General features: G+C 68.4%; 55 protein-coding genes and 2 pseudogenes (1 of these 57 cut by a window edge). 23 read left to right on the plus strand and 34 right to left on the minus strand.

The window, feature by feature from the left end; all coding sequences use genetic code 11:
- Window positions 1–515: 515 nt before the first annotated feature.
- Window positions 516–1,145, plus strand: coding sequence for a low molecular weight phosphatase family protein (locus AB0F41_RS12535; protein ID WP_357423018.1), 630 nt, complete (start codon window positions 516–518; stop codon window positions 1,143–1,145).
- A gap of 156 nt (window positions 1,146–1,301) precedes the next feature.
- Window positions 1,302–1,709 carry a hypothetical protein gene (locus AB0F41_RS12540; protein ID WP_357423020.1) on the plus strand — a complete coding sequence of 136 codons (408 nt, stop codon included), beginning with the start codon at window positions 1,302–1,304 and terminating at the stop codon, window positions 1,707–1,709.
- 16 nt (window positions 1,710–1,725) lie between these two features.
- On the opposite strand, the gene AB0F41_RS12545 is transcribed toward AB0F41_RS12540, so the two are convergent.
- The 9 genes and pseudogenes from AB0F41_RS12545 to AB0F41_RS12585 all read right to left on the minus strand — a co-directional run bounded on the left by AB0F41_RS12545 (window position 1,726) and on the right by AB0F41_RS12585 (window position 11,887).
- Complete coding sequence (locus AB0F41_RS12545; protein WP_357423022.1) at window positions 1,726–2,616, minus strand: acyl-CoA thioesterase II; 891 nt, start codon at window positions 2,614–2,616, stop codon at window positions 1,726–1,728.
- A gap of 26 nt (window positions 2,617–2,642) precedes the next feature.
- Window positions 2,643–4,061 (minus strand): pyruvate kinase, encoded by a 1,419-nt coding sequence (gene pyk, locus AB0F41_RS12550; RefSeq protein ID WP_357423024.1) that lies wholly within the window; start codon window positions 4,059–4,061, stop codon window positions 2,643–2,645.
- Between the two features lie 276 nt (window positions 4,062–4,337).
- Window positions 4,338–4,775: pseudogene (locus AB0F41_RS12555) on the minus strand (NINE protein); the annotation flags it as partial.
- Between the two features lie 602 nt (window positions 4,776–5,377).
- Window positions 5,378–6,214: pseudogene (gene lgt, locus AB0F41_RS12560) on the minus strand (prolipoprotein diacylglyceryl transferase); the annotation flags it as partial.
- Window positions 6,215–6,347: 133 nt separating this feature from the next.
- Window positions 6,348–7,148, minus strand: a complete 801-nt coding sequence (gene trpA, locus AB0F41_RS12565) for a tryptophan synthase subunit alpha (RefSeq protein ID WP_357423026.1) — start codon at window positions 7,146–7,148, stop codon at window positions 6,348–6,350.
- Window positions 7,145–8,437 carry a tryptophan synthase subunit beta gene (gene trpB, locus AB0F41_RS12570; protein ID WP_357423028.1) on the minus strand — a complete coding sequence of 431 codons (1,293 nt, stop codon included), beginning with the start codon at window positions 8,435–8,437 and terminating at the stop codon, window positions 7,145–7,147. The genes trpA and trpB overlap by 4 nt, the downstream gene beginning before the upstream one ends.
- Complete coding sequence (trpC, locus tag AB0F41_RS12575) at window positions 8,437–9,255, minus strand: indole-3-glycerol phosphate synthase TrpC (RefSeq protein ID WP_357423031.1); 819 nt, start codon at window positions 9,253–9,255, stop codon at window positions 8,437–8,439. The genes trpB and trpC overlap by 1 nt, the downstream gene beginning before the upstream one ends.
- A 143-nt stretch (window positions 9,256–9,398) precedes the next feature.
- Window positions 9,399–10,292, minus strand: coding sequence for a TIGR02234 family membrane protein (locus AB0F41_RS12580; protein ID WP_357423033.1), 894 nt, complete (start codon window positions 10,290–10,292; stop codon window positions 9,399–9,401).
- Window positions 10,289–11,887, minus strand: coding sequence for an anthranilate synthase component I (locus tag AB0F41_RS12585; protein ID WP_357423035.1), 1,599 nt, complete (start codon window positions 11,885–11,887; stop codon window positions 10,289–10,291). The genes AB0F41_RS12580 and AB0F41_RS12585 overlap by 4 nt, the downstream gene beginning before the upstream one ends.
- A 78-nt stretch (window positions 11,888–11,965) precedes the next feature.
- Here AB0F41_RS12585 and AB0F41_RS12590 point away from each other — a divergent pair, with 78 nt between their 5' ends.
- Window positions 11,966–12,430, plus strand: a complete 465-nt coding sequence (locus AB0F41_RS12590; RefSeq protein ID WP_357423037.1) for a peroxiredoxin — start codon at window positions 11,966–11,968, stop codon at window positions 12,428–12,430.
- A gap of 139 nt (window positions 12,431–12,569) precedes the next feature.
- Window positions 12,570–13,061 carry a transcriptional regulator gene (locus AB0F41_RS12595; protein WP_357423039.1) on the plus strand — a complete coding sequence of 164 codons (492 nt, stop codon included), beginning with the start codon at window positions 12,570–12,572 and terminating at the stop codon, window positions 13,059–13,061.
- A 47-nt stretch (window positions 13,062–13,108) separates the two neighbouring features.
- On the opposite strand, the gene hisI is transcribed toward AB0F41_RS12595, so the two are convergent.
- From hisI to priA, 4 genes are read right to left on the minus strand one after another with little or no spacing between them, the layout of a single operon-like run.
- Entirely contained in the window at window positions 13,109–13,468 is a 360-nt protein-coding gene (hisI, locus tag AB0F41_RS12600) for a phosphoribosyl-AMP cyclohydrolase (protein ID WP_357423041.1), read from the minus strand.
- A complete protein-coding gene (hisF, locus tag AB0F41_RS12605; protein WP_357423043.1) occupies window positions 13,468–14,241 on the minus strand; it encodes an imidazole glycerol phosphate synthase subunit HisF in 774 nt (257 codons plus the stop codon). Before hisF ends, hisI begins: the two co-directional genes overlap by 1 nt.
- Window positions 14,238–15,116 carry an inositol monophosphatase family protein gene (locus tag AB0F41_RS12610; RefSeq protein ID WP_357423045.1) on the minus strand — a complete coding sequence of 293 codons (879 nt, stop codon included), beginning with the start codon at window positions 15,114–15,116 and terminating at the stop codon, window positions 14,238–14,240. Before AB0F41_RS12610 ends, hisF begins: the two co-directional genes overlap by 4 nt.
- A 40-nt stretch (window positions 15,117–15,156) precedes the next feature.
- The gene (priA, locus tag AB0F41_RS12615) at window positions 15,157–15,888 is read right to left on the minus strand and encodes a bifunctional 1-(5-phosphoribosyl)-5-((5-phosphoribosylamino)methylideneamino)imidazole-4-carboxamide isomerase/phosphoribosylanthranilate isomerase PriA (protein WP_357423047.1); all 732 of its coding nucleotides are present in this window, start codon (window positions 15,886–15,888) and stop codon (window positions 15,157–15,159) included.
- Between the two features lie 288 nt (window positions 15,889–16,176).
- Here priA and AB0F41_RS12620 point away from each other — a divergent pair, with 288 nt between their 5' ends.
- The 8 genes from AB0F41_RS12620 (at window position 16,177) to hisH (ending at window position 23,485) form a co-directional block, all read left to right on the plus strand.
- Window positions 16,177–17,736 carry a serine/threonine-protein kinase gene (locus tag AB0F41_RS12620; protein WP_357423049.1) on the plus strand — a complete coding sequence of 520 codons (1,560 nt, stop codon included), beginning with the start codon at window positions 16,177–16,179 and terminating at the stop codon, window positions 17,734–17,736.
- Window positions 17,737–17,907: 171 nt separating this feature from the next.
- The gene (locus AB0F41_RS12625) at window positions 17,908–18,345 is read left to right on the plus strand and encodes a hypothetical protein (RefSeq protein WP_357423051.1); all 438 of its coding nucleotides are present in this window, start codon (window positions 17,908–17,910) and stop codon (window positions 18,343–18,345) included.
- 85 nt (window positions 18,346–18,430) lie between these two features.
- The gene (locus AB0F41_RS12630) at window positions 18,431–19,033 is read left to right on the plus strand and encodes a maleylpyruvate isomerase family mycothiol-dependent enzyme (RefSeq protein ID WP_357423053.1); all 603 of its coding nucleotides are present in this window, start codon (window positions 18,431–18,433) and stop codon (window positions 19,031–19,033) included.
- Window positions 19,034–19,113: 80 nt separating this feature from the next.
- On the plus strand, window positions 19,114–19,545 hold the full coding sequence (locus tag AB0F41_RS12635; RefSeq protein WP_357423055.1) for a hypothetical protein: 432 nt from the start codon (window positions 19,114–19,116) through the stop codon (window positions 19,543–19,545).
- A gap of 166 nt (window positions 19,546–19,711) precedes the next feature.
- Entirely contained in the window at window positions 19,712–21,049 is a 1,338-nt protein-coding gene (gene hisD, locus AB0F41_RS12640; RefSeq protein WP_357423057.1) for a histidinol dehydrogenase, read from the plus strand.
- Window positions 21,046–22,206 carry a histidinol-phosphate transaminase gene (locus AB0F41_RS12645; protein ID WP_357423059.1) on the plus strand — a complete coding sequence of 387 codons (1,161 nt, stop codon included), beginning with the start codon at window positions 21,046–21,048 and terminating at the stop codon, window positions 22,204–22,206. The genes hisD and AB0F41_RS12645 overlap by 4 nt, the downstream gene beginning before the upstream one ends.
- A 20-nt stretch (window positions 22,207–22,226) precedes the next feature.
- Window positions 22,227–22,859: an imidazoleglycerol-phosphate dehydratase HisB gene (gene hisB / locus AB0F41_RS12650; protein WP_357423061.1), complete on the plus strand. Its 633-nt coding sequence runs from the start codon at window positions 22,227–22,229 to the stop codon at window positions 22,857–22,859.
- Entirely contained in the window at window positions 22,856–23,485 is a 630-nt protein-coding gene (hisH, locus tag AB0F41_RS12655) for an imidazole glycerol phosphate synthase subunit HisH (RefSeq protein WP_357423062.1), read from the plus strand. The genes hisB and hisH overlap by 4 nt, the downstream gene beginning before the upstream one ends.
- 118 nt (window positions 23,486–23,603) lie before the next feature.
- Here hisH and AB0F41_RS12660 read toward each other — a convergent pair whose 3' ends face one another.
- The gene (locus AB0F41_RS12660; protein WP_357423064.1) at window positions 23,604–24,578 is read right to left on the minus strand and encodes a prolyl oligopeptidase family serine peptidase; all 975 of its coding nucleotides are present in this window, start codon (window positions 24,576–24,578) and stop codon (window positions 23,604–23,606) included.
- 109 nt (window positions 24,579–24,687) lie between these two features.
- Here AB0F41_RS12660 and AB0F41_RS12665 point away from each other — a divergent pair, with 109 nt between their 5' ends.
- Window positions 24,688–25,866, plus strand: a complete 1,179-nt coding sequence (locus AB0F41_RS12665) for a winged helix DNA-binding domain-containing protein (RefSeq protein ID WP_357423066.1) — start codon at window positions 24,688–24,690, stop codon at window positions 25,864–25,866.
- A gap of 21 nt (window positions 25,867–25,887) precedes the next feature.
- Complete coding sequence (locus AB0F41_RS12670; protein ID WP_357423237.1) at window positions 25,888–26,142, plus strand: GNAT family N-acetyltransferase; 255 nt, start codon at window positions 25,888–25,890, stop codon at window positions 26,140–26,142.
- A 79-nt stretch (window positions 26,143–26,221) separates the two neighbouring features.
- Here AB0F41_RS12670 and AB0F41_RS12675 read toward each other — a convergent pair whose 3' ends face one another.
- The 8 genes from AB0F41_RS12675 to nadA all read right to left on the minus strand — a co-directional run bounded on the left by AB0F41_RS12675 (window position 26,222) and on the right by nadA (window position 35,712).
- On the minus strand, window positions 26,222–27,085 hold the full coding sequence (locus AB0F41_RS12675) for an arylamine N-acetyltransferase (protein WP_357423068.1): 864 nt from the start codon (window positions 27,083–27,085) through the stop codon (window positions 26,222–26,224).
- Between the two features lie 93 nt (window positions 27,086–27,178).
- Window positions 27,179–28,627, minus strand: coding sequence for an ATP-binding cassette domain-containing protein (locus tag AB0F41_RS12680; protein ID WP_357423070.1), 1,449 nt, complete (start codon window positions 28,625–28,627; stop codon window positions 27,179–27,181).
- The gene (locus tag AB0F41_RS12685) at window positions 28,624–29,430 is read right to left on the minus strand and encodes an ABC transporter permease subunit (RefSeq protein WP_357423072.1); all 807 of its coding nucleotides are present in this window, start codon (window positions 29,428–29,430) and stop codon (window positions 28,624–28,626) included. Before AB0F41_RS12685 ends, AB0F41_RS12680 begins: the two co-directional genes overlap by 4 nt.
- Window positions 29,427–30,356: an ABC transporter permease gene (locus tag AB0F41_RS12690; protein WP_357423074.1), complete on the minus strand. Its 930-nt coding sequence runs from the start codon at window positions 30,354–30,356 to the stop codon at window positions 29,427–29,429. The genes AB0F41_RS12685 and AB0F41_RS12690 overlap by 4 nt, the downstream gene beginning before the upstream one ends.
- Window positions 30,353–31,783, minus strand: a complete 1,431-nt coding sequence (locus tag AB0F41_RS12695) for an ABC transporter substrate-binding protein (protein WP_357423076.1) — start codon at window positions 31,781–31,783, stop codon at window positions 30,353–30,355. Before AB0F41_RS12695 ends, AB0F41_RS12690 begins: the two co-directional genes overlap by 4 nt.
- Window positions 31,784–32,118: 335 nt before the next feature.
- The gene (gene nadC / locus AB0F41_RS12700; RefSeq protein ID WP_357423078.1) at window positions 32,119–32,979 is read right to left on the minus strand and encodes a carboxylating nicotinate-nucleotide diphosphorylase; all 861 of its coding nucleotides are present in this window, start codon (window positions 32,977–32,979) and stop codon (window positions 32,119–32,121) included.
- A gap of 97 nt (window positions 32,980–33,076) precedes the next feature.
- Window positions 33,077–34,669 carry an L-aspartate oxidase gene (locus AB0F41_RS12705; RefSeq protein WP_357423080.1) on the minus strand — a complete coding sequence of 531 codons (1,593 nt, stop codon included), beginning with the start codon at window positions 34,667–34,669 and terminating at the stop codon, window positions 33,077–33,079.
- Complete coding sequence (gene nadA / locus AB0F41_RS12710) at window positions 34,666–35,712, minus strand: quinolinate synthase NadA (RefSeq protein WP_357423239.1); 1,047 nt, start codon at window positions 35,710–35,712, stop codon at window positions 34,666–34,668. The genes AB0F41_RS12705 and nadA overlap by 4 nt, the downstream gene beginning before the upstream one ends.
- An 84-nt stretch (window positions 35,713–35,796) precedes the next feature.
- On the opposite strand from nadA, the gene AB0F41_RS12715 reads away from it, so the two are divergent.
- Window positions 35,797–36,546: an NUDIX domain-containing protein gene (locus AB0F41_RS12715; RefSeq protein ID WP_357423082.1), complete on the plus strand. Its 750-nt coding sequence runs from the start codon at window positions 35,797–35,799 to the stop codon at window positions 36,544–36,546.
- Between the two features lie 142 nt (window positions 36,547–36,688).
- Here AB0F41_RS12715 and AB0F41_RS12720 read toward each other — a convergent pair whose 3' ends face one another.
- Both AB0F41_RS12720 and AB0F41_RS12725 read right to left on the minus strand, forming a co-directional pair.
- Complete coding sequence (locus AB0F41_RS12720; RefSeq protein ID WP_357423084.1) at window positions 36,689–38,311, minus strand: hypothetical protein; 1,623 nt, start codon at window positions 38,309–38,311, stop codon at window positions 36,689–36,691.
- Window positions 38,312–39,213: 902 nt separating this feature from the next.
- Window positions 39,214–39,669, minus strand: a complete 456-nt coding sequence (locus AB0F41_RS12725) for a MerR family transcriptional regulator (protein ID WP_357423085.1) — start codon at window positions 39,667–39,669, stop codon at window positions 39,214–39,216.
- Between the two features lie 63 nt (window positions 39,670–39,732).
- Here AB0F41_RS12725 and AB0F41_RS12730 point away from each other — a divergent pair, with 63 nt between their 5' ends.
- The 4 genes from AB0F41_RS12730 (at window position 39,733) to AB0F41_RS12745 (ending at window position 45,096) form a co-directional block, all read left to right on the plus strand.
- The gene (locus AB0F41_RS12730; protein WP_357423087.1) at window positions 39,733–40,644 is read left to right on the plus strand and encodes an NAD(P)-binding domain-containing protein; all 912 of its coding nucleotides are present in this window, start codon (window positions 39,733–39,735) and stop codon (window positions 40,642–40,644) included.
- Complete coding sequence (locus tag AB0F41_RS12735; RefSeq protein ID WP_357423089.1) at window positions 40,641–40,970, plus strand: hypothetical protein; 330 nt, start codon at window positions 40,641–40,643, stop codon at window positions 40,968–40,970. The genes AB0F41_RS12730 and AB0F41_RS12735 overlap by 4 nt, the downstream gene beginning before the upstream one ends.
- A gap of 899 nt (window positions 40,971–41,869) precedes the next feature.
- Window positions 41,870–44,152, plus strand: coding sequence for a hypothetical protein (locus tag AB0F41_RS12740; RefSeq protein ID WP_357423091.1), 2,283 nt, complete (start codon window positions 41,870–41,872; stop codon window positions 44,150–44,152).
- Between the two features lie 32 nt (window positions 44,153–44,184).
- Window positions 44,185–45,096, plus strand: a complete 912-nt coding sequence (locus AB0F41_RS12745) for an SMI1/KNR4 family protein (protein WP_357423093.1) — start codon at window positions 44,185–44,187, stop codon at window positions 45,094–45,096.
- A gap of 152 nt (window positions 45,097–45,248) precedes the next feature.
- Here AB0F41_RS12745 and AB0F41_RS12750 read toward each other — a convergent pair whose 3' ends face one another.
- The gene (locus AB0F41_RS12750) at window positions 45,249–45,461 is read right to left on the minus strand and encodes a hypothetical protein (RefSeq protein WP_357423094.1); all 213 of its coding nucleotides are present in this window, start codon (window positions 45,459–45,461) and stop codon (window positions 45,249–45,251) included.
- 224 nt (window positions 45,462–45,685) lie between these two features.
- Window positions 45,686–47,266 carry a hypothetical protein gene (locus AB0F41_RS12755; RefSeq protein ID WP_357423096.1) on the minus strand — a complete coding sequence of 527 codons (1,581 nt, stop codon included), beginning with the start codon at window positions 47,264–47,266 and terminating at the stop codon, window positions 45,686–45,688.
- A gap of 15 nt (window positions 47,267–47,281) precedes the next feature.
- Between AB0F41_RS12755 and AB0F41_RS12760 the strand changes: the two genes are divergently transcribed.
- Entirely contained in the window at window positions 47,282–47,749 is a 468-nt protein-coding gene (locus AB0F41_RS12760; RefSeq protein ID WP_357423098.1) for a hypothetical protein, read from the plus strand.
- Between the two features lie 117 nt (window positions 47,750–47,866).
- Here AB0F41_RS12760 and AB0F41_RS12765 read toward each other — a convergent pair whose 3' ends face one another.
- Window positions 47,867–48,781 (minus strand): alpha/beta hydrolase, encoded by a 915-nt coding sequence (locus tag AB0F41_RS12765; protein WP_357423100.1) that lies wholly within the window; start codon window positions 48,779–48,781, stop codon window positions 47,867–47,869.
- A 53-nt stretch (window positions 48,782–48,834) separates the two neighbouring features.
- Between AB0F41_RS12765 and AB0F41_RS12770 the strand changes: the two genes are divergently transcribed.
- Window positions 48,835–49,440: a TetR/AcrR family transcriptional regulator gene (locus AB0F41_RS12770; protein ID WP_357423102.1), complete on the plus strand. Its 606-nt coding sequence runs from the start codon at window positions 48,835–48,837 to the stop codon at window positions 49,438–49,440.
- 50 nt (window positions 49,441–49,490) lie between these two features.
- Here AB0F41_RS12770 and AB0F41_RS12775 read toward each other — a convergent pair whose 3' ends face one another.
- On the minus strand, window positions 49,491–50,357 hold the full coding sequence (locus AB0F41_RS12775) for an alpha/beta fold hydrolase (RefSeq protein ID WP_357423104.1): 867 nt from the start codon (window positions 50,355–50,357) through the stop codon (window positions 49,491–49,493).
- Between the two features lie 210 nt (window positions 50,358–50,567).
- Between AB0F41_RS12775 and AB0F41_RS12780 the strand changes: the two genes are divergently transcribed.
- Entirely contained in the window at window positions 50,568–51,185 is a 618-nt protein-coding gene (locus AB0F41_RS12780) for a TetR family transcriptional regulator C-terminal domain-containing protein (RefSeq protein ID WP_357423106.1), read from the plus strand.
- Between the two features lie 447 nt (window positions 51,186–51,632).
- Here the strand turns inward: AB0F41_RS12780 and AB0F41_RS12785 are convergent, their stop codons facing one another.
- Window positions 51,633–52,460 (minus strand): nuclear transport factor 2 family protein, encoded by an 828-nt coding sequence (locus AB0F41_RS12785; RefSeq protein ID WP_357423108.1) that lies wholly within the window; start codon window positions 52,458–52,460, stop codon window positions 51,633–51,635.
- Between the two features lie 64 nt (window positions 52,461–52,524).
- On the opposite strand from AB0F41_RS12785, the gene AB0F41_RS12790 reads away from it, so the two are divergent.
- Window positions 52,525–53,535, plus strand: a complete 1,011-nt coding sequence (locus tag AB0F41_RS12790; protein WP_357423110.1) for a YafY family protein — start codon at window positions 52,525–52,527, stop codon at window positions 53,533–53,535.
- 102 nt (window positions 53,536–53,637) lie between these two features.
- Here AB0F41_RS12790 and AB0F41_RS12795 read toward each other — a convergent pair whose 3' ends face one another.
- The 5 genes from AB0F41_RS12795 to bioB all read right to left on the minus strand — a co-directional run.
- Window positions 53,638–54,084 carry a DUF1579 family protein gene (locus AB0F41_RS12795; protein ID WP_357423112.1) on the minus strand — a complete coding sequence of 149 codons (447 nt, stop codon included), beginning with the start codon at window positions 54,082–54,084 and terminating at the stop codon, window positions 53,638–53,640.
- 230 nt (window positions 54,085–54,314) lie between these two features.
- Window positions 54,315–54,845: a DUF1353 domain-containing protein gene (locus AB0F41_RS12800; RefSeq protein ID WP_357423114.1), complete on the minus strand. Its 531-nt coding sequence runs from the start codon at window positions 54,843–54,845 to the stop codon at window positions 54,315–54,317.
- 137 nt (window positions 54,846–54,982) lie between these two features.
- A complete protein-coding gene (locus tag AB0F41_RS12805; RefSeq protein ID WP_357423116.1) occupies window positions 54,983–55,687 on the minus strand; it encodes a DUF2567 domain-containing protein in 705 nt (234 codons plus the stop codon).
- Window positions 55,688–55,689: 2 nt separating this feature from the next.
- A complete protein-coding gene (locus AB0F41_RS12810; RefSeq protein ID WP_357423118.1) occupies window positions 55,690–55,899 on the minus strand; it encodes a hypothetical protein in 210 nt (69 codons plus the stop codon).
- 84 nt (window positions 55,900–55,983) lie between these two features.
- Window positions 55,984–56,779: the 3' portion of a biotin synthase BioB gene (bioB, locus tag AB0F41_RS12815; RefSeq protein ID WP_357423120.1), read on the minus strand. The gene runs 239 nt beyond the window's last position; the window shows 796 of its 1,035 coding nt (coding positions 240–1,035); the start codon falls outside the window, past its right edge; the stop codon is at window positions 55,984–55,986.

A 56,779-nucleotide genomic window follows, 5' to 3' on the forward strand; every position in this document is an offset into this window, starting at 1 on the left:
GTCGCCCGCCGCGGTGAAACGCTGGCAGCCGTTCATCGACGAGATCGTGCGGGCCGTCAGCCCTCGAGACTCGTGGCTTCGCCACATGCGCTTCGAGGGCTGACAGCAGACGCGGGCCGAACCCTTTCAGGGTCTCGTAAGACTCGACACCATGGGATCGGCCGGGTTGTGATGCTGCGGTTGGGTCGATCGGGGCACCGAAGTGTGGGGCGGCGCGAGTGGCGGGTGGGGCATGATCGCTACTCGACGGTGGGCGGTCGGGTAACGGAGGGGCGGGGACTTCGCGGTTCGCCGGAGGGTTGCGGGGCGGGTGGGATGAATTCGAATCGGGGTGGGGCAATGTATTTCGAATCCGAAGGCCGGCGAATAGTCACGGAAACACAATGCGTATCTCGGGAAAATCCCCGGGGCGACCGTGTACGGAATGCTACGCGGAGATGAATTCACCGTACGGCGGTGTGATATTGCACAGCCTGCGCTTCTGAAGGAGCTGTCGCCCGTTTTAGCGTAGCGCTATGCACATCCTGTTCGTCTGCAATGGCAATGTGTGCCGGTCGGTCATCGCCGAACGGCTCACCCGCTCCATCGCGGTCGAATACCGGCTCGGCGGGATCACCGCCGAGAGCGCCGGGACCCGTGCGCTGGTCGGATTCCCGGTCGAACCCCGGGCCGCCGAGGCGATCACCGGACTCGGTGGGGATCCGGCGAACTTCCGGGCCCGCAGACTCGCACCAGAGCATATCGATCGCGCGGATCTGGTCCTCACCATGACGGAGAACATCCGCGACGATGTAGCCGAACTGGCCTTCGGTGCGGAATCCCGGACGTTCACGCTGCTCGAGGCGCACCGGATCGCGCGGGTCACCGGGTCACGCACGATCGAAGGCCTGCATCGCAGCCGGCACAACCTGTCCAGGGTGGGGCGGGAGAACATCGCCGACCCGGTGGGGCTGTCGGCCAGGGCGTACTGCGAGGTGGGCGACAAGATCGCGGATGCCCTGGTGCCCCTGCTGGTAGCGCTGGCGCCGGCCGCCACGCCCGGCGATCACACCCGGGGCCGGCCGCCGCTGGTGCTCGGGCCGCCGACGGCGCAGACCCGGCTTTCGCCGCTGGTGGCCGCCCAGCTCACGGGCTGGTACGCCTGACGCCGGCGACCGCCACATCCTTCCCCGCGACGCCGATACGGCACGAAAACACACCCACTTCCCGATAATCCGGCGTCTGGGCACTACACTCGCGGTCCGGAACACGATCCGAGAATTCACTCCCGTTGAAGGTTCGACACACGACAGGAATCAGGCATGCCGAAACGCATTTCGGATGTTTCGCTTCATGTTTATGTGACACCGGAATCCCTGGATCGCCTCGTCGAGACGGTACGGGCGGAGTTGGACGACCATCTGGACGACGGTGACGTCTGCGCATGGCGTTTCACCCTGCCGGTGGCCGACGACGATTCGCGCCACCGGGAATTCGACAGCCGCTGGCGGGCCGGCAATCCGGGCCTGGAACCGCACGGGCACGCAACCTTCGAGATCGCGCTGAGCCTGGTCGGTGATCCCGCCGAACTCACCGACGGCTATATCGGTGTGCTGGAGAACCGGCTGCTCCGGAGCCTGGATACGCTCGGCCCCGGAGCACCGTTCACCTTCAGCGCCGAACAGCGCACCGATTTCGGTATCGAGCCGCTCCCGGCGGAACGGCTCTGACCCGTCGCGGCCGCGGTCAGCGGCGCGATGGGAAGTGCCGGATCACACCCTCCTGCACGGTGGTGGCCAGCAGGTCGCCCGCCCGTGAGTAGAACCGTCCGGTCGCCAGGCCGCGCGAACCCGCGGCAACCGGGGATTCGGTGGCATAGAGCGCCCACTCGTCGAATCGGAACGGACGGTGGAACCAGATCGAATGGTTCACCGTGGCAGCCACGATCCGGTCCAGGCCCCAGGACAGGCCGTGGGTGGTGATGATCGAATCCAGCACGGTCGTATCGGAGGAGTAACTCAACGCGGCCACGTGGATCAGCGGATCATCGGGCAGGGTGCCGTCGGCGCGCATCCACACCCGGTTGTGGTTGAGCTTCTCGCCGGTGCCCTTGAGGATCCAGGCCGGATCGTTCGTATAACGCATATCGATCGGATGCGGGGCGTTGACGAACATTTCCAGTTTGTCCTCGTAGCCCGCGAAGGTCTCCTGGATCCTCGGCAGCGTCTCCGGATCCGGCACTTGCGGCCGTTCGTGCGCGTGCTCCAGCCCTTTGGCCCATTCCTGGAACGAGACCAGCATGACGAACAGCTCCTGGCCGTCCTGAGTGGCGGTCACCGTCCGGTTGGCGAAGGCCCGGCCGTCCCGGTGCCGTTCCACATGGAATTCGATCGGCTTCTTCACATCGCCGCCACGCACGAAATGCGCGTTGAGCACATGAATCGGACGCTGCCCCGCGGTGCGGCCCGCGGCCACGACCGCCTGGGACACCAGCTGGCCACCGAAGGTCCGGCTGGCGACCTTCTCGGGATGCCGGCCGAGGAACACGTCCTCGGAGATCTCCTCGAGGTCCAGCAGCTCGAGCAGGGTGTCGAGATCGGTGTGCCGGCCGGTTACGCCGCCCACCGGGGCGCTCACCGGGCGGCTCCGCGAACCTGGGTCATTCAGTGGTCCTCCTCGCCGATACGGTGCACATGGATCAGATTGGTGGAACCGACGGTACCCGGCGGGGAACCCGCCACGATGACCACCAGATCGCCCTTGCGGTACCGGGTCATGCTCAGCAGGGCCTGATCGACCTGTTGGATCATGGCGTCGGTGCTGTCCACGGTGGGCACGATGAAGGTTTCGGTACCCCACGTCAGCGCCAGCTGACTGCGCACCTCCGGCAGCGGGGTGAACGCCAGCAGCGGCAGCGGCGTATGCAGCCGGGCCAGGCGGCGCACCGTGTCGCCGGACTGCGTGAAGGCGACCAGGGCCTTGGCGTTGAGGCGTTCGCCGATATCGCGGGCGGCGTAGGAGATGACACCGCGCTTGGTGCGCGGCGTATGGGTCAGCGGCGGCACGCTGGTGGATTCGGTCTCCACCGCGTGCACGATGCGGGCCATGGTGCGCACGGTCTCGATCGGGTACTTACCGACCGACGTCTCGCCGGAGAGCATGACCGCGTCCGCGCCGTCGAGCACGGCATTGGCCACATCGGAGGCCTCCGCGCGGGTGGGCCGCGAGTTCTCGATCATGGACTCGAGCATCTGGGTGGCCACGATCACGGGCTTGGCATTCTCCCGGGCCATCTGGATGGCCCGTTTCTGCACGATCGGGACCTGCTCGAGCGGCAGTTCCACGCCCAGGTCACCACGGGCCACCATCACCGCGTCGAAGGCGAGCACGATTGCCTCGAGGTTGTCGATGGCCTCCGGCTTCTCCAGTTTTCCGATCACCGGCACCCGCCGCCCGACCCGGTCCATCACATCGTGCACGAGTTCGATATCCGACGGCGAGCGCACGAACGACAGCGCGATGAAATCCACCCCCAGGCCGAGGGCGAATTCCAGATCCTCGATGTCCTTCTCCGAGAGCGCGGGGACCGAGACATCCATCCCCGGCAGCGAGACACCCTTGTTGTTGCTGACCGGTCCACCCTCGGTGACCTCGCACACGACGTCGTTGCCCTCGACGCGGACGACCTCCAGCCCGACCTTGCCGTCGTCGACGAGGAGCCGGTCACCGGATTTGGCGTCCTCGGCGAGTTGTTTGTAGGTGGTGGAGACGCGGTCGTGGGTTCCCTCGATATCGTCGACGGTGATACGGACGACCTCACCGGTCGCCCAGTAGGTCCGCTCCTCGGCGAAGCGGCCCAACCGGATCTTGGGGCCTTGGAGATCGGCGAGTATGCCGACGGCGCGGCCGAGATCGTCGCAGGCCTGCCGCACCTTCTTGTAGTTTTCGGCGTGGTCGGAGTGTTCGCCGTGGCTGAAGTTCAGCCGGGCGACGTCCATACCACTCTCGACGAGCTCTCGAATACGTTCCTCGGTGGCAGTGGCCGGGCCGAGGGTGCACACAATCTTCGTCCGTCGCATCACGTGTCGAGCCTAATCCTGCCGGGATGTCCCGTCCCGCCCGCCCCGCGGGGTGGGCGATACCGGTAACACGAGGGTGAACCGCTACGCGGCACTGCGTGAATCAGGGTGGACCGCCGGGTTGATCGCCTTGTTACTCCCCGATGAATTCCACGCTGCGCGGCACCGCTGGTCAGGCGCCGCGCCGCAAGTACCCGCCACGCCGCAATTCCCGCTGATCACATCCCCATAACGCACAACGGACCCCCGGAGAACCGGGGGTCCGTCGGTGACCGCGGGTCAGTTTTCGCGCAGCGGACGCCCCTGGGTGTCCTGCACGCTGCCGGTGAGCATCATGATCCCGTCGATGAGCGGCCAGATACCACCGATGCCACAGGTGAGCCAGGTGGCGGCGATCTGGGCGATCGCGATACCCGTATCACCGATGTAGAACCGCCCGGCACCGAACGAGCCCAGGAAGATCTGCAGCAGTCCGGCGGTCAGCTTCTGCTTGTCCGAGTACGGCACGCCGTTGATATCCCGGCCGTACGGCGCTTCGGGATCCATCGGGTTGTACATCCCCGGACCACCCATCGGGGCGCCGTATCCGGCGGGCGGCTGCCCGTACCCGGGTGCGGCGCCGTACTGCGGCTGCGACGGGTACGGTTGCCCGCCGGACGGATACGGCTGACCGCCCGACGGATACGGCTGACCGCCGGACGGATACGGCTGCTGCGGCTGCGACGGGTACCCCGGTGCCCCGCCCGATTTGCTCAGGTCCGGTCCGGTCCCCGGCGGGCCGTACTGCGGTCCGCCCTGCTGGTACGGATCGGTCATTGTTCCTCCTTGTGTGGTGCCCCCGGCTGTGGAGGACATCCGATTTCGTGGCCTCCCCTGCGAGAGATGCTGCCAGACGACCGCCGCGGCCGCCGGACGGGATCCTAATTCGCTCGCGGAGCAGCGGATTCGGCGTTCTCGCCGTCCGCCTCGGCCTTCTTTTCATCGGATGTTTCATCGGGCGTACTCGTGGATTCCCGCCCGGTGGCCTCCGCCGACGATGCGGTGCCCGGCTTTTCACCGGCTTCCGCCTCGGTATCCGCCGCGGCGCCGCCCTCCTCCTTGCTGCCGGTGACCCCGATGGTGTCCGTGTCATCGGATTCGGCCGGGGTATCGCCGCCCTCGGCAGCGGTGTTGTCACCGTCGTCGTCTCCGGTCGTTGCACCACCATCGCTATCACCGCCGACCGCAGTGGTTTTCGTGAGCCCGACCCCGGTGGATCCACCCGCGGCGCGCAACGCGCCCAGCTGCCACGGCCACGGACGCGGGCCGGCATCCGGGCTCAGCTGCGCGGGCGTCTCGCGGCCCTTGGTCGCGAACAGGAAGTAGGCGACGGCCGCGAAGAAGACCAGCGCGGAGGTGAACGAGTTGATCCGGATACCGGCGATCTGGGTGGCCTCGTCGTCGCGCATGAGTTCGACGAAGAACCGGCCGAAGCAATACCCGGCCACGTACAGCGCGAAGAGCCGGCCGTGGCCGATCCGGAACCGGCGGTCGACGTAGACCAGCGCGAGCACCACCGCGACGTTCCACACCAGTTCGTAGAGGAAGGTGGGGTGCACGACCGAATGCACCTCGCCGGAGGAGACGCCGTTCATCATGTCGAGCCGGCCGGCGTCGTCGAAACGCAGATAGATCTCCAGGCCCCACGGCAGATCCGTTTCCCGGCCGTAGAGTTCCTGGTTGAAATAGTTGCCGAGCCGTCCGATGGCCTGGGCGAGCAGGATCGGCGGGGCGATGGCGTCGCCCAGGGCGGGCAGCGGGATCTTGTAGATACGGCAGGCGATCCAGGCGCCGATACCGCCGAAGAGCACCGCCCCCCAGATTCCGAGTCCGCCCTGGTAGATCTTCAGTGCGTCCATGGCGTTACCGTCGGCGCCGAAGTATTTCTGCCAATCGGTGGCCACGTGATAGGTGCGGCCGCCGATGAGTCCGAAGGGGACCGCGAACACCGCGACGTCGAGTACGGTGCCCGCCTCGCCACCGCGTGCCCGCCAGCGTTTCTCGCCCCACCAGATGGCGACGACGATGCCGACGATGATGCAGACCGCGTACGCGCGCAGCGGGAACGGGCCGATTTCCCAGACACCCTGCGGTGGGCTGGGCAGATAGGCCAGCAGATCGGCGGTGTGCGGTACGGCGCCCCCGGAGGTTCCGGCGGCGGGGACAGTATCCGGTGCGGCTTGAACGGTCACGGGGCAACCGTAGCCGAGGCCGCGATGAACGCACGCCCGGCCTCGGGCCCGCGTGTGTCTAGGAGACGGCGGCGGCCGCGCGGACCCCGTCCGACAGTTCCCGGGTGAGGGCCTGCACCGCGTCGAGTCCGGCGGCCGCGGCGGAGACCAGCGCCGATCCGACGATCACCCCGTCCGCGTATCCGGCGATCTCCGCGGCCTGCGCACCCGAGCGCACGCCGAGCCCCACTCCGATCGGAATATCGCTGTGTGTCCGGATCCGGGCGCACAGTGCGGGCGCCGCGGTCGATACCGCGTCCCGCGCACCGGTGACACCCATGGTGGACGCGGCGTAGACGAATCCGGAACTGGCATCGATGGTCGCGGCCAGGCGTTCCTCGGTGGAAGACGGGGCGACCAGGAAGATCCGGTCGAGATGATGCGCCTCGGAGGCGACGATCCATTCCCCGGCTTCCTCCGGGATCAGGTTCGGGGTGATCATTCCCGCGCCGCCGGCGGCGGCCAGATCCCGGGCGAAACGGTCGACGCCGTACTGGAGCACCGGATTCCAGTAGCTCATCACCACGGCCTGCGCACCCGCCTCGGTGACCGCCTCGACCACCGAGAAGACGTCGCGCACGCGGACACCGCCGCGTAGTGCCTGCTCCGCGGCGGCCTGGATCGTGGGCCCGTCCATCACCGGATCGGAATAGGCGACCCCGATTTCGACGATATCGCAACCGGATTCGACCATCGCCCGGACGACCTCCCGGGACCCCGCGAGGTCCGGGTACCCGGCGGGCAGATAGCCGATCAGCGCCGCGCGGTTGTCGGCCCGGCAGGCCGCGAAGGTGGCGCCGAGACGCGAATCGGAACTCACTGGCCGTTCTCCTTGCCGCTGTCCGGGTCGTCGATGAGCCCGAACCAGCGGGCGGCGGTGTCCATGTCCTTGTCGCCGCGACCGGACAGATTCACCAGGATGATCGCGCCTTCACCGAGCTCACGGCCCAGTTCCAGTGCACCGGCGACCGCGTGCGCGGATTCGATGGCCGGGATGATGCCCTCGGTGCGGCTGAGCAGCAGCAGGGCGTCCATCGCGGCGCTGTCGGTGATCGGCAGATACTCGGCGCGGCCGATATCGCGGAGCAGCGCATGCTCGGGACCCACCCCGGGATAGTCCAGACCCGCGGAGATGGAATGCGATTCGATGGTCTGGCCGTCCTCGTCCTGCAGCAGATACGAGTACGCGCCCTGGAAGGCGCCCGGCGACCCGCCCGCGAAGGTGGCGGCGTGCCGGCCCGTATCGACCCCGTCACCGGCGGCCTCGTAGCCGACCAGCCGGACGCCGGGATCGTCGATGAAGGAGTGGAAGATGCCGATGGCGTTGGATCCGCCGCCCACACAGGCGGCGACAGCGTCGGGCAGCCGGCCGGTGAGTTCCTGCACCTGGGTGCGGGCCTCCATGCCGATCACCCGCTGGAAATCACGGACCATCATCGGGAAGGGATGCGGGCCGGCGGCGGTACCGAAACAGTAGTAGGTGTCCTCGGCGTTGGTGACCCAGTCGCGCAGTGCCTCGTTGATGGCGTCCTTGAGCGTCTGCGAGCCGGTGGTCACCGAGACGACCTCGGCACCGAGCAGCCGCATCCGAGCCACGTTCAGCGCCTGCCGCGCGGTATCGACCGCGCCCATGTAGACGATGCAGTCCAGCCCGAGCAGTGCGCAGGCGGTGGCGGTGGCGACGCCGTGCTGGCCGGCGCCGGTTTCGGCGATGATCCGGGTCTTGCCCATCCGTTTCGCCAGCAATGCCTGGCCCAGCACATTGTTGATCTTGTGCGATCCGGTGTGGTTCAGATCCTCACGTTTGAGCAGGATCCGCGCGCCACCGGCGTGTTCGGCCAGCCGGTCGCATTCGAACACCGGTGAGGGCCGGCCGGTGTAGTCACGCTGCAACCGGTCGAGTTCGGCGAGGAAGTCCGGGTCCAAGCGGACCTTGTCGTATTCGGCGGTGACCTCCTCGATCACGGCCATGAGCGCCTCGGGCACATGACGACCGCCGTAGACCCCGAAATGACCGCTCTCGTCGGGTTCGTGGGCGCTGCGCTGGGCCACTCCGCGGCTGGCGGTGGGCAACGGGCCGCTGGTGGAGGACACTCCGGACCCGGCCATCACCGGCCCCGCCGCGCCGGTTTCGGGCAGGACGGATGGGTACCGGCGGTAACCAGCTCCGAGACCGCGGCACGGGGGTCGCCGCTGGTGACCAGACCCTCGCCGACCAGGACCGCGTCCGCGCCCGCACCCGCGTAGGCGAGCAGGTCGGCGGTGCCGCGCACCCCGGATTCGGCGATCCGCACCACCTCGGTGGGCAGACCGGGCGCGATCCGCGAGAAGCAGTCGCGATCGACCTCGAGGGTTTTGAGGTTCCGGGCGTTGACCCCGATCACGGTGGCCCCGGCGGTCAGCGCGCGGTCGGCCTCCTCCTCGGTGTGCACCTCGACCAGCGCGGTCATCCCGAGCGATTCGGTGCGGTCGATCAGCGAGGACAGGGTGTCCTGTTCGAGCGCGGCGACGATCAGCAGGATCACATCCGCGCCGTGCGCCCGCGCCTCGTGGATCTGGTAGGGACCGACCACGAAATCCTTGCGCAGGACGGGGATGTTCACCGTCGCGCGGACGGCATCGAGATCGTCGAGCGATCCGTGGAAACGCCGCTCCTCGGTCAGGACACTGATGATCCGGGCGCCGCCGTCCTCGTAGGCCTTGGCGAGGCTGGCCGGATCGATGATCTCGGCGAGGGCCCCCTTGGAGGGGCTGGCCCGCTTCACCTCGGCGATGACGCCGATACCGTCCTCGAGAAGTGCGGCCTTCGCGTCGAACGGCGGTGGTGCGGCGGCGGCCGCCGCTTTCACCGCGGGGAAGTCCAGCACCGCTTCCCGAGCGGCTACATCCGAGCGGACCCCGTCGAGAATCGAGTCGAGTACCGTCATCTGGCTCGAATCCTTTCTGGGGAGACGCGTGTTACTGCCTGCAGGATTCCCCCAGGCGGTGTCTCACCGATGCTGAACAAGAGTAAATGGGAGCATGCGACACGGTGACGCCGGGGGCGGATCATCGCGCCCCGGCCGACCTGCTAGGGGGCATCGCCGGCCGCCGGCGGACGCGATTTCCGGGACGTGCCCGGCTCGTCACCGTCGTCCGATCCCGGGCCGGTGGCGGGTTCCCGATCCGCGTCGGCAGCCGGCGCCGCCGTGTCCGCGGCAGCTGTCCGCCGGGTGTCCGGGTCACCGGCGCCGGAATCGGTCGGATCGGCGCCGGCGTCCAGCGCGTCCCACAGCACACGTTCGGGCAGCGGACCCCCGCCGGCATCCTGTTCTACAGCCCGGGTCGCCGCGAGCTTGCGGGTCGCCGGGTTGTCGTACTTACCGGACAACGGCTTGGCCGCGGCCGGCATCCGCGCCAGCAGCAGGCCCGCGCCGAACGCGGCCAGCGCGCCGCACAAGGTGAGCAGGGCGGGCGCGCTCGCGGTGACCACTTCCTGCACCTGCGCCCGGCCGGGCAGCTCGGCGAGTTCCGCGGCCCGCTGTTCGGTGGCCCCGGACCCGGTGAGCAGCGCCAGCGCGGGCACGGCCGTGACCGCGGCGATCAACGCCACCAGCACACCGACCAGCCGGCGCATCCAGCCCCGGGTCGCCAGCACCGCGGCGATAGCGGCCAGCAGGACCAGCGCGAGCGGCGTCAGCGCCCCGAACCAGACCCCACCGTTCAGCTCGTCGGTACGGGGTTCGGTGAGACCGTCCGCGGAGGTCACGCTGACCCAGATGAGCCGCGACGACCCCCACAGCGCGGCAGCGCCGACGGCCAGCAGCACCAGCGCGGCCACCGGATAGCGGCTGCGCGCCGCGGGCGGCGGTGCGGTCTCGGGCTCGTCGTCGCCCCAATCGGCGGGCCGGGGCCGCAGCGCGCCGGAAGCCGGCACGACCTCGTCGGCGCGACGATCGGCGTCGCCGGGTCCGGACGCCGTCACGATCCGCCCCCGGCCGCCGACGCGGCCGATTCGCGGTGGGCGCGGCTACCGGCCTCCTCCGGCGCCGCACCGTCGAAGGCGCGCACCGTTTCGGCGGCCGCCACGGCCCGCAGCACCGCCATCGCCTTGTTCCGCGATTCGGTGTCCTCGTATTCGGCCTCGGAATCGGCCACGACTCCGGCTCCCGCCTGCACATAGGCGATGCCGTCCTTCAGCAGCGCCGTGCGGATGGCGATGGCGGTATCGGCGTCACCGGCGAAATCGAGATACCCGACCACCCCGCCGTACACGCCGCGCCGGGTCGGCTCGAGTTCTTCGATCAACTGCATGGCCCGGACCTTGGGCGCGCCCGACAGCGTCCCGGCCGGGAAACAGGCCCGCACGGCGTCGAGCGCGATCTTGCCGGGCGCGAGCCGCCCGGTGACCGTGGACACCAGATGCATCACATGGCTGTACCGCTCGACATGGCGGTATTCGGTGACCCGCACGGTTCCCGGCATACAGACCCGGCCCAGATCGTTGCGGCCCAGATCCACCAGCATCAGATGCTCGGCATTCTCCTTGTCATCGGCCAGCAGACCCTTCTCCAGCAGGAGATCGTCCTCCTCGGTGGCACCGCGCCAGCGGGTGCCCGCGATCGGATGGGTCGTCGCCATTCCGTCCTGCACCGCCACCAGGGCCTCCGGGCTGGATCCCACGATCGAGAACGCGGTATCGCCGGCGCCGTCGGGGATATGCAGCAGGAACATGTACGGACTCGGGTTCGCCGCGCGCAGCATCCGGTAGAGATCGATGGGGGCGCCGCCGTAGTCCATCTCGAAGCGCTGCGACAGCACCACCTGGAAGGCCTCACCGGCCTCGATCTCCGACACCAGCCGGCGCACCCCGGCGCCGTACTCGTCCGGAGTACGGGCGCGGCGGAAATCGGGTTCGGGCTGGTCGAAGACGGAGACGGTGGAGGCCGCGGGCGCCGCCAGCGCGGCGGTCATCCGATCCAGCCGGGCCACGGCGTCGTCGTAGGCCTCGTCGACGTTGTCGGCGGTGCCGTTCCAGTTCACCGCGTTGGCGATGAGGGTGATGGCGCCCTCGTGATGGTCGAACGCGGCCAGATCGGTGGCCAGCAGCAGCACCATCTCGGGCAGCTGCAGATCGTCGATCGTCTGCTCGGGCAGCCGTTCCATCCGCCGTACCGCGTCGTACCCGAGGTAGCCGACCATGCCGCCGGTCAGCGGGGGCAGTCCGGGCAGCCGTTCGGTGCGCAGCAACTCCAGGGTTTCGCGCAACGCGTCGAGCGGATCGCCCCCGGACGGGGCGTCGGCGGGGGCGACGCCCAGCCAGGTCGCCGCACCGTCCACCGAGGTGAGCGCGGACGGGCTGCCCGCGCCGATGAACGACCAGCGCGACCAGGACCGCCCGTTCTCGGCGGATTCGAACAAGAAGGTGCCCGCGCGGTCACCGCCCAGCTTCCGGTAGGCCGAGAGCGGGGTTTCCGAATCGGCCAGCACCTTCCGGGTCACCGGGACGACCCGGTGTTCGGCGGCGAGTTCGCGGAATCGGTCGCGGGTGGTAGTCGCGGGAGTGTGCGCGCCGTGCATTCGGACCATCATTCCAGCCGCTGCCCGCGAAGTCGTGACGCACCCCGCCCGACGCGCCATCGGAGGTACTGTCCGGGTATGAAGATCGGCCAGCTCGCCCCGGCGTTCGAACTCCCGGATCAGACCGGCGCCCTCCGTTCCCTCGACTCCCTGCTGGCCGACGGCCCGCTCGTTCTCTTCTTCTACCCGGCCGCCAACACCCCGGTGTGCACCGCCGAGGCCTGCCATTTCCGCGACCTCACCGCCGAATTCGCCGCCCTCGGCGCGCGCTGCGCCGGCATCTCCGCCGACGCCGTGGACGTCCAGGCCGGGTTCGCGGGCTCGCAGCGGCTGGAATACCCGCTGCTGTCGGACGCCGACGGGTCGGTGGCCGAGGAGTACGGGGTGAAACGCGGCCTGCTGGGCAAACTCATGCCGGTGAAACGACACACCTTCGTCCTCGATACCGACCGCCGTGTCCTCGAGGTGATCAGCAGTGAACTCCGTGCGAACGTGCACGCGGACCGGGCGCTGGAGTTCTTGCGCGGACGCGCGGCGGCGTAACCGTAACTGCCCCTACGGGTTGTGAATGACCTCACCATAGTTTCGTAGATGCCACATGATCGAGCGAAGTCGTGGCAAACTCTTCGTAGCCGGGTGACCGTAGCCGCTGTCGTCACCGGGCCGGAGAGAAGGCGGACCTGTGACGGAGTGGCTGAACCCGATCGAAGGGCGCGCGTGGCGCGCGGTGGTCGCACTATTGAACCGCTTGCCGGGCGCTCTGGACACCGACCTGCAGCGCGAATCCGGCGTCACCCATTTCGAGTTCTGGGTGCTCACCCTTCTCTCGGAAGCCCCGGATCGCCGGCTGCAGATGAGCGAGCTCGCTCATCGAGCTAATTCATCGCTATCCAGGCTTTCCCATGTGGTCTCGAAACTCGAGCGCATGGGATGGGCCACCCGGGTGGCGACCACCGGTCGCCGCGGGGTACTGGCACTACTCACCGATGAGGGCCATCAGAAGGTCGTGGAGGCCGCACCCGGATACATGGATGTAGTGCGGCGGCTGGTGTTCGACGGACTCGACACCGAACAGACCGAAGCACTCGCCGACCTCGGTGAGACCCTCACCACCCATCTGGCCACCGTGCTCGGCGGAGCGGGGCAACCGGCGCCGACCGATTCCCGGCGCTGATCCCGTCGGGCCCGGTTGAACGCCTGCCGGTTCGCGGGGAAGTTCCGCTACGTTCCCGGTGCCGGGCCGCCGGCCAGCAGCACATCACTGTCGAAACACGTATGCGTGCCGGTATGGCAGGCCGCACCCTGCTGATCCACCACCAGCAGCACGGTATCGCCATCGCAGTCCAGCCGTACCTCGTGCACATATTGGGTGTGCCCGGAGGTTTCCCCTTTGACCCAGTACTGCTGCCGCGACCGCGAGAAGTAGGTGGCGCGACGGGTGGCCAGGGTCCGGGCCAGGGCCTCGTCGTCCATCCAGGCCATCATCAGGACCGCGCCGGTATCCCGCTCCTGCGCGACGGCGGCAACCAGGCCGTCCTCGGTGCGTTTGAGCCGTGCCGCGATCGCCGGATCCAGTGCCATCAGCGCACCACCAGGTCCGAGGCCCGCAGTGCGTCCTTGACCTGCGGGATGGTCAGTTCACCGAAGTGGAACACGCTGGCCGCCAGCACCGCGTCGGCACCCGCCCGCACCGCGGGCGGGAAATGGCCGACCGCGCCCGCGCCGCCGGAGGCGATCACCGGGATCGAGACGGCGGCGCGCACCGCCGTGATCATGGGCAGGTCGAAACCGGTTTTGGTGCCGTCGGCGTCCATCGAGTTGAGCAGGATCTCACCCACACCCAATTCGGCGCCGCGTTCGGCCCACTCCACCGCGTCGATACCGGTACCCCGGCGACCGCCGTGCGTGGTGACCTCCCAGCCCGACGCGGTATCGGGCTCGCCGGCGGGCACCGTGCGGGCGTCCACCGACAGCACGATGCACTGCGATCCGAACCGCTGCGACATCTCGTGCAGCACTTCGGGCCGGGCGATGGCGGCGGTGTTCACCGAGACCTTGTCCGCTCCCGCGCGCAGCAACCGGTCCACATCCTCGACCGTGCGGACCCCGCCACCCACGGTGAGCGGGATGAAGATCTGCTCCGCGGTACGGGTCACCACGTCGAGCATGGTGCCGCGGTCTCCACTGGAGGCGGTGACATCGAGGAAGGTGAGCTCGTCGGCGCCCTGGGCGTCGTAGGCGGCGGCCAGGGCGACAGGGTCGCCGGCATCACGCAGGTTCTGGAAGTTCACGCCCTTCACCACCCGCCCGGCGTCCACATCCAGGCACGGTATGACGCGAGTCGCCAGTGTCATGGGTTCTTCTCCTCCCCGCCTCGGGCCGCGGTTTCCCTGTCACCGACGGATGCGGTGGTGGTGGTGTGCACCGCGCCGCGGGTCGCGGCGATCATGTCGAGCAGTTCGGCGTGCACGCCGGGCGCGGCCGCCAGCACCGATCCGGATTCGATATTCCAGTCCCGGCCCTCCAGGTCGGTGACCACTCCGCCGGCGCAGCGCACCATGAGCGCGCCCGCCGCGTTGTCCCACGGATGGTGCCCGAAGACGATGGCCCCGCCCAGAGTGCCGTCGGCGGTGAAGGCCAGATCGATTCCGGTGGACCCGTGCATCCGCACCCGGGACGACAGACTGCTGAGCGCACCGAGCACCCGGTGCCGGAAGAGGCCGGGCACCCGGCCGGTGGATTCGATGTTGAACGCGCCGAAGCCGATCATCGCCTCGTCCAGGACTCCCGGTGCCAGCGGCGGCTGCGGCACGCCGTCGAGCAGCAGCGGGCCGCCCGCGACGGCGGCGTACCGGCGATCCAGCGGCGGGAACCAGGCCAGCCCGATCACCGGTTCGCCGTCGCGCACCAGGGCCAGCAGGGTGCCGGTGAGCGGATGACCGTTCGAGTAGTTGAAGGTGCCGTCGATGGGGTCGAGGACCCAGGCGGTGCCCTCGGTGAGCGCGGGACCCCCGAATTCCTCGCCGTGCACGTCGATACCGGTGCGGTCGAGCAATTGCCCGGAGATGGTGCGTTCGAGTTCCAGATCGAGTTCGGTGGCGAAATCCTTGGACCCCTTGGCGACCGCACTGGGCGCACCCCGCCCCTCGAGGAACCGCGCGCTGACGCCGTCGAGTATCTCGGCGGCGGTGGCCATCAGGGTGGCCAGTTCGGTATCTGCCCTCGTCATCGCGTCAGCGTTCCGTTCGGGGTCAGGTGTCGTTCGTGGATCAGCGGACGGCGGCCAGAGCTTCGGGCAACGTGAAGCGGCCCGCGTACAGGGCCTTGCCGACGATGGCGCCCTCCACGCCCTCGGGCACCAGTTCGGCGATCGCGGTGAGGTCCGCCAGCGCCGAGACCCCGCCCGAAGCGATCACCGGGGCGTCGGTGGCATTCGTCACCTCGCGCAGCAGATCCAGGTTCGGGCCGGTGAGGGTGCCGTCCTTGGTGACATCGGTGACCACGTAGCGGGAGCAGCCGTCGCGCTCCAGACGTTCGAGCACCTCCCACAGATCGCCGCCGTCGCTCACCCAGCCGCGGCCGCGCAACCGATAGTCACCGTCGACCAACTGCACATCCAGGCCGACCGCCACCCGCTCGCCGTATTCCGCGATGGCCCGGGCGCACCACTGCGGGTCCTCCAGCGCGGCGGTACCGAGGTTGACCCGGGCGCAGCCGGTGGCCATGGCGACCTTCAGCGATTCGTCGTCGCGGATCCCGCCGGACAGTTCGACGGCCACATCGAGTTCGCCGACCACCCGGGCGAGCAGCTCCCGATTGGAGCCGCGGCCGAAGGCCGCGTCCAGGTCGACCAGATGCACCCATTCGGCGCCGGCCTCCTGCCAGGCGAGGGCGGCGTCGCGCGGCGACCCGTAACTGGTTTCACTGCCCGCCGCGCCCTGAACCAGGCGGACGGCCTCTCCATTGGCGACATCGACAGCGGGCAGCAGCACAAGACTCACTCGGAACAGCCTAGTTGGTGCGGTTCGGCGCGGCCTATCCGCAGTCCCGCGTGTGGCCCGGGCCGATCTCGCGACGGACCGGTAGCCGGGCGTTCGCCCATCCGGCACGGCGTGCGCTCCCCGATGCCGCACCGCCGACGGAGCCCCGGCGGCGGCCCGCTAAAGTGATATCACCCACTGGGGCGGTCGAGGTGCCCGCTACACTCGTCCCGGACGCGTGAGTGGTCAAGTACGCGACATGTCACGATTTCGAGAAGGTTCGGAGTAGGCGCCATCGATACCGGTCAGTTGATCGCGGATCACTACCGCCTGGTCGAGCAGATTGGTAGCGGCGGCACAGGCGTGGTCTGGCGTGCCGTCGACGAGCGTCTGCAACGGTCGGTGGCGATCAAGCAGATCCACATCAAGCCCAGTTTGCCGCCCGCGGAGCGCGATGTGCTCCGGCAGCGCGCGACCCGGGAGGCCCGCAACGCGGCCCGGTTCCAGCATCCGAATGCCATCGTGGTCTTCGATATCACCGAACACGGCGGCGATCCGTGCCTGGTGATGGAGTACATGAAGTCCCGGAGCCTGGCGATGGTGCTGTCGGCGCAGGGCCCACTGCCGCTGCCGCAGGTGGCACGTATCGGCGAGCAGGTGGCCTCGGCGCTGATCGCCGCCCATCAGGCCGGGCTCGTGCACCGCGATGTGAAACCGGGCAATGTGCTGCTCGACGATCACGGCACGGTCAAGATCACCGATTTCGGTATCTCCCGGGCCACCGGCGACGTCACCCTCACCGAAACCGGTCTGATCTGCGGCACCGCCGCCTATCTGGCGCCGGAGGTGGCCCGTGGCGCCGACCCGACGCCCGCCGCCGATGTGTTCGCGCTCGGCGCGACCCTGTTCCACGCCTTGGAGGGCGAACCCCCGTTCGGATCCGGTAACCCGCTCAAGGTGCTGTACGCCGCAGCCAACGGGCAGGTCAGCGAACCACAGAACGCCGGCCAGGCCACCGATTTCCTGCTCGACCTGCTCGAGGCGGACCCCCGGCTCCGGCCCACCATGCGGGAGGCCCGCGAACAGCTGGCCCGCTTCGCCTACGAGGATTCCGCCGCCGAGCATGCCGGATTCGTCCCGGCGCGGGAGGCGTTCGACCGGAACGGCAATCACAACGGGCACGGCGGCGCTGCCGTCAGCACCATGGAATCGCCCGCGCCCGTCCGGCCGCGGGGCGCGGCCGAGGCCGGACCCGCCCGGCGCCGGCCCGAGCCGCGTGCGGCGGGCCGCGATCTCCAGGAAACCCGCCCGCCGCGGCACGCGGCCGGTCATCCCCCGACCACCACTCAGCCGGTGCAGGGCAAGGGCGGGGGCGGTGTCCGGCGCGCGGTGCTCATCGGTGGTGTCGCCGGGGCCGCGGTGGTCGGCGGTGTGCTGTTCTTCAACTCCTCCGATTCCGGCGACAGCGGTTCCGCGCAGGCGCAGACCTCCGCCACCTCCACCGCGCCGCAATCGCCCGGCAGCACCGCCACCAGCCTCGGCCTGGGTGCCACGCCCAGCAACGGCCAGGTGGAATGGGTGCCGGCCGGCCAGATGATCGAACAGTTCTATCTCGATCCCGCCGGGTCGTGGGCGCTGCTGACCCCCGCGGCGCAACAGGTGTACGGCAGCCAGCAGGAGTTCCAGACCTACTGGTCGACCCGCACGGTGCAGAGTTTCAACCGGATCGAGGCCTTCAAGGGCAACAATCCGGACGGTTCGGTGGATATGCGGGTCAACAACCTCAGCTATGGCGGGCAGACCCGCAATCCGACCCTGCGGGTCGTGAACTCGGCGGGCGCGCTGCTCATCGACAGCGACACCCGCTGATCCGGCGGATCGCTCGCGCGGGCCACGCCGTGGGTGCGCGATCGCGGTGAGGCGCTACCGTGGGTACCGGTGCCGTATCGAGGTCGTGGACTCCGAGGCGAGGGGTCTCCGGACCACACCGGCGCCTGCGCTGAGATTCCTGGTTCGCATCGAGCGATGGGAGACCCGCAGATGACCGATCGAGATACGGCATTGGCCGGGCTGGCGATGATGATCGGCGAGTGGGACGTCACCAGCCCGCAGTTTCCCGGTGAGACCGGCCACACATCGATCGAATGGTTGAACGACCACTCCTTTCTCATGGTCGTGACAACGCTTCCCGGCGCGCACGCCGACCGGGCCTGGGTGGTGGGCGCCGACGAGGGCGCCGAGCATTCGCTGGCCATCCTCCAGCACGGCCGCGACGGCAGCCGCCGGATCTACCACGGTTTCTTCGACGGTCCGCTGTGGCGGGTCTGGCGGGATGCTCCGGGCGGATCGCAGCGGTTCACCGGAACACTCGACGAGACGGGCAACGTATTCCGGGCCACCTGGGAGCGTTCGGACGCCCAATCCGACCCGCGGGACTGGGAGCACGAATTCGATCTCACCTATACCCGGATATCCTGACCCGTCCCGCACCGGACCCGGTCCCGCGAATGCCACCGCACAGGATTCCGGTGTCCCGGCGCCGCCGCGGGTTAGTGTGCGGGGCATGGATATTCGGGGGATGCTCGCCGAGGAGCGCGCAGACATGACCGCGCTGTTGCGGGAACTGTCCGAGGCGGAATGGGACGCGCCGACGCTGTGCGCCGGATGGCGGGTACGCGAGGTCGTCGGCCATCTCCGCTACGACGCCGTCCCACTGGGCGAATACGCCCGGATCGGGCTGCGGCACCGTTTCTCGATCGACGGTGTCAACAACGCGATGGCCGCCGAGGCGGCACGCCGCGCCCCGGCGGAACTGCTGGCGGAATTCGAGACCGCGCCGCGCACGATCTCGCGGCTGTGGCCCCGGCTCGGGCTCGCCGACCTCTTCGTCCACCAGCAGGACATCCGCCGGCCGCTCGGCCGGGACCGCGAAATCCCCGCCGACCGGCTACGGGCGATACTCGACCGGCCCGATCCCTTCGCCCGGCCGTGGCGGCTGACCCGGGGGTTACAGTTCGTCGCGACAGATCTCGACTGGGTCACCGGCACCGGACCCGAGGTACGCGGCCGGGGCGAGGCGCTAGCGTTGGCCATGGTGGGCCGTCCGGTGGTGCTCGGCGAACTCGAGGGCGACGGGGTCCCGGAACTGCGTCACCGCTGTAGTTGACCGCTGTAGTTGGAATCCGCTGTAGTTGGACTCAGCTGTTGCCGAACTCCGAGTACGCCGTACCGATGGGAGACGCGCAGATGACCGAAACGGCACTCGAGTCGTTGGCCAGGATGGTCGGGAACTGGACGACCACCTCGGACCTCTACCCCGCTATGACCGGGCATACGACCATCGAATGGATGTCCGACGCCCGGTTCCTGACGGTCCGATACACCGCGCCGGAACCCGGCCTCGGCCGGACCTGGATCGTCGGCGCCGACGACCTCTACCTGGACCGGCTGATGATCCTGCAATACGACCAGCGCGGCGAGCACCGCGTCTACCAGGGCTCGTTCGACGGACCGCTGTGGCGGGTGTGGCGCGACGCCCCCGGCAACTCCCAGCGTTTCACCGGCTCGCTGGACGAGACGGGGAACACCCTGCGCGCGACCTGGGAGCGCTCGGAGTCCGAATTGGATCCGCGCAGCTGGGAGCACGAACTCGATATCGTCTACACCCGTATCCCCTGATCCGGACCGGAGGAACCGACCGGCCGTAGCGGCCCGCCGAGCGGACCTCGGCGTTCGCGGCGGCCGTGCGTGGACTGCGGGCGAAATCCGCCCGGCAGCACCTACTAGGCTGGTACGGCACCGAGTGTGTGCATACCCAGGCCACCGGACAAGGATCGACACCACCATGACATCCCGTATCGAGCTCGCCCGCGTCGATCTGCGCGGTCGCACTCCGACCACCGCGCAATTGCGCACCGCGTTGCCGCGCGGTGGGGTCGATGTGGATTCGGTACTGCATCAGGTGCGGCCGATGGTGGAGGCGGTCCGGGATCGCGGCGCGGTCGCGGCGCTGGAATTCGGCGCGAAATTCGACAGGGTCACCCCGACGACCGTGCGGGTGCCCGCGGAGGAGCTGGCGGCGGCGCTCGCGGCGCTGGACCCGGCGGTGCGGGCCGCGCTCGAGGTCGCCATCGACCGCACCCGGACGGTGCACGCCGACCAGCGGCGCACCGACACCACCACCGAGGTGGTACCCGGCGGAACAGTGACCGAACGCTGGGTCCCGGTGGAACGGGTCGGCCTCTATGTGCCGGGCGGTAACGCCGTCTACCCGTCCAGTGTCGTGATGAACGTGGTTCCGGCCCAGGCGGCCGGGGTCGAATCGCTGGTCGTGGCCTCGCCGCCCCAGGAACAGTTCGGCGGGCTGCCGCATCCCACGATTCTGGCGGCCGCGCAGCTGCTGGGTGTCGAGGAGGTGTGGGCGGTCGGCGGCGCGCAGGCCGTCGCGCTGCTGTCCTACGGCGGTACCGATACCGACGACGCCCCGCTCACTCCGGTCGACCTCATCACCGGTCCCGGCAATATCTACGTGACCGCCGCCAAACGCCTCTGCCGCGGGCTGGTCGGCATCGACGCCGAGGCGGGCCCCACCGAGATCGCCATCCTGGCCGATTCCGGCGCCGACCCGGTGCATGTGGCCGCCGATCTGATCAGCCAGGCCGAACACGATGTGCTGGCCGCCAGTGTGCTGGTCACCGATTCGCCCGCCCTCGCCGACGCGGTGGACACTGCCCTCACCACCCAGATGAGCGTGGTGAAACATTCCGCGCGGGTCACCGCGGCGCTCACCGGCCCGCAGTCGGGCACCGTGCTGGTGGACGATATCGACCAGGGGCTGCGGGTGGTGAACGCCTACGCCGCCGAGCACCTGGAGATCCAGACCGCCGACGCCGCGGCCGTCGCGGCGCGGGTCCGCAGCGCCGGCGCGATCTTCGTCGGCCCCTACGCTCCGGTGAGCCTCGGCGACTACTGCGCCGGATCCAATCACGTACTGCCGACCGCGGGATGCGCCCGGCATTCCTCGGGACTCAGCGTGCAGACCTTCCTGCGCGGTATCCACGTCGTCGACTACACCGAGGCCGCGTTGAAGGATGTCGCCGGACATGTGGTGGCGCTGGCCGAGGCCGAGGACCTGCCCGCCCACGGTCAGGCGGTGCGCGCGCGTTTCGAGACGCTGTCGTGAGCGGGCGGACGACCGCGGCGGCCGCGGACACCCCCGCGATCCCCGGCTCCGGTATCGGGCTGGACGCGCTGCCGCTGCGGGAGAATCTGCGCGGTAAATCCCCCTACGGGGCACCCCAGCTGCAGGTCCCGGTGCAGCTCAACACCAACGAGAATCCGCATCCGCCGACGCGGGCGCTGGTGGAGGATGTGGCCGACGCCGTACGGGCGGCGGCCGCGGATCTGCACCGGTATCCGGACCGCGACGCGGTCGGCCTGCGCGGCGACCTCGCGGCCTATCTCACCCGGCAGACCGGCGTCCCGGTCGATACCGCCAATGTGTGGGCGGCCAACGGGTCCAACGAGATCCTGCAGCAGCTGCTGCAGGCGTTCGGCGGCCCCGGGCGGCGCGCGCTGGGCTTCGTGCCGTCGTATTCGATGCATCCGATCATCTCCGAGAGCATCGATACCGAATGGGTCGAGGCGAAACGCGCCGGCGATTTCAGCGTCGATATCGACGCCGCCCTCGCGGCCATCGCCGAACGCCACCCCGACGTGGTGTTCGTGACCAGCCCGAACAACCCCACCGGGCACAGCATCCCGGCCGCCGAGCTGGCCCGGATCCTCGACGCGGCCCCCGGGATCGTCATTGTGGACGAGGCCTACGGTGAGTTCTCGTCCCAGCCCAGCGCTATCGCGCTGATCGACCGCTACCCCGCCAAGCTGGTGGTCAGCCGGACCATGAGCAAGGCCTTCGCGTTCGCCGGTGGCCGGCTCGGTTATCTCGTGGCCGCGCCCGCGGTGATCGACGCGCTGCTGCTGGTGCGGTTGCCCTACCACCTGTCGGTGGTCACCCAGGCCGCGGCCCGGGCGGCCCTGCGGCATGCCGCCGAGACCCTGGGCAGTGTCGCGGAACTGGCCGCGCAACGCGATCGGGTCGCCGCGGCGCTGGCCGAGCTCGGGTTCGATGTCGTCCCCAGCGATGCGAATTTCCTGCTGTTCGGCACGTTCGCCGACGCGCCACGCGCCTGGCAGCACTACCTCGACGAGGGCGTGCTCATCCGCGATGTCGGCATCCCCGGCCATCTGCGCGCCACCATCGGCCTGGCCGCCGAGAACGACGAATTCCTGCGGGTGAGCGCGAAACTGGCCACCACCGAACTGATCGCGCTCCGGTGAGCGCCGAGACGGAAGTGAGTATGAACCGAACCGCGCGAGTGGAGCGCACCACCAAGGAATCCAGCATCGTGGTGGAGCTGAACCTGGACGGCACCGGGCAGACCGATATCGCCACCGGCGTCCCGTTCTACGACCATATGCTCACCGCGCTCGGTGCCCACGCCAGCTTCGACCTGACCGTTCGCGCCGACGGTGATATCGAGATCGAGGCACATCACACCGTCGAGGACACCGCGATCGTGTTCGGGCAGGCGCTGGGGCAGGCCCTGGGCGACAAGAAGGGCATCCGCCGCTTCGGCGACGCCTACATTCCGATGGACGAAACCCTCGCGCACGCGGCGGTGGACGTCTCCGGCCGTCCCTACTGTGTGCACACCGGTGAGCCGGACCATCTCCTGCACGCCGTGATCCCGGGCTCCCCGGTCCGGGGTCGCAATGATCCCGGCGCACCGTATTCGACGGTCCTGAACCGGCACGTCTTCGAATCGATCGCCCTCAACGCCCGGATCGCGCTGCATGTGCGGGTGCTCTACGGCCGCGACCAGCATCATGTGACCGAAGCCGAGTACAAGGCGGTGGCCCGCGCCCTGCGCGCCGCGGTCGAACCCGATCCCCGGGTGCAGGGTGTGCCCTCCACGAAGGGAGCCCTGTGACCGAGGTGGTGCTGCTGGACTACGGGTCCGGCAATCTGCATTCCGCCGAGCGCGCGCTGGTCCGGGCCGGCGCCACCGTCGAGGTGACCGCCGACCACGAGACCGCGCTCGCCGCCGACGGCTTGGTGGTGCCGGGTGTCGGCGCGTTCGCCGCCTGTATGGCGGGGCTGCGGGCAGTGCGCGGTGAACGCATCATCGGACAGCGCCTGGCCGGCGGGCGGCCGGTGCTGGGTATCTGCGTGGGGATGCAGATCCTGTTCGACCGGGGTGTGGAGTTCGGGGTGGAGACCGAAGGCTGCGGGGAATGGCCCGGGACGGTCGACAAACTGCAGGCCCCCGTGCTGCCGCATATGGGCTGGAACACCGTGGACGCCCCGTCGGACAGCGTGCTGTTCGCGGGCATGGATCCCGGCACCCGGTTCTATTTCGTGCACACCTACGCGGCCCGCTCGTGGGAGTTACCACCGAGCGACCACATCGCCGCCCCCAAGCTCACCTGGGCCGATCACGGCGGCCGGTTCCTCGCCGCGGTGGAGAACGGCGCCCTGTCGGCCACCCAGTTCCATCCGGAGAAATCGGGAGACGCGGGCGCGCAACTGCTGTCCAACTGGGTGAAATCACTCTGACCGGCGCGGCCGGCCCGGCGATACCGCCTGCCTGCCGGTCGCCCTGGCGGATCCGGGCCCGTGGTGACGGGCCGGGTACTCGGTATCGACTGAAGATACGCGGGCGTCCGATGGTGTACTACGCGGCGCATTTGGCGTTGGGCGGCGGGGGCGGCGCGGCTACGATGCCCCGCGCGACGTCCACCACATAGTCGCGGTTGCCGTCCACGGGCTCCGTTCCCAGCGCCAGCCGCTCCACCACACAACCGGCCTCGAACAGGACCGGGCCGACATTGTGGCGGCCCGGTTCGATCACCCCGTCGAGTGTGCGGCCGCTGACCACGGAGTAGAGGGTGCTCGGTTTACCGGTGAGCATCAGCGCGGCGCGCATCTGCATACTGGCCGTGTAGGGCACCACCTCGTCGGCGGTGCCGTGGATCAGGAACGCGTGCCGCAGGTTCATCCGTCCCGCCTGCAGCGCCGGGGAGCGGTCGGCGTAGGCCAGCGGGCAGGCCACCGGGTCGCACCCACCGGCGTCGCGCCGGATCTGGGCCTGCAACGCCGGGAAGTCGGCGGCCGGGCCCTGGTAGTGGGTGAACAGATTGGACGGCCCGAACGTGTCGACCCAGTAGTCGAACAGCCCGGCCGGACCGTAGGCAGCGGCCAGTCCGGTGGTCATGGCGCCCTGGCTCCAGCCCCACAGGATGGTGCGGGCGATCCCGGGCCGGGAGCCCTTGATCCACTGGGTCGCGGCGACCAGATCCCGCCATCCGGCCCACAGATTCCATTCCCCGGTGCGCCACTGTGGGCTGCCGCGCAGATCCATGGACAGGATGGGGGTGGCGGTGCGCGCCGCGATCGAGATCAGGTACTCCGAGTACTGGGCGGCGTTTCCGTTGTGACCGTGCGCGGCCACCACCAGCGCGTTGCCGGTGGGGCAGCCGTGCGGCTGGAAGAGCAGGCCGGTGGCCTGCTCACCGTCGACCGGGACCGCGACGGGGCGGGTCTGCACCGCGCACGCCTGGGTCGCCGCCGCGGGACCCGCGGCCAGCAGGGTCGCCGTCAATACCGGTAGCAGTGCCCCGGCCAGGTAGCTCACCGCACGTCTGCTCATCCTTCGAATATTCCACGGCGAGGGCCGCCGGAGCGGGAACTCGCTGGGCCGGTCGGCAATTCGCGTTCGACACGCCGCATGTCGGAGTCCGCCGATACCATCCGCGTCCATGTACTCCTTCACCGCCGAGCAGCGACGGGCCCGGCTCGGCATCCGGCATCGGCTGGCCACCGGGTATCGCGCGGACGATGTGGCGGAGATCGTGCGTTCCATGGTGGTCCTGCACGCCACCGATCCGGCGACCGTGCACCTGTCCGTGGCGGCCAGAGGTCACGATCTCGGTCCGGCGCAGGTCGAGCAGGCCCTGTACGACGACCGCACGCTGCTGCGCATGCTGGCCATGCGGCGCACGATGTTCGTCGCGCCCGTCGACCTGGTACCGGTACTGCACGCCTCCTGCGGCGGTGATCTCGCGGACAAGCAGCGGCGTACCTACGCGCGGTACCTGGACGAGGCCGGTATCGGCGACGGCGACGCCCAGGGCTGGCTCGCCGAGGTGGCCGAGGAGACCCATCGGGCGCTGCTGGCCCGGGGCAGCGCCACCGGCGCCCAGCTGAGCAAGGATGTCCCGGCACTGCGCACCCGGATCGATACCGCGCCGGGCAAGGCGTACTCGCGGCCGACCGGCATCACCACCTGGGTGCTGGTCCTCCTGGGCACCGAGGGCCGCATCGTGCGCGCCCGCCCGAACGGCAGCTGGTCGAGCAGCCAGTACTCCTGGGCCCCCGTGGAATCCTGGCTGCCCGCGGCGATCGAGGATCTCGATCCCGGCACGGCCCGCACCGAACTCGTCCGCCGGTATCTGCATACGTTCGGCCCGGCGCCGATCGGCGATATCAAATGGTGGACCGGCTGGACGCTGGGCCAGGTGCGCAAGGCGCTCACCGGTCTGGACACCGTCGAGGTGGATCTACACGGAACGCCCGGAATCGTCCTCGCCGGTGATCTCGAACCGATCCCGGTCCCGGAACCGTGGGCCGCCCTGCTGCCTCCGCTCGATCCGACCCCCATGGGCTGGCAGTCCCGCGCCTGGTATCTCGGCGACCACCGGCCGCAGCTGTTCGACCGCAACGGCAATATCGGGCCCAGTATCTGGTACGACGGCCGGATCGTCGGCGGGTGGGCGCAGCGCGCCGACGGCGAGATCGTCACCCGGCTGCTCGAGGATGTCGGCGCGCAGGCCGTGGCGCTGATCGAGGCCGAGACCGAACGCGCCGCCGGGTGGTTCGGCGGGGTGCGTCCGATTCCGCGGTTCCGCACTCCCCTGGAGCGAGAGCTGACGGCCTGAAACTCTATGGAATCCAGGTAGATTGCCGGGCGAAACGGATCGAGGACGCCGTTCGCCGGCACCGGGGCGGCCGAGGCGCTGATGCGGCGCTGGTTCGAACGGCTCGAAGCGGCCGGCACTTCGGGCTGTCATCTGCAGACCCTGGTCGAGAACGGCCGGGCGGTCCGCTTTTTCGAGCGGATGGGGTTCACCGGGTACGGACCGACCCCGGTCGTACCCGGGCTGCGGTACCGGGGCACCCGCGTCCATCAGCGAACCATGGTGCGCAACTGCTGATCTCGCACCATGGCCGGTAGGGCCGAACGCCCGGCCACCGCACGGTATCGCCCGTTCCGCAGGTATCCGGCCGGACCGGTCAGCTAGTCGCCCACGGCGCCCGCAGCAGGGCCGCGAGATCGTCTTCCGGGAGTTCGATATCGAAGACCTCGGCGAGCACCTCGGGCAGTTCCGCAAGGGCGAGTTCCCGGGAATCGGCCGAACCGTCGGGACGTTCGGTGGTCAGCGTGCGGCCGTCCAGGATGTGGTGCACACCGGGCAGGAACCGCTGTACGAACGGGCGCTGCGTGAACGGTGAACGCGGTGAGGTCGAGACGAAATGGTTGCCGACCTCGTAGTCGATCCGGTACTGCGGTTCGAGGGTGAAGGTGTACCGGTCCACCCAGCCGTTACCGGCGAATTGGTGCAGCTCCCATTCCACCTCGCCGAGTTCTCCGGTGCCACGCGCCAGCCGGAAACGCCATCCGCCCAGGGTGAACTCGTCGGAACTGTCGACCAGGGCGTACGGTGCGCTCGGCCCGGCCCCGAAACCCACATCCGCCAGCCAGTTCCGGTCGTCGTCGGTGGTGGTGATCCGCAGCAGCGCGTGGGTGGCCGGACGCAGCCCACCCGACCCCATGGTGACCCGCCCGCTCAGCCCGGTGACCCCGAACCCGATCCGCTCCAGAGCCGCCGCGAACACGATGACGTTCTCATAGCAGTACCCGCCGCGCCGCCGCCGCAGCAATTTGTCCTGCAGGGTCGCCAGGTCCAGCGGTATCGGCCGGCCCAGCACGGCCTCGAGGTTCTCGAACGGAACGGCGGTGGTGTGCGCGGCCACCAGATCACGGAGAACGTCCAGGGTGGGTGTGCGGGGCCCGAGGTAGCCGATCCGGTCCAGATAGCGGTCCAGATCCAGTTCCGCGCCGTTCCAGTGGTAGGCGGGGTCGGCCGGCTTCGGCATGGCATCCTCGTTTCTCCGGGGTCGTCCCGAGCAACCGCACGGATACCGCGGATGTTCCCGGGTCCGGGTCTACCGACGCGAACCCGATCGCGCTCAGACCAGCAACGCACTCGTATGCGTCGTACCGGGGCGGGCGAGGACCGCCGCCGTCTCGCCGTGCTCGGCGACGGCACCGTCGGCGAGCACGAGGATACGCGGGCAGTACCTGGCGACCAGGGTCATATCGTGGCTGATGACGAGGACGCCGATACCGTGGGCGAGCCGGGCGCGTTCGATCTGCTCCATGACCGTATGGGCGGTGTCGTCGTCGAGTGCGGAGGTGATCTCGTCGCAGATAAGAACATCGGGCGCGGCGGCCAATGCCCGCGCGATCGCCACGCGTTGCCGCTGGCCACCGGACAATTCCCCGGGATAGCGGGACAGCAGATCGGCTTCCAGGCCGACGTCGTCCAACAGGCCGATGGCGCGCTCTGTGATCTCCGCACGCGCCCGCACACCGTCGAGGCGCAGCGGGCGCGACAACGCCTGCCGCACTGTCCGCTCGGGGTTGAGTGTGGACAGTGGGTCCTGCGGCACCAGCTGTATCCGCCGCCGGTCGCGCCGGGAGCGGCGCGACCGCCCGACGGGCAGCGCCCGGCCCTTAACCTCCAAGGTTCCCGAGGCCGACGTGTGAATACCTGTCAGCACCCGCGCGAGCGTCGTCTTTCCGGCACCCGAGGGCCCCACGATCGCGAGTGCTTCCCCGGTACGGACGCTGATATCGATTTCTCGCAGCAGTTCCTTGCCGCCCGCCGTCGCGGATACCGCGCCGGCACACAGCGCCGGTGGGCCGGATGCGGTGGCTCGCGCCGGCCCGGGCCCCGACCACGCCGCCCGGGCGCGCGGTGGTTCACCCAGCGCGACGACCCGGTCGGCGAGCCGGTGGATCAAGTCGGTGTGGTGGCCGGAGACCAGGACCGCCCTGCCGTCGTCGACGGCGATCGACCGCAGCAGATCGGCGACACCGGCGCGTAATTCGGCGTGCAGGCCCGCCAGGGGTTCGTCGACGACGAGAACGCCGGCCTCACGGACCAGGGCGGCCGCGAGCGCGAGGCGCCGCTGTTCACCGCCGGAGAGTTCGCGCGGACGCCGCCGCAGGTAGCGCTCGGGCAGCCCGACCCGGGCCAGTGCCGCGCGCATGGCGGCCTCGTCGATCCGGGGGGCGGACTCGGCGAGTAGCGACCTGATGCGGTACGCCGGGTTCAGCGCGGCGCCCGGGTCCTGGCTCACATAGGCGAGATTGCGGCGCCGGAAGGACTGCAGTGCGGCGCCGTCCAGGGCGAAGACAGCGCGGCCGGCGACGTGCACCGAACCGCCCGACCGGACCATGCCCGCCGCCAGATGCCCGAATACGGCGCGCATCAGTGTGGTCTTACCGCTACCGGACGGGCCGGTCAGCGCGGTGACCGAGCCGGGCGGAACCCGCAGCGAGGCCGGCGCCAGCACCAGGGCACCGGAACCGGACCGGATACAGAGTTCGTCTACTGTCACGCCGCCGGTCACAGGCTGCGCCGTCCTTTCCCGAAACCGGCGACCGCGGTGTTCACGCTCACCGCCAGCAGACCGATCGCCAGGCTCGGCATCAGCGCCGCGGCCGGGTTGAGCAGGATGCCCGGGGCATTCTCCCGCACCATCACCGCCCAGTTGGCCTCGCCGAGAGTGGTCGGCAATTGCAGGAACGAGGCGGTACTGACGAGGTACATGGCTTCGACGAACCGCAGGCCCAGCTGGGTGAGCAGGGTTTCGCGCAGGTTCGGCAGCAACTCGCGGAATACGAGGTAGCCCGGCTGTTCGCCGCGGGCCCTGGCGGCCTCGATGAATCCGGAGGCGGCCACCCCCGTGGCGGCCGCCGCGAACACCCGCGCCGTATACGGCGTGCCCGCCACCACCGCGACGGCGATCAGTCCCACCACCCCGGAGTCGGGCCAGGAGAGCATGAACAGCAGGATCGCCAGTACGGGCGGGAGCATCATGCCGAGGTCGGCGGTCCGTTCGATCCAGGCCCCGGTTCCCGGATAGAGTGCGGCGACCGAACCGAGGATCGCCGCTGAACCGGTGACCAGCGCCGCGATGGTTGCGCTGACCAGCAGCAACCCCCAGCCGCCGTGCAGCAGCCGGCTCAGGACGTCGCGGCCGAGGCGATCACCGCCCAGCCATGCCGCACCACCGGGCTCGGCGAAAGTGATACCCACCGCGTGATCGACCGAATGCGGGGCGAGCACCGGCCCCACCGCGGCGACGGCGACGATCACGGCGGCCGCTATCAGGGCGGGCCACAGCTTCCGGGGCACGGTCACGGTGTTCATCGCCGACCCCGGTTCGCCCAGAGCCGGATACCGTCCGCGAACAGCAGGCCACCCAGGATGGTCGTCCCGGTCACTGTGACGACTGCCGCGACCAGTGCGGTATCGCGATCGGAGACCGAGCCGGCGATCATGGCGCCCATTCCCGGGTAGTTGAAGATCGTCTCGACCACCAGCGCACCGCCGAACAGGGTGCCCACCGAGGTGGCGAACGAGGTGGCGATGGTCGGCAACGCGAAGGGCAGGACATGCCGGATCAGCACCGTCCGCTCGGGCAGGCCGTTCAGGATCGCGTTGTCCACATGCGGCGCGGCGGCGGCATCGGCCAGCGCACCGCGCACCACCCGCAGATTCCAGCCCGCCTGCGGTATCGCCAGCGCGACCACCGGGAGGATCAGCATCTGCGGGCCGGCCGGGAAGCCGGACCGGTCGGTGAAGGTCACCGCGGGAAGCAGATCCAGCCACAGCGAGAACACCAGCACCAGAATCGTCGCCACGACGAACTCGGGCACCGCGATGACGAATGCCGAGCCCGGCCGGATAATCCGGGCGGCGATACCCGCCGGCCGCAGCGCCCACCACATACCGGCGAGCAGCGCGATCACCACCGTCACCGCGATCGCGATCGACGCGAGCAGCAGCGTCTGCGGAAATTTGCCGGCCAGCAGATCGTTCACCGATTGCCCACGGGCCGTGGTGCCGAAATCCCCGGTGAGCACCCCGCCGAGCCAATCCGCGAACCGCACCGGCAGTGGCCGGTCCAATCCGAGTTCGTGTTCCTTGGCGGCGATACGATCGGCGTCCGCATCGCGTCCGAGGACTGCGCGCGCCGCGTTGCCGGGCAGCAGGTCGACGACCACGAACACCAGCGCGAGCAGGGCGAGCAGCAGACCGAGCCGCCGGACCACCAGGCCGGCGACGGCTTTCACTGCGACAGCCAGACGCGTTCGAGCTGGACGCGGCCGTATCCGCCGAGTTCGGGAAGATCACGCACGGCGCCGGCCGCGACGTCGATACCGTCGGCCATACCCCAGACGATGTAGCCGCCGCGCTCGTGCTGGATCTGCTGGAGGTCGCGGCTCGCCGCGGCGAACTCCGGACCGGCGGGTGCGGCCAGAGCGGTGGTGTAGGCCCGGTCGAAATCCTGGTCCCGGAACCCGGTCTCGTTCCATTTCGTCCGCGAGTACATGACCTTGCTGGCGAAGAACACGACCGAATCGTTGGTTCCCCAGTTCACGGTATAGAAGGGCGCTTTGAGCCAGGTGTCGTCGTAGAAGGCGTTCGCCTCCTGGACGGCCACTTCGATCCGCACCCCGATGTCCTCGGCCTGGGTCGCGAAAACCTTCGCTGATTCGACCTCACCGGCGGCCTCCTGTTTCGTCACCAGGCGGTAGGTCTTCGCGGTATCGAACTTCGCGTCGGCCAGCAGCCGCTTCGCCCGATCGATATCGCGCGTGCGTTGCGGAATGGTCGTATCGAGGGACGGGTCGGCCGTACCGAGCACATCGTTGGCGACCGAGCCGTACCCCGACAACACCTGGGCCACCATCGCGTCGCGATCCACGGCGAGCCGCAAGGCCTCCCGCACCCGCGGGTCGGCGAACGGGCCGTCGGAGGTGCGCATCGCGATCGCGACCGCGATATCGTCCGGGCGACGCACCACTCGCAGATCGCCGCGGGTTTCCGCGGTGCGGCCGGCGATCGCACCGACATTGGACGCGAGGTCTATCTGGCCGCCCATGATCGCGTTCGACATCGACTCCGGGCTGTCGAACAGCGTGACCTCGATCGCGTCGAGCAGCGGCGGCCCGCCGAACCAGCTCTCATTGCGCACCAGCCGCGCGTTGCCGCCGTCGTAACTCTCGAGCCGGAACGGACCACTACCGACGGCCGCGGCGAAATCGGTGGTGCCCTCGGGCACCGTGAACGTCATCATCCGCAGCAGCAGCGGCAGCTGGCTGTTCGGCGCGGCGCAGGTCAGCACTACCGCATTCGGGCCCGCCGCAGTGATATCGCCGACCCCGGCCACGGGAACCTTGGTCTCCCCGGCGATCTCACGCAGGCGCCGCAGCGACCACACCACATCGGCCGAGGTCACCGGGCGGCCGTCGTGGAATCGCGCGCCGTCGGCGAGGGTGAAGGTCCACTTCCGCTGTTGCGCATCGGATTCCCAGCGCGATGCCAGCCGGGGTGCGACATTCGGGTCGTTTCCGGGGACGGTCAGCGGATCGTAGACCAGCGACATGATGAGGAAATCGCTGTCGTTGCTCAGCGTGGCATGCGGGTCCCGCTCGATCTTCGACGATTTTCCCAGCGCGCCGACCCGCAACGTGCCCCCGCGCCGCGGCGGCCCCACATCACCCGCTGCTGGGGAAGACCCATCCCCACATGCGGCGAGCGCCAGTAGTCCGGCGACTCCGAACCCGGCATGGAAGAGTTGACGCCTGTTGAGATCCACCGCTGGCCCCGATCATCAATGCAGGTTAGCCTCCGCTAACTCGAACGAGGTTAACTCCGGGCAGGCGGGGTGGGCAATATCGAGTTGCTTTCCGTTCCAACGAGAACGGCTACCGACGGCCGATCCGGACTGATGGCTCCGGCCGGTCACCGATGCGGTTTTCTACATCCGATCCGTCTTCGCCCGGACAGTGGTGACTGTCGCCCACAATGATGGACCTCAGCCGTCACGTGCTACATATCCAGTCCCAGGTCGAGGACCCGGACCGAATGTGTCAGGGCGCCGACGGCGAGATAGTCGACGCCGGTGCGGGCGTACTCGGTGGCCATATCGAGGGTGAGGCCGCCGGAGGACTCCAGTTTCGTGTCGGGCGCGACAGCATTGCGACGCTGCACCGCGGCCTGGGTCTGCCACAGCGGGAAGTTGTCGAGCAGGACCAGTTGCACGTTCTCGGCGAGCACGGCGTCCAGCTGTTCGAGGGTGTCGACCTCCACCTCGCAATCCAGCTCCGGCGCGGCGGCGCGCACGGCACGCAGCGCGTTCACCACCGACCCCGCGGCGACCACATGGTTGTCCTTGATGAGGGCGGCGTCGCCCAGCCCCATCCGATGGTTCACCCCGCCACCGGCGCGCACCGCGTACTTCTGCAGGGCGCGGAGGCCGGGCAGGGTTTTGCGGCTGTCCCGGATCCGGCAGCCGGTGCCGGCGACCGCGTCCACCCAGGCGGCGGTGGTGGTGGCGATACCCGACAGATGACACATCAGGTTGAGCATGGTGCGTTCGGCGGTCAGCAGACCGCGGGTCGGCGCGACCAGCCCGAGCACCGCGTCTCCCGGCACGATCCGGGTCCCGTCGGCCACGCGTTCGGTCACCTCGTATCCGCCCGCGCCGATCACCTCGTCCAGGACGAGCAGGCCGATATCGATACCGGCGACGGTCCCCGGCTGCCGCGCCACCACGGACGCCTTGACCGCGGCATCGGCCGGAACGGTCGCCGTGGTGGTGATATCGGGGCCGTAGCGCAGATCCTCGTCCAGTGCGGTCCGGATGAGCCCGCGGACCGCGTCGAGGTCCAGTGCGGTATCCACAGTCATCGTCGTTCTCCTCGTCTCCGCGTCCGCCGGGGTGACCGGCGGCCGGGCGGCGCCGCGTGACGCGCGCCCGGCAGGGGGTGGTTCGGTGGGCCGCCGGTCACGACGGCGCGGGCAGCGCGGCCGGTTCGGCGACCACGCAGGGCGTGCCCGAATGGTCCAGTCGCACCACGATTTCGCGGGCCTGCCGCGGCTGCGCGGCGGGATGGTCCGCGCGGGTATGGCAGCCGCGGCTCTCGGTCCGGGTCCGGGCGGCCAGGAGCATCGCCCGGGCCGTCACGGTGAGCGCCTCGTCCTCGACCCGGGTCACCGGATCGGTGGCCGGAGCACCGGTTTCGGCCTCCAGGGCGCGTGCGGCCGCGTCCAGACCCACGCCGTCGCGGACCACCGAGGCGTGCTCGGTCATGGTCCGCTGCACCAGCCCGCGCGGGACGAGCGGACGCTGCGGCCGGGACCACTCCCGCACCCGGGCCGGTTCGCCGACTCGTTCGACGGCGGCCAACCCGGCGCGTTCGCCCATCACCAGCCCCTCGAGCAGGCTGTTGGAGGCGAGCCGGTTCGCCCCGTGCAACCCGGTCCGCGCGACCTCACCGGCCGCGTAGAGCCCCGGTACCGCGGTGCGGCCCTGCAGATCGGTCACCACCCCGCCGCACTGGTAGTGCGCCGCGGGCGCCACCGGGACGAGATCCCGGCGCGGGTCGATTCCGGCCGCCCGGCAGGAGGCGGTGATGGTCGGGAAGCGACGGGTGAAATCGGCGACGGCGCGGGCGTCCAGGTAGACGTGATCGGTCCCGAGCTGCCGCATCCGGGCCGCGATGGCGCGCGACACCACATCCCGGGGTGCCAGATCACCACGTGGATGCACCCCGGCGGTCACCGGATCGCCGCGGGAGTCGACCAGAACCGCACCCTCCCCGCGTACGGCCTCGCTGATCAGCGGCCGGCGCCCGATACCGTCCGGCGAGTACAGCACCGTGGGATGGAATTGCACGAACTCCAGATCGGCCACCGCCGCTCCCGCCCACAGCGCCAAGGCCACGCCGTCGGCGGTCGCGCCGGCCGGGTTGGTGCTCAGCGCGTACAACCGGCCGAACCCGCCGGTGGCCAGCAGCACCGCCGGCGCGTGCACAACCCCGAGGCCGCGCGCGGACACCGCCAGCACCCCCTGCACACCGGTGGGGCCGGTGACCACCTCGAGCACCGCCGTGCCGAACCGAACCGGCAGCCCCGCCACCGAGAGGGCCCGTTGCACTTCGGCCCCGGTCGCATCGCCACCGGCGTGGATGATGCGGCGGGTGCTGTGCCCGCCTTCCCGGGTCCGCGAGACCTGCCCGTCGCGGCCCAGGTCGAAGACGGCGCCCAGATCGGTGAGCGCCGCGACCGCGTCGGGCCCGCTCTCGACGATGGAACGCACCGCGCCGGGATCACACAGGCCACCGCCGGCCGCGAGGGTGTCGGCGACATGCGAGTCGACCGAATCGCCGTCCGGTGCCACGACCGCGATACCGCCCTGCGCGTATTGGGTGGCGGTATCGGTGGGCCCGCCCTTGCTGAGGATCAGCACCCGCAGCCCGCGCAGCGAGGCCGCGCGCGCCGCGGTGAGGCCGGCCACGCCACCGCCGATGACCACCAGGTCGGCGTGGTCCTCCCACGCCGGAGCGTCCTGCCGGTCACCGTGCGGTGACGGTGTCATTCCCCGCCGCCGGGGTTACCGATTTCGATCATGCGCTGCACCGAGTTGCGGGCCCGGTCGGCGGTTTCCACGTCGACGTGCACTTCGTCGCGGTTGTCCGTGAGGCAGCGCAGCAGCGCGGCGGGGGTGATCATCTTCATGTACTGGCAGGAAGCGCGGTCGTTCACGGCCTGGAAATCGATCCCGGGGGCGGCCTTTCGCAGCTGGTGCAGCATGCCGACCTCGGTCGCGACCAGCACCTGCGACGATTTCGCGGCCCGGGCGGCGTCGATCATGCCGCCGGTGGACAGGATGTGCACCCGGTCGGCCGGGAACTCGCCCTCACCCGCGAGATACAGCGCGGACGTGGCGCAGCCGCATTCGGGATGGACGAACAATTCGGCGTCGGGGTGGGTGCGGGCCTGTTCGTTCAGCTCGTCACCGTTGATCCCGGCGTGGACGTGGCATTCGCCCATCCAGATATGCATGTTCTCGCGACCGGTCTCCCGCTTCACATGCGCGCCGAGGAACTGGTCCGGCAGGAACAGCACTTCGCGATCGGGGTCGATGGAGGCCACCACATCGACCGCGTTGGACGAGGTGCAGCAGATATCGGTGAGCCCCTTGACCGCGGCCGTGGTGTTGACATACGACACCACCACCGCATCCGGATGTTCGGCTTTCCACTCCCGCAGGTCCTCGGCGGTGATGGAATCGGCCAGCGAACAGCCCGCGCGCTGGTCGGGGATCAGCACGGTTTTCTCCGGGCTCAGGATCTTGGCCGTCTCGGCCATGAAATGCACACCGCAGAACACGATGGTGTCCTCGGCCGCTTCGGCGGCGATCCGGGACAGCGCCAGCGAATCGCCCACATGATCGGCCACGTCCTGGATCTCGGGCAGCTGATAGTTGTGCGCGAGAATGGTGGCGTTGCGCTGCCGCGCCAGCCGTTTCACCTCGGCGGCCCATTCCGGTGTCGCCTCGACCCCGGTATAGCCCGACGGCCCGTCGCTGATCCGCTCCCGCAGTGCGGTACCCGGCGCCGGGGCCAATTCTGCTCCCATCGTCGCCATGGTCGCTCCTTCCTCCGTGCGATCGGCAACTCCGCCGATTCGCACTCACCAGGTTTTCGACTTATGATCGAAAACGTGGACCAGTTTAGCACCATCCATGAATCCCTCACCGCGGTGTTCCAGGTTCGCCACTTCCCTGCCGGCATCACCGCAGGTGAGAGCGATCACAAGGGGCGGACCGGGCGCCGGGTGGGCGGCCGGCGCAGCGAACTCGCGGTCCTGCTGTGGCAGCGCGCGCTGGACCCGCAGCAGGGCACCTGGTCCCTACCCGGCGGCCGGTTGCGCAACGACGAGGATCTGGACACCTCCGCCCGGCGCCAGCTCGCCGAGAAAGTCGATGTGCGCGAGGTCAACCACCTCGAGCAGCTGTCGGTGTTCAGCGCCCCGGACCGCGTGCCCGGACCACGCCGTATCGCCTCGGCCTATCTGGGCCTGGTCCCACTCACCGTGGACCCCCGCCTGCCCTCGGACACCTCCTGGCATCGGGTCTCGGCACTCCCGGAGATGTCGTTCGACCACGGCACGGTGGTCGAGCACGCCCGCACCCGGCTGGCCGCCAAACTCTCCTACACCAATATCTCCTTCGCCCTCGCCCCCGAGCGATTCACCATGTCGACGTTGCGGGAAATCTACTGCGCGGCACTCGGTTACGATGTCGATACGACGAACCTGCAGCGCGTGCTGACCCGGCGCAAGGTGATCACCCCCACCGGCGACACCGCTGCTCCCGGACGGGCCGGGGGGCGGCCCGCCTCGGTGTACCGGTTCTCCGAAACCGGGCTCCGGGTCACCGACGAGTTCGCCGCCCTGCGCCCCCGCACCTGACCTCCGGGCCGGATTCGCCGGCCACCCTCGCCTGCCCACGGTTATCGGCCGCGGGACACCGTCGAAGGCGGATTTCCGAAGTCGCCTGTATTGATCGAGATGCCGTCATCAGGCGGTGACATGCAGTTGAATGGCGAGTTGGCTATCGATCGGCGACGACAACCGGGTCGCCGTGGTCGGTTGGACTCTTTTCGTTCATTTCTCGACGTGTCGGGGGTACATCGAGCCGTTGCGCCTTCACTGTCGCGGCGCTGGTCTTCGTATCGCTGCCTCGGGCCTGGCTCACGGCCCGAAGTTCGCTCCCAGTGCCCTGCGCACCGACATGGCCGGTTTCCAGTCCGGCGCGCCGCTGACGGCGGAGTCCGGTGAACGGGCCGAATCCGCCTTGCTTGCTGTCCATCCGGGTGGAGAAGGGTCGCAGACGGCCATCGACGATCACTTCGAGTATGCGACCACGTCCGGCTCCGAACACCACGAGTACGGCGCTGCGCCGCGCCCAGACCGCGACATCACCTGTGACGGCCGAGGACAGCTCCTGGATCTCGACCGCATCGTCCACCGATACGGTCGTTTTCGGGCTCGTATACGCGGACCGGGCATGCGTGCTCGGCCGATCGTCGAACGCTGCATCGAGTACCTGTGCGATCATCGGTGAGACTTCCTGCCTCCGACCGTCCGGGAACACATACACAACGAGTTCCTCCGTCGAGCGTTTGCGCGACCGGCTGGATGCGCCGACGCCGGACCGTTTCCCGGAGGATGGAACGTTGTGCTGTCGAGCCCACGGCCCGACACCGGCCTGATCGCTCCACGGGGTCTGGGTGCGGGCTGTTGCGGCGGGCGTGGGCGCAGTGGCACGTTTCCCCGCTGCCTGTTCACCGCCGCTGACACCCCCAGCCGACCCAGACGCACTATCGTTGGCCGCCGTCGACGAAGTGTGGCCGGGCGGCCCCGCCGCAGTGCCCACGACGTTCGAGCCAGCACTGGGTGGTGTTTGGTCAGATTCCCCCGAATTGACCTGCCATGGAATCGTTTCCGGGGCAAGATGCGCGGCGGAGCCCGTGACCTGTGGCGTTGCGGACGGCTGTGCCGTTGCGGTGTCGCGGCGACTGTGCGGACCCGAGTTATCCACTCCACCCGGCATCTCCATCCGACCCTGCGTCCCGTCGTTCCCCGCTACCGGCGCGCGACCCGTTCGAGGCTGTTCCGGCATGATCGCGGTCGGCGCCGGGCGCCGTGCCGGCTCGTTCAGGTGCCCGGCCAAGCGGTCGATCGAAGCAGCCTGGGTGGACAGGGATTTCGTAACGTCCTGAACGATCTGGTCGACACGGTCGAGGCCGGCGGAAAGGTAGCGGAGGATGTGCTCCCCCTTGCTCTGACCGATCGGAACCGTCGCCGCGTCACCGTTGATCCGGTGAATGGCGGCTTCGATGTCCGCTCGACCTTCGCGGGCGGCGATCAATGAACGGCGAACCTGATCGGCCAGCCGCCTATCGCCTTCCTGAAGGTCGCGAAATCTGTGCCCGAGTTGCGTTGCCAGCTCTTCGTAACTTTTGATGTGTGCTCGCGCAGTTCCTTCTACGCCACGGACAGCCGCCTTCTGCGGTACCTCGGCGACGGAATCCGAGCCGAAAAGATCCCAATTCCGGCGAAGCGTCCGCGGCAGTTTGCGGTAGTAATCCTCGACAGCCGGAGAAAATCTGAACTCGGCCGGATAAGTGGGCGCACTCTGATCCGGCATCAGAACCTCGGGCATCTCGGCCATACAGCGCTAGTCTCCCCGGCCGATGCTCACTGTCGGAAGTGCGCTGGGAAACAGCCCGTCATCGGACAATGCCATCCGTCCGATCGTTCCTGAACCTTGCGCAATGGTATAGACGGTGGCGGGACTTCCCATTTTGTACGCGAGCTCATCGAATTTTTCGAGAGGTAGCCGCTCACCCAACCTTGCCGCGAGCTTCGCATCCTGCACGAGCCCGCGGCCCAACCACCCACCGGCCGCTCCACCGGCAGCGCCCAGAGCCGCATGGGTGAGGACGCCACCCATACCGGGTTCCCCCCCGATCTCTTTCATTGCCCAGCCATTGACCGCACCCCCGATGAGTCCACCGACCAAGCCGCCAACGGGACCCCAGAGACCTCCGATCGCAGGCGCAGCGATAGAAGCGACACTCGCACCGAGACTCAGCCAAGGATTTCCCTGGTCGGAGTCGGGGTAGGTGCTGTACTCGCTCATCGGGTGCTCCGCCTGCAGAAAACGTCGGATCGGATCGAGCAGCCCACTGCGACCGGTGTGCACACCGAGCCTCGCTGACCGTCCTGGTCACATTACCAAGTCCGACGGCTCGGCAAAGTCTTGCGACTCCGACGAAAAGTGTTGGATCCCAACCATCCTCGACCGATTACCCTGGCCTGTTGCACCGAAGTACTCACACTTCCGCGCAGGCCTCACCACTCTCCAGCGGTGAGAAGTTGCAAGCGAAGGCGTGGCCGACGCACGCGGCGAAGCATGCCGGGTGGTGGAACGCCGAACGCAAGCAGGAATGGTTCGGCTCCTGGCGCACGCCCACGCCTGGGCGCGGCCGGCGCCGCCGAAACGGGCCCTGTGGGGACACCACCCATCAATTGATGAACGAGCGCCCCCGACCGCCGAGCCTGGTGTGGTCATCATCGGCGGGCGGGGCCGGGGAGTGCGTTGTTCAGCGATGCGTCGATGCCGGCCGCAGCGGTGCTGTCGACCGCGCGGCAGGCAACACTCTCGGCGGCTGTGGGAGACGGCGCTGCGGCCACGATGACGTCCAGGGCGGAACGCGCGGCCAGCAGATCAGCCACCGCCTTGTCGATTCGCTCCCGCTCCCGGTGCAGGTCGGGAAGCATATCGGGGCACGCGGGCGCCAAGCCTTGGCCGTCGTCGATCATGCAGGGCAACAGCGTGGCGATCGTCTGGGTATTGAGTCCGGCCGCCAGCAGCGTTCGAATGTTCTGGACTGTCCGGACATCGTCTTCACGGTACTCGCGATACCCGCTGGGGCGCCGTACAGGTCGTAATAGACCTTGCTCCTCGTAGTAGCGCAGTAGGCGCACACTGACACCGGTTCGCTGAGACAGGGCTCCTATGCGCATATGCCGACCCCATACGGATTCGAGTTGACTCTCACATCGATGTGAGAGTTTAGCGTAGCCCGCATGGCACCGAAGCACGCGATCGAACAGCAGGACAACCGGGTCACCCTCGTGGGGCTCGGACCCATGGGCTTGGCACTGGCCGAAGCATTGTTGAATCAGGGACATTCCCTCACCGTCTGGAACCGCACCCCCGGCAAAGCCGACGGGCTGGTCGCACAGGGCGCCGGGCGCGCGCAGACCGTGTCCGAGGCGGTCGCCGCGAGCCCGATCACGATCGTGTGCTTGAACGACTACGAGACCATGTATCGGGTCTTCGACCTCGCTACCGCGGAGCTCGAGGGCCGCGCCCTTGTCAACCTCACCTCCGGGACACCGAGCGAGGCGCGCACAGCTCTCGCGTGGTCCGCCGAGCACCGGGTCGACTACCTCGACGGCGCCATCATGGTGCCGCCACCGTCGGTGGGCGAACCCGACGCGGTTTTTCTGTACAGCGGTGAGCAGGGCGTTTTCGATCGGCACCACGCGGTGTTGACCAGCATGGGCGACCCACGCCACCTCGGAGCCGATATCGGGCTGGCGGTGCTCTACAACACCGCTTTGCTCGACATGATGTACGCGACCATGAACGGCTGGCTGCACGCGACCGCTCTGCTCGAGTCCGCGAATGTATCGGCGCAGAAGTTCGCCGAATTGGCCCTCGGCTGGTTCATGCCGAGCGTGGTCGACTACGCGTCACTGGCCGAGCGGGCGCCCGACCTGGACGCCGCCGACTACCCCGGCACCCTGGGCACGCTGGAAATGAATCTGAATGCGCTGGAACACATCACCCGCACCAGCGAAGAGCAGGGCGTCCACTCCGGCCCGCCGCGGCTGATGAAGGAGATAGCCGAACACGCCATCGCGCGAGGTCACGGCGGGCAGAACTACCTCGCCGTCTACGAGCTGTTCAAGAAGGCGAGGCCGCGTTCGTGACCCGATTACCACCGGCCTGCATCATGCCCTCACCGAAACCGTGGCGGCACGAAGCCGGCCGCGCGCTCGCCGCGGGAATCTCCCCGGACTCGGCCGCGACCGCGCCGATCGTGGATACCCTCACCGCCCGCTACGCCGAGACTTTCGGCAAACCCGACGACGACGCCCTCCGGCGGCGGATGCTCGAACGACTGGAAGTGGCCAATGTCCCCCGCGTCGCGTGGTACTGGCAGCCTCTTCCCGCATGCCGAGGAGCTGATCGACGCACCCCCGCCCGGATCTCGGCGTGCCACCGAGCCGCCCGGCGCCGCATCCGGAACCGGTGAAGGGTATTTATTCGATACTTGCAGTATTCGGGGTTCGCCGATCGGCCGGAAATGCATATCCCGCATCACGCCCAAAGATGATGACCACGGCGCGTTCGCGGTGGCCGCGGATTAGGCGCGGGGATCCTCGACGGACAGGCGGTGGTACCGGCCGATCCGCGATCTCAGGCCCGCGTCGCTGTTGCCTGGGTGTCCGACGTCGGGTGCGGGTCCGGTGTGTTCAGGGGTGGCGATCGGGAAGGCCGGATCGAAGGTGTCGAGCAGTGCAATGCGCCGCCACCGACCTTGGCGCCCTGTGACTCGGGCAGGCGTCCCGTCGCGCCGGCGGTGTGACGCTGGGGCCACTCTGCCGATCCCTCCGGGGGCGGGTCGATATTTCAGATGCAGTTTGGCGAAAAGGTGCGTATGCATTGTGACCTGCGTCGGGGCCGCAAACGTAACTGCGTGACAGAAGCGCGAAAGTTGATTTTCAGCAGCGACATTCGGGGAGAGCCGGGTTTCGAAGGCCCGCGGCCGGGTAGGCCGTGGAGAGTGGTCCTTGAGGCTGGTGAGACTGGCGGGGCTGAAGTGGCATGACCAACCGGCAGCGAGGACGAGGAGGGCGTATGCGGGTCGATTCAACTGGTCGGTTACAGCGCGGGAGGCAGATTCGCGCGACGATTGCCGCAATGGTGGTGTCCGCAGTACTGGTTGTCACCGGGGGCGGTGTCGTTGCCGCGCAACCCAGTACCTCGCCGGATGAACCGAGCGGACCACCCGCACCCACACCGGAATCCTCGGTGACACCGCCACAGTCGCCCTCGCCCTCGCCCGCGCCGCCCCCGCCACCACCGTCGGAAACGACACCACCGGCCTCGCCGTCGGCACCTGCCCCGGATACCGTTTCACCATCGACTCCTGTGCCGGCGCCGCAGTCCTGCACGCCGGATGGGTCCGGGGGCAAGGTCGATCCGGAGCAGTGGACGCCGACGCAGAACCCCAAGACCACGGTCGTGCCGGGCCAGATGCGGTCGGACTGTGAGGAGCTGCCGGAGGGCTTCACCAAGGCCGACGCCGACAAGGCCGAGACCATGGAGGCCGGATTGGTGGCGCCTCAGCGGACCGGTACGCGGGCTGCTGAGGCGTGCCAGGTGTATTGGCCCGCCCCGTATCAGGTGTGTGGTGCGATCCGTGACAAATACAACGCGCTCGGAGGCCCGAACAGTTTCCTGCTGTGGCCTACGAGCGGGGAGTTGACCAACCCCGACGGTGCAGGGAAGCGTACAACTTTTCAGAATGGGCCGATCTACTGGTCTGCCGGCGGGGGCGCGCACCCGGTGGTGAACCACTTCTTCGCCGCCTGGCAGCGCAATGGCTGGGAGGCCGGGGTCTTGGGTTATCCAACCTCCGATGAGATCGTCAACCCCGACGGTGTCGGCCGCCGCCAGCACTTCCAGCGTGGTGACATCTATTGGCGGTTGAACGAGGCCTACGCTATCGGTGGAGCGATCCGAGACCGGTGGATTCAGCTCGGTGCCGAGGCCGGCGCCCTCGGATACCCGACGACCGACGAAATCGTCGCGGGCAAGTACGACGGTCGCTACAACAACTTCGAGAACGGAACGATCACCTGGTCAGGAACGACAGGTCTCGATGTGCTCTACGGGCCCTTTCGCGACAAGTGGGCCGCCGTCGGCAGAGAGGGTGGGACTCTGGGGTACCCCACCACCGATGAACAGGTGACGCCGAACGGGTTGGGACGCTACGCCCTGTTCGAAGGCGGATCCATTTACCGGAAGAACGGTGCACCCGGTCCTTTCACTGTTGCCGGTGCAATCCGCCAGCAGTGGGGAGACTCCGGCTGGGAGGCGGGCCGGTTCGGATTCCCCACCAGCGATGAGTACGACTTGGACGGCGGGCGCGCCCAGGATTTCGAAGGCGGCACCCTGGCCTGGAACATCGGCGATCCGCGATCCGATTTCGATCCGCCCACCGGCGCCTGCCCGGCGGCCATCTGTGAGAACCCCGCAACCGGGGTGCGCGACGACTCGCCGACCATACAGCGGGCCCCTGCCGACGACAAGCTGCCGCCGCCGTGTAGCGAAGTCAGCAAGATGGCTCCCGACCCCAGCAAACAAATCCTGTGTACCAAAGATGATCCCGCCGGGACGGGACAGCGGGCGTTGTCAGGGCCAGCGTACCCTGCCGATTCCGCGATCCAGAAAGAGTGTTACGACGAATTTCCAGGCGTCCACACCGAGCGGCTGTACTCCTGCCGAGTAGTCGTCGTGAACTACGAGATCATGGTGCCCGGCGAAACAGAGCCTGCAGGCGGGACCCAGCTCATCGTCGAGCTGGAGTCGCGCACCAAGTGGAACACCAAGGTCTTCACTTTCCGCCAGCGGGCCACCGTCGTCGACGTGTGGGGCGCGATGTCCTACGCGAAGCTGAAGATGGCTCCAATCTGCCAAGTACCAGGGCAGAACTGCGACATCCAGGGCACCCAGATGCCGTGGTGGGAGATGGAGGACGGCAAGAAGTTCTTCGTCGAGAACGACATCGATCCCGGCAATATCCCGCAAGACCAGTTGGTCGGGGTCAACAAGCTGGCGGTGGATTTCAACTTCCGGCCAAGTGACTCCTACAGCTGGGCAGAGATCGTGCACGTGCAGGAAGCCCCGCTGGCCGTGATCCGCTGCGACAACATGCTCTCAGCGAACAAGCCAGGGTGCGTTTTTCCGGAGATCAGGCCGGTGCTGACCTATAACGAACCAGCGAAGGTCGGAGAGCTCGCCGGCCACATCGCCGCAGCGCAGAACTCCGGCGTCCCCGGAGGTGTAGGCGGAACACCGCTGCACAAGGGCACCCAGGAACTCGAGACTGTGAACAGGGACATTACCTGTAAAAAGAATCCGAGGGTTCCGAGTCCGGTTCCGACCGGTCGTGACTGTGATGAGTACCCATTCGCATCCAGCCGCGAAGGCGGTAGTTTCGGTGGTGCGGAACGGACCTTCACCGATGGATGCTTGCTCCCTGATGTCGCCCAGGGCGTCACGGGCCCCGGCTACAGCATCTGCATGATCAATCTGAGCCACAACCGAAGTGGCGGCAGCTCGGCCCGCTGGTTCTATCACTGGAATAGGGTGCTCAAGGATGACCCGTTCTATGTGCAGGCGCTGAACGGCTCTTTGCCGACGCCGTAAGAGCGCGACAGGGCATGGGAAAGGTGGTAGTGGTGAGGTGGACCGTTTCGATACCGAAACCGGAGACGATTCCCCCGTCGGCGACTGGCCTCGACGGCGAGGCGTCCTCCCTCGAACAGGCCGCCCATGCCCTGGTGCAAGCCGCGCGCGAATTCCTTCACTCCCGGCAGCGTGCGCCCAGTTCGAGTTCGGTAGAAGGCCACATCGATGGAAAGATGATCACCATCGAGGGCCTGCTCGACCCAGCCCGGCCCGAGCGTGAAGTCGTCGAACAGATCATCTCCGTCGCCGCCACCACACCACCTGCGGTCACCCCCAGCGCCCCGGCCCCCGAACAGCCCCGACGGCAGCCGCGGCAATCCCTCCACCCAGGCAACATCGAAACCCAGCTCGCGCGCCTCCAGCACTGGGCGCAAACCCGACTGGACCGTAACGCGTTCACTCCGGCTACAGACATCGATCTGGATGCGGTCGAACACAGTTGGGCGATAAATCTTCCCGCCGACCTGCGCGTGTTGTTCCGCCACGTCGGCGAATACCTGCCGACATTGATGCCCGGCTACGACTTGCTGACAGTGGCCCGCAGCAACGAAATACGAACTGTGTGGCTCAGCATCGGCACCGACCAGCGAGAACGGATCCCAGAGTTCGCGGCCGAATTCGATCCGGCGGAGTTGAGTGCTGAACCCGCGGGCTCGGCTTGCGAGCTGTTCCTGCCCGAATTCATCCCCGTAGCCGACCGCGGCGAGACCTTGTTCGTCGATACGCGCGCCGGTGACCTCACGGGCTGCGTGAGTGAATACAGCGCCGAGGGTGCCTCCGACGGCTGGCTGTGGCCATCGATCACGGCCATGTTCGCCGTGCTCGCCGACAGCGTCGAGGAGGGCACCACCTTCCTGGGTCAGCGTCCCGTCGTGCGTGATCGGACGTTGTTCTGGCAGTGACAAACCCGCGGCATGACCGACCTCTCGCAGCTGGACGGAGCGTAGCCGAAGCCCCGGATCGCGCCGGCCTCCATGGACGCCGGTCCGGCCCGGTCTCTGTCCCCGTGGCCAATGAGCAGGGCGGATCCCGGTGCTGATGAGCTCTTACCCCTCTATTCGTCGTCGTACCCGCTCTCGGCCCAGTCGGCGAACTCCTGCCACTTGATCGGGATGCCGCTCTGCTTCCCGACCGGCACCCAGTCCAGTCCGCCACGCGAGATCTTCATGGTGCCCAGCTTTCTGTCGTCGACCTTCACGTCGAAATCCATATCGATACCTGCGATCAGCAGGTTCTTGGTCGACAATCGCACCTCGTGTTCAGCCACACCGGCCTCCTCACCTACTCGCTGCCACCCAGCTCGGCTGCCATCGCGCCGATGCCGAGTCGCAGGATCGCGCCACAGCGAAATCGGCCGAGTGCGATCAGCATGTCATTGAGGCGGTCATCACCCTCACCCAACGAGCGGATCCGGCGCGCCGGCAACGCTTTCCGGTCCGGTTCCTGGCCGCGGCCTGAATCGGCCGAGGGCGCCTCCCTCTCCGAGCCGCGTTAAGGGTGTACGTGGGCGAGGTAGTCTGCCCAGCTGGCTTGGGCGTAGTGGGCCCATTTCTGGGCGGTGCCGGGGCCGACGCCGAACAGGTCGCTGATGACCATGGGTGGGAGTTCTCCGGCGGCGGTGATCATGGCGGTGTTGCGGGCCGAGCGGATCGGAAGCCCGTGCTCGGTCAGCATTTCTCGCAACGAGTGGGAGTGGCGCGGGCGGCCCGGTGGTCGGCCGGGAAACAAATAGGCCGGTCCGGGCCCTCCGGGTCTGATCATCGTTTGGATGGCATCGGAGACGATGAGCCGGTCGATCAGGCGAGCCAGCGTTGGCGGAAGCAGGACGGGGTGGCGGTCGATGGTGAGGAAGGCTCCGGTGCCATCGCGGTGGAACCGGTCGGTGGTGAACTCGACGATGCGCACCAGCGGCAGGGCATAGAGCCTGCTCAGCGCTCCCGCGACTCGTGCTGCCAGCGGGATGGATTCGTCGGTCAGGCAACGGTGCAGTTGCTGCTGGTGGGCTTCGAAGCCTTGAAAGTCGTTGGGCAGTCCGCCGGTTTGGGTAGGAATATCGAGGCCGGCAGCGAATCCGCGAGCCTGGAGCCAGCGGAAGAACACAATGACCGGATGCGATTTCGACGGGTGGGACAGCAGGAACCCGTCTATGTGATCTTGGGTCAGGTTCTCGACGCCGGCGTCCTGGGCGTGGAGCCAGGTCAAGAACTTGATGGCGGACCGGATCTGAGTGCGGTCGGCGCTGGCAGCGCCGACACGGTAGGGGCCGCGGGCGGCGCGGCGGTAAGCGTCGCGGACGACGTGCCAGTCGGCGAAGGGCCGGATGATGTGTTGCTGGCTGGGAGGGAGTTGGGCGAGGGTTCGCCCGGACCATAGTTCGAGCTGGGCCAGGGGCTCGTTGCGGGCGGGCAGGACGCCGGCGCCGACGAGCAGCGCCCGGATGCTGTGGGTGGCATGGCGTTGGGGTAGTTCGTCGAGGGCGGCGTGGGTGATTTCGCGGTGTTCGGCGACCAGCTGTGACAGCAGTTTTCGGGATTGGCCGGTCCGCAGCCAGGTGATCACCGACCCGGCGTTCGCGTCGGCGAGGGCATCGAGCAGCGGTTGCAGTTGTGGGATCACGGTACCGGTGTCGTCACTGAGTAGGTTGCGCGCCCGTTCGGCGGCGACGCATTTCGTGCAGGTTTGATCGACCATGAGCCGGCCGTCGCGGCCGCAGCGTCGGCAGGTGAAGTTCAGTTCCAGCCCGCAGCAGGTGGTGCAGAGCCCACCGCCGGGCTCGACGCCGACCAGCACCCGGGTCCGCCCGCAGCTGCTACAGGGGCTGGCATGGTTGACACGGAATTTGTAGCAGCGTCGGCAGACCGTGCCCAGCGGCCAGCGCGCGCCGACCACGTCGTCGTTGTCGCAGAGTGCGCAGGTCTCGGTCTTGCGCGGCCAGCAGGTGACGCAGTGGAACGACTGGCCGACGACGTTGGCTCCTCCGATTGCTCCTGGTTCGGCGGTCACGATCGCGACAGCCGCGCGCTGGTGGGACGACGGTGCGGGGCGGAATCCTCCAGCCGGGTGCGTTTCCATCACTATGATGTTGAAGTGTCCGGTAGCGACAGAGAGCCGAGGCAAGTCGAACTCATCGGACCTGCTGCCCAGGTGTTCACCTATTCGATCGCGGCCGGTCTGATGTTATCGGGGCCTGTGCTCGCGTTGACCAGTGATTCACTGTGGAATGGGTTGTGCCCGGCGATCATCACTTTCCCGATCGGCCTCGCCATCGCGGTGACCACCTGTGGGCAGAGATGGGACGCGAAGCGGTTCCGGGCCGTCGGAGTTGTTTCGGCGGCGGAGATCGTCGCGGTCCGGATCCGTAAGGGGGGCGAGAATCCGGACGTTGCCGAACTTCGAGTCCGTATCACTGGGCCGGGTTTCGATACGTTCAAGGCGGACTGCGAAGTACCGGCCGGTATCCCTCGACCGCAGATCGGTGACCAGCTCCAGGTGGTGGTCGATCCCGCCAACAGCGACTTCGCGATCGGCTACGACCACTTGTTCGAGCAGGACTGACCGGCCCGGCCCAAGGATCGGAACCGGCTCACACGACGCATTCTGTCAGCGGCCTGCTGTGAAGCGGATCGGTCTTCAGATCTCGCAGAGCCACGGAAGGGCGGCGAGACGCGTTGTTCAAGGACGTCTGCGGCCATCGATCTCCGCGTGGAGGTCGGCGAGTGCGCGGACCAGCTGATGGATTCCAGGGGCTTCGACCGGGTAGTGCCCTGCGTTGTCCAGCACGGTCAGCCTTTTCGGCGCGGCGATTCGCTCGAAGAATTTCTCGCTCAGCGATAGTGGCGTCCAGGCGTCGGCGCCGGGATGAACGAGCCATACCGGGCAGGTGGTGAAGTTCTCGGGTTCGACGTGCGGTGCTGATGCGAGGTAAGTCCGTAAGAATCCCAATGGCATCGAGGCCCCGCCGCCGTGGGGGTCGGCGGCGACCAGCCGGGTCAGCTCCGGATCGTTGGACATGGCAGGCATGTTCGCCATCCACCGCATCGGAACCCGGACGCGGTCGACGGCAGGAGAGAGCAGCCGTGAACCGTAGCGACCCAGCCACGGTCGGCGGGCGATCGCGCTACGCACTTGCGGCAGGCGGGGATCGAGCAGGCAAGTCGCGACGACGGCGGCAGCCAGCCCGGTACGGGCGGCGGCCTCATAGGCGAGCATTCCGCCCATACTGGCCCCGAGGATCACCAGCGGCCGGTGATCCTCGGCATGCCGGTCTCGGATCAGCTCGGTGAGACAGTCTGCCCAATCCGGGTATCGGATGCCGTGTCGAGCACGGACTCGCGTGCGGCCGTAGCCCGGTAGGTCGGGCACCGCCACCTCGTAACCTTGCTCGGCCGCCAGCGCCGCGAATGGCCATACCGCCGCGGCGTGACCGCCGGCTCCGTGTATCAACAGCATCCGCACCCGGGCGTCCGCTCGGACGATGCGTTCGATGTGTACCTCGTTGCCCCGCCAGTTCCACCATGCCGACTCGGGCCGCAACGCGGGATCCGGCCGCAGGTCCGGGGGAAGGAACTTCAGGTAGGAGCTGTGCATGCCACAATGATTCGAGCAATCCTCGGTTTTGACAACTCGACTTCGGGACCCGTATGTCCATTCCCCGCAAAACCCCGCGCCAGCAGCGATCGGAGTTCACCTTCGACGCAATCCTGGACGCGGCTGCTCGACTTTTCCACCAGCACGGCTACACCGCGACCACCACCAACAAGGTCGCCGAACTCGCCGGCGTATCCATCGGCACGCTCTACCACTACGTCCCCGACAAGGACGCTCTGCTCTACGCACTCGCCGACCGTCACCTGCGCCACGCCGCGGCGGCACTACTCACCGAAACCGCGGCCCTGCGCTCCGAAGCGCCCCCACTGGGCGAAATCGTGCACCGGTTGATCACGGCGGTCGCACACCTGCACCGCACACAGCCGCACATGCACCGGCTGCTGTTCGAGCAGGCACCTCGAACACCTGAAAGCATCGCCCAGTTCCGGCAGCTGGAACAACGTCTCGCCGCCGAGGTCGCCTACCACCTGCACCGGCTCGACCTCGGTGGCCCCGACGCCGAGCTCACCGCGCTGCTGTTCGTGCAGGCCGTCGAAGCGCAAGTCCACGGGGCGGTCCTCGACCCGCCACCGGGCCACACCACCGAACAATGCGTGCAGGCCGTGATCGACTTCTGGATCCGATCGCTCACCAACTGACACCGCCCCTGTCGCTGCGACTCGCACGCTCCACCCGCCGCCCGGCGGCCTCAGGCCGGCGAGTCCGTTCGCCGGAGGTGTTCGAGGACGAGGCTGCGGACGGGTTCGACGTCGGCCAGGAGGCCGTGTCCGGCACCAGGGAGAATCACCGTGTGCGCCCCGGCACGCCGCGCGACTTCCGCGGCCGCCTCCGAATCGTGCACCTGGCTCGCCCCGGCCAGGGCGACGAAGGTCGGGACCGGCAGCAGGGTCAGCCCATCCGGCAGGTGGGGATAGACGATCGGCGAGGCCGGGAAGTGCGCGGCCCCGTGAGCGAGCAGGTCGAAGTAGGCCTCCAGATGCGCCGGCCCGCTGCCGGGAGCGCCCGGTGCCAGCACGGCGCGGGCGTCCTCGAAAGTCGGGTGTGGGTCGCGGTTCCGGCCCAACTCCTCGAACTCGGGGCTGAGCCCGGCGAAGACCAGAGGCGGATCGAGCAGGACCAGGCGCCGAACCCGTTCGGGATGGGCGAGCGCGAACCGGACCGCGAGGTGCCCGCCCAGCGACTGGCCGCACAGGTCCGCGGCGGGTAGCCCGAGCAGATCGAAAGTTTCCGCCAGCCAGTCCACGAGATCGTCCATGCTGGTCAAGGCAGCGCCGGTGTGTCGGCTGCGGCCCGGCTCGCCCATGATGTCCACGGCCCGCACACGATGCTCCTCGGCCAGTGAACCCACGACCGGATACCACATCCCGGACGTGCCACTGTATCCGTGGAGCAGGACCAGCGACTGTGCCGCGGACGGGCCGGCGGACGTGACCCGTGTCGTTCCGTACCGACCCGGAAGATCTGCCGTCTCGACCGGTACCGGCCAGTGTGCCATCACCGCGTCGTAGGCCCCGAAATATGCTGCCTCCAGCTCAGCGGCGGCGAACGCGCTCATCGCGGACTCCCCGACTCGAATCGGCGGCGCTCACCCAGCAGGAGCAGGGCATACGGTGCAGCGTCGACCCCTCTACTCGACTGGTCGCGGTCCGCAATGGGTGCTTCAACCTCCCTCGGCCGGGATCCCCGGTCAGTCATTCTCACCACTCCCTTTTTGCAAGTCAGCTGTATTATTACAGGTGTATGGAGTCAGAGGGAAGGGGTTCGCGTGCCCAAACAGGTCGATCACCGAGAACGTCGCGAAACCATCGCGCGCGCCCTGTGGCGAGTAGTGGAACAACAAGGTTGGACCCGAGCGACGATGCGTGAGATCGCCCGCGAGGCGGGCGCCTCCCTCGGACAGGTCCAGCACTATTTCAGCTCCCGGACAGCGATGCTCGTCTTCGCGATGGAATTCGCTTCCGAACAGACCTCACGCCGCGTCACCCGAAGCCTCGACCGCCTCGGCTCACCTCCACACCCGCGCGACGTACTGCGAGTGACGCTCATGGAGATGCTCCCCCTGCACCCGGACGCCCGCGCCACCAGCCGTATGAGCGCCGCCTACACCCTCGAGGCGTTACACGACCCAGAGCTACACGAACAGGCCCGCCTCGGACTACACGACGGCAGAGCTCTGACCAAACGCCTGATCAGGCAAGCAATCACCGATGGCCATATCTCCTCGGATCGTGAACCGGCCATCGAGACGAACCTCCTGCTCGCGCTGACCGGCTTCACCCCGCTTCTCGACTTCGACGTCATCGATCCCGATGCCGCGCTGACCGCCATCGACTACTACCTCGACAGACTCTTCGACCGCACGTCACAACATCCCGAGCGGTAGAGGTCCCCGAGGTCCACCCACGCATGTCCAGCAAAGGGGCGTTCCCGGGCAGAACTCCGGCAACAATCATCGTTGACCGGCGATAATTCAGGTCGGTGTCTCGTCGCGCAGGGCATGCTCGCCCGCTGCGGTGAGATGGACCCAGGTGCGGCCGCGTTTTCCTTCGTAGCCTTTTTCGATCTCCACCAGCTGGGAGACACCGCCGCATCACCTCGTCGAGGCAAACCGCTGATAAGTCCTGAACCGGAGCCGGGTCCACATCGGCCGACGGGCGCGACCGCCGGGTACGCGTACGGCGTTGTCCTTGTCGAGCGCCGACTCCAGCCGGCCGGAATTCGCCGACCGCACCAAAACGACGCAACACCAACGTAGTTCGATCGGCGAGCGTGGCCGAGGAAGCCGCAGGATCGCCGATCTGGACCCAGCCGGATTGCCGATGCCTTCGGGTCAGTCCGTTGCTCGGCGGTGTATCGGTTGCCCGGCAAGGGCTTCGGTGACGGTGAGGCTGTCTTCGTACACGGCGTATCGGGTGATCAGTCCGTTTGTGACTGTGAGGTGGAGGGCGCAGAGAGCCGTGTAAGGCCGGCCTGTGGCTTCGACCGTCTGGCGGATATCGCCGAGCACGACTGCGTTTCGGCCGTCGACCAGCACTTGTGACGCTTTTCCCGCCGCTTCCTCTGGGATGTGGAAGGCGGCTATTGCCCGGAAGTGGTCGGCGACGTCGGCGCGGGTGGAGCGAGGACGGATCCACGGCACCGCCGGATGGCCGTCGACCGGCCAGTTCAATTCCCATTCGACGTGTTCGGCGAACAGCTCGGCGATCCGGTCCGGGTCGCCCTCTCCCAGTCGGTGGAGGAACTCCTGCACGGTGGCGCGAGTGCTCGTGTTCGTCTCGGCCGGGGTGTTCACGGTGAACTGGTGGTCGGATCGGATGAGCCCGTTCTCTCCGAGGGTGACGAAGGTGCGGCCGGTCCAGGCGATGTCTCCTCCTGCTTCGGGGCCCATGTGAGTGGTGAAGGTGACCATGTCGTGGTGGCCAGTCGCGTCGCCCGCGGACCAGAAGATATTGCCCGCATCGCGCACCAGCGTGTTGTGCGCCTCGGAAATGCGCGCTTCGATGCGGCCGTGACCCTGGTACCGCGCGGACTCGTTGGTCTCCACACCGTCCACATCCCAGAGGCCGGCGATGAGGCGACGGCGCGCCGCCGGGTCCGGTTCGTTCCACACCGCGACGTAGCGGTCGACGAACTGCTCGATATCGATGTCGATGTCCATGCATCGAACGTTATTGCCGCTTCACTGACACCTTGTGTCAGTGAAGCACGGCAGACTCGATGGCATGCGTGCGAGCCGACTCGTGTCCATCCTGCTGCTGCTACAGAACCGGGAACGGATGACGGCACAGGAGCTCGCCGGCGCGCTGGAGGTATCCGTGCGCACTGTCTACCGTGACATGGAGTCCCTGAGCGCGGCGGGCGTCCCGCTGTACGGCGAATCCGGTCATGACGGCGGATACCGGATCCTCGGTGGATTCCGGACCCGGCTGACGGGACTGACCGTCGATGAAGCCGACTCGCTGTTCCTGTCCGGGATACCGACGGCCGCTGCCGACCTGGGCATGGGCGCGGTTGCCACCGCCGCGCAACTCAAGCTGATGGCCTCGCTACCGGCCGAGCTGCGCGACCGCGCCGGCCGGATCGCGCAGCGGTTCCACCTCGACGCTCCGCGGTGGTACCACGAAGCCGACCGCACCCCCCATCTCGGCGTGGTCGCAGACGCAGTGTGGAACAGCCGCACCGTGCGGATGCGATACCTGCGCTGGACCGAACCCCAGGAGATAACCCGGACCGTGCAACCCTATGGGCTGGTGCTCAAGGCCGGTCACTGGTATCTCGTGGCCTCCACAGACGAGGAGCTCCGTACCTACCGCATCTCGCGGATCATCGATCTCCATGTCCGCGACGAGCGATTCAACCTCCCCGACGGGTTCGACCTGGCCGACTATTGGCAGGGCTATCTGAAGGACTTCGAGGCGCGCCGTCACCGCGACGAGGCGACTCTGCGCCTGTCCCCGAACGCCTTCCACCGATTGCCCTACCTGTGGGAACCGGCCACGATCGAAGCTGCCCACCGGAGCGCGGCGCCCGATGCAGACGGCTGGACCAGGGTGACGATCCCGATCGAGTCCGCCGAACAGGCACTGCCGGAACTGCTCAAACTGGGCGCCGAAGCCGAGGTCCTCGGCCCACCGGCGCTCCGCGACCACCTCACCCGAACACTCGCCGCCATGACGCGCGTCTACCAACGTTCGGATCGACAGTTCGCGGGCGTTGCCGGCTCCGAACGATGACCTGCCGCAGGACCGTTCCACGCGTGATACCCACCCGATGCTCCGAACCGGCAGGGCGTTCGTGAATGGGTGCGTCCGGGCTGGTGCCGACCCGTATGCGGATCACTCGATGGCGGCGAAGTTCATCCGCATCCACGGGATCCATGCGCCGGTGCCGGGGTCACGCTCCCACAGCGCGGACATCGACGACCCGTCTGCGGACGGCCGGAGAGTGCTGCGCATTCCTTCGCCATCGAAGAGCCAGGACCCATCGGCGTTCGGATGTGCCGTCATAGTGCTGTACGAACCGGAGGCGTCGAAGGCCCGCATCGCGTAGGTACCGGCCTCCGGGTCGTAGTCGCCGATCAGTTCGAGAGCCCGAGTGCGCTCACCACCCATCATGACGTCGACGCGGTGCAGGATCCAGCGGCCCCCGGTCATCCACTCGTATTCGTCTGTGCCCTCGATTTTCATCGTCTGCCGGCCTTGGTCGTCGAGGACGACACCGGAGGTCTGCCACCTGCCGATGATCGTTTCGAACCGGAGCATCGCGTGGATGGGTGCGGCCATTCGAGATTCTCTCTTCGTAGACGGGACACACGCGCGGCCCCGAACACGGGTTGCATAGATGCTCGGGCGATGCGCTCATGGAGTAGACGAGCGGGACCGGGCGAACTCATCGCACCTTCGATTCTCGATGAACGCGTGAGGATCGGGCTGCCGGACCGATCCCTACCCGTGCTGCCGTGGGAATGCGTGGGGATCCCACCGCCGCCCGAGGCGGGCCGAGCGCCGGGCGCTCAGGTCTTCATCTCCGGCCGCGGGGCCCGCGCCGGACTCTCGTGCGGCAGCACCTTGACCACGGCCCAGGCGATCACCTCGATGAACCAGAACAGCACCAGGAATACGGTGACCACGATGGTCGGAATCGCCAGGAACAGGATGGACAGCACCGCGACCACGGTGAACACCGCCAGGGCCGGCGGGGTGATGCCCCGCAACCGGCTGCCGAACCGCACCGCCGTCCACATCATCCATTGCCGCGGCACCGAGACATCGCATTCGCGGAGCGCCCGCCGGAATATCCCGTCGGCGTCGACCGCGCTGACCACTTCCGACCGCAGCAGATAGTCGTGCAGGATCGCCGCACGGGTGTAGACCCCGTAGCGCGGTACCAGCCAGACCACCGGTCGCGGGACCGACGCGAAATCGGTACGGAAACCCGCGGGTACCTCGAACTCTTCCTGTGAACCCGCGTAACGCAGTGGCTCCCGCACCTTCCAGAACGTCCCGTCGATCTCCTCGACTACGAGCGCACTGGTGAACCCCACCGAACCATCTCCCCTGTCGTCCCGTCGATTTCGCTCAGCCTACGACCGGAGTGCGGGGTACGTGCGCCGGGATGCCCGGGCGGTCCCGATCACCGGGAATCCGCGCGGACGCCGTGCGCGGGCCGGGCCGCGGGACCTCAGCCGGGCGGGGTCGCGGCGGGCGAATCTCGTTTGGGTGGGCCGTCATCCGGTGCCGCACCGGTCCCGGGGGCGGCCGGCCGCATTCCGCCCACCGGTGCCGGATCGGGCGAGACCTGCTGATACGGAGTGGATTCGGGCTCCGGATCGGCGTACGGCTGGCGCCGGGACGTACCGAACGGGCTCATGAAGCCGGTGCCGAGGTCCTCGGTCGTACTCAACCCCGCGAGCAGCAGAACCACCAGCGAGGCGACGAACGGCTGGGCCAGCAGAGCGATCGAGCCGTCCAGATCGACCGGCAGCGCCACGATCTGCCCCACCGGCGGGTCGACGGGTCGCGGATTGTTCCAGTGGTTGACCGCGTGCCCCGCCCAGGACATCACCCAGGCGCCCGCCACCGAGCCGAGCAGCAGGCCGGCGAACTGGATCGGTCCGCGCATCCGGCGGTGCCGCCACGCCGCCACCGCCGACAGCAGACCCGTGACGGCCCCCGCCGCGACGAACAGGGCCATCGCGTCGAAGCGGTGCAGGCTTTCGCCGACCAGCCCCGCACCGCGTCCGGGTTCGACCACCAGCAGTCGTTCGGTGGGCGCGAGCAGACCCCACAGACCGCCCACGACCAGGCTCACCACCACCACGACGGCCAGGAGGACGCCCGCGGCACGCAGCTCCCGGCCCGCTCCGGCGAAACGTGTACCCGGCACCGCTACCGCGCCTCGGCCGCGGTGGAATCGCTGATGCCGTGCCGGGAGCATTTCGCCGACCAGCCGTCCGGGTTGACCTGCACGACCATCCGGCGGCCGCAGTGCTCACAGAACCGGGGCGGTTCCAGGCCGAGCGCGACGGCCCGGGATGCCGGTTCGTCGTACCCGGGCGTGATCGGCCGGCCCGTGAACGGGTTGTAGCGCTCGTCCATAGGGCCGACAGTACTCAGGAGTCCCGCCGTTCCATGGTTGACGTCGCCGATCGGCCTGTCTCGGCGATCGGATCGCCGCGCCGGTCAGAAGGTCTCATTGAGTGCCTTGATCGGCATCTGCAGTTCACCCAGCAGGTCGAGATCTTGTTCGGCCGGGCGGCCGAGGGTGGTCAGGTAGTTGCCGACGATCACGGCGTTGATTCCGCCGAGGATGCCCTGCCGGGCGCCGAGATCGCCGAGGGTGATCTCCCGGCCGCCCGCGAAGCGCAGGATGGTGCGGGGCAGCGCCAGCCGGAAGGCCGCCACGGCGCGCAGCGCGTCGGCCGCGGACAGCACTTCCAGATCTCCGAACGGGGTGCCCGGACGCGGGTTGAGAAAGTTCAGCGGGACCTCGTCGGGTTCGAGGGCGGCCAGGTCGGCGGCGAATTCGGCGCGCTGTTCCAGCGTTTCCCCCATCCCGAGAATGCCGCCGCAGCAGACCTCCATCCCCGCCGCCCGCACCATCCGCAGGGTGTCCCAGCGTTCCTCCCAGGTATGGGTGGTGACCACGTTCGGGAAGTACGAGCGCGCCGTTTCGAGATTGTGGTTGTACCGGTGCACCCCCATCGCGGCCAGCCGGTCGACCTGGTCCTGGGTGAGCATGCCGAGCGAGCAGGCGACCTGGATGTCCACCTCGTTGCGGATGGCCTCCACACCGGCGGCCACCTGGGCCATGAGCCGTTCGTCGGGCCCGCGCACCGCGGCCACGATGCAGAATTCGGTCGCGCCGGTTTTCGCGGTCTGCTTGGCCGCTTCCACCAGGCTCGGAATATCGAGCCAGGCCGCGCGCACCGGCGACTGGAACAGCCCGGACTGCGAGCAGAAGTGGCAATCCTCCGGG

The sequence above is a fragment of the Nocardia sp. NPDC024068 genome (genome assembly GCF_040638875.1).
Taxonomy (GTDB): Bacteria; Actinomycetota; Actinomycetes; order Mycobacteriales; family Mycobacteriaceae; genus Nocardia.

Excerpts from the sequence above, each read along its gene's own strand:
- AB0F41_RS12535 (WP_357423018.1), top strand. The coding sequence starts at position 516 with ATGCACATCCTGTTCGTCTGCAATGGCAATGTGTGCCGGTCGGTCATC.
- AB0F41_RS12540 (WP_357423020.1), top strand. The coding sequence starts at position 1,302 with ATGCCGAAACGCATTTCGGATGTTTCGCTTCATGTTTATGTGACACCG.
- trpB (WP_357423028.1), bottom strand. The coding sequence starts at position 8,437 with ATGGCCGGGTCCGGAGTGTCCTCCACCAGCGGCCCGTTGCCCACCGCC.
- trpC (WP_357423031.1), bottom strand. The coding sequence starts at position 9,255 with ATGACGGTACTCGACTCGATTCTCGACGGGGTCCGCTCGGATGTAGCC.
- AB0F41_RS12585 (WP_357423035.1), bottom strand. The coding sequence starts at position 11,887 with ATGCACGGCGCGCACACTCCCGCGACTACCACCCGCGACCGATTCCGC.
- AB0F41_RS12590 (WP_357423037.1), top strand. The coding sequence starts at position 11,966 with ATGAAGATCGGCCAGCTCGCCCCGGCGTTCGAACTCCCGGATCAGACC.
- hisI (WP_357423041.1), bottom strand. The coding sequence starts at position 13,468 with ATGGCACTGGATCCGGCGATCGCGGCACGGCTCAAACGCACCGAGGAC.
- hisF (WP_357423043.1), bottom strand. The coding sequence starts at position 14,241 with ATGACACTGGCGACTCGCGTCATACCGTGCCTGGATGTGGACGCCGGG.
- AB0F41_RS12610 (WP_357423045.1), bottom strand. The coding sequence starts at position 15,116 with ATGACGAGGGCAGATACCGAACTGGCCACCCTGATGGCCACCGCCGCC.
- AB0F41_RS12625 (WP_357423051.1), top strand. The coding sequence starts at position 17,908 with ATGACCGATCGAGATACGGCATTGGCCGGGCTGGCGATGATGATCGGC.
- AB0F41_RS12630 (WP_357423053.1), top strand. The coding sequence starts at position 18,431 with ATGGATATTCGGGGGATGCTCGCCGAGGAGCGCGCAGACATGACCGCG.
- AB0F41_RS12635 (WP_357423055.1), top strand. The coding sequence starts at position 19,114 with ATGACCGAAACGGCACTCGAGTCGTTGGCCAGGATGGTCGGGAACTGG.
- hisD (WP_357423057.1), top strand. The coding sequence starts at position 19,712 with ATGACATCCCGTATCGAGCTCGCCCGCGTCGATCTGCGCGGTCGCACT.
- hisB (WP_357423061.1), top strand. The coding sequence starts at position 22,227 with ATGAACCGAACCGCGCGAGTGGAGCGCACCACCAAGGAATCCAGCATC.
- AB0F41_RS12660 (WP_357423064.1), bottom strand. The coding sequence starts at position 24,578 with ATGAGCAGACGTGCGGTGAGCTACCTGGCCGGGGCACTGCTACCGGTA.
- AB0F41_RS12665 (WP_357423066.1), top strand. The coding sequence starts at position 24,688 with ATGTACTCCTTCACCGCCGAGCAGCGACGGGCCCGGCTCGGCATCCGG.
- AB0F41_RS12675 (WP_357423068.1), bottom strand. The coding sequence starts at position 27,085 with ATGCCGAAGCCGGCCGACCCCGCCTACCACTGGAACGGCGCGGAACTG.
- AB0F41_RS12685 (WP_357423072.1), bottom strand. The coding sequence starts at position 29,430 with ATGAACACCGTGACCGTGCCCCGGAAGCTGTGGCCCGCCCTGATAGCG.
- nadC (WP_357423078.1), bottom strand. The coding sequence starts at position 32,979 with ATGACTGTGGATACCGCACTGGACCTCGACGCGGTCCGCGGGCTCATC.
- AB0F41_RS12705 (WP_357423080.1), bottom strand. The coding sequence starts at position 34,669 with ATGACACCGTCACCGCACGGTGACCGGCAGGACGCTCCGGCGTGGGAG.
- nadA (WP_357423239.1), bottom strand. The coding sequence starts at position 35,712 with ATGGGAGCAGAATTGGCCCCGGCGCCGGGTACCGCACTGCGGGAGCGG.
- AB0F41_RS12720 (WP_357423084.1), bottom strand. The coding sequence starts at position 38,311 with ATGGCCGAGATGCCCGAGGTTCTGATGCCGGATCAGAGTGCGCCCACT.
- AB0F41_RS12725 (WP_357423085.1), bottom strand. The coding sequence starts at position 39,669 with ATGCGCATAGGAGCCCTGTCTCAGCGAACCGGTGTCAGTGTGCGCCTA.
- AB0F41_RS12730 (WP_357423087.1), top strand. The coding sequence starts at position 39,733 with ATGGCACCGAAGCACGCGATCGAACAGCAGGACAACCGGGTCACCCTC.
- AB0F41_RS12755 (WP_357423096.1), bottom strand. The coding sequence starts at position 47,266 with ATGGAAACGCACCCGGCTGGAGGATTCCGCCCCGCACCGTCGTCCCAC.
- AB0F41_RS12765 (WP_357423100.1), bottom strand. The coding sequence starts at position 48,781 with ATGCACAGCTCCTACCTGAAGTTCCTTCCCCCGGACCTGCGGCCGGAT.
- AB0F41_RS12770 (WP_357423102.1), top strand. The coding sequence starts at position 48,835 with ATGTCCATTCCCCGCAAAACCCCGCGCCAGCAGCGATCGGAGTTCACC.
- AB0F41_RS12775 (WP_357423104.1), bottom strand. The coding sequence starts at position 50,357 with ATGAGCGCGTTCGCCGCCGCTGAGCTGGAGGCAGCATATTTCGGGGCC.
- AB0F41_RS12785 (WP_357423108.1), bottom strand. The coding sequence starts at position 52,460 with ATGGACATCGACATCGATATCGAGCAGTTCGTCGACCGCTACGTCGCG.
- AB0F41_RS12790 (WP_357423110.1), top strand. The coding sequence starts at position 52,525 with ATGCGTGCGAGCCGACTCGTGTCCATCCTGCTGCTGCTACAGAACCGG.
- AB0F41_RS12795 (WP_357423112.1), bottom strand. The coding sequence starts at position 54,084 with ATGGCCGCACCCATCCACGCGATGCTCCGGTTCGAAACGATCATCGGC.
- AB0F41_RS12810 (WP_357423118.1), bottom strand. The coding sequence starts at position 55,899 with ATGGACGAGCGCTACAACCCGTTCACGGGCCGGCCGATCACGCCCGGG.